This is a genomic window from Empedobacter sp. UBA1574 (genome assembly GCF_002322895.1).
GTDB lineage: Bacteria > Bacteroidota > Bacteroidia > Flavobacteriales > Weeksellaceae > Empedobacter > Empedobacter falsenii_B.
Genome location: NZ_DCOI01000017.1, coordinates 1 through 56,601, shown reverse-complemented (window position 1 = coordinate 56,601; position 56,601 = coordinate 1). Strand labels below are relative to the sequence as shown.

Sequence of the window (56,601 nt, the reverse complement as noted above, 5' to 3'; positions counted from 1 at the left end):
CTTAACCGCTGAATTTATGGGGCTTGATAGTGAAAATCATTTATTTCAATCCCCAATCAACAGCAAAAACAGCTTGTAAAGCTGCAGTTTCAGTACGGAAACGTTGATATCCAAGACTAATTCCTGTGAAATTGTGATCTTCTGCAGCGAAAATTTCATCTCGCGAAAAATCACCTTCAGGACCAATCATAATTAAAATTTTCTGCGGGTTATTTTCCAAAACTGTTCTTAAAGGTGTTCGTTCAATATCCGCTTCGCAATGCGCAATACATTTCGTGAAACCTTCAAAATCCTGTTTGATAAATTCGTTGAATTTTGTCAAATCATTTACTTTTGGCAAATACGCTTTCAACGATTGTTTTGTTGCAGACTGAACAATTTTTTCAATTCGTTCAATCTTAATATTTTTTCGTTCCGAATGAAAAGTTTGCAAAAATGTAATTTCATCAATACCAATTTCGGTTGCTTTTTCCAAGAAAAATTCCAAACGTTCCATTGTTTTAGTTGGTGCAATTGCAATGTGCAAATAGTAATTTTTTTGTTCGAAATTTTCCTTTAAATCAATTACTTTTCCTTCAACTGCTTTTTTAGAAATCGACGTAATTTCAACTTGAGCCAAATTTCCTTTTCCATCCGTCACATGAACCAAATCGCCTTCATTTCCGCGCAAAACTTTCGCAAAATGATGACTTTCTTCTTCGTTCAGGATAGCTGTTTCGTGATGAATTTCTCCAAAAAATAATTTCATTAAATATGGTATTTAGCCACAGATTTCGCTGTGTTTTTTGTAAATAACTCTTGATCAAATTTTAAACTTCCAACCATTGCAATCATCGCTGCATTATCTGTTGTATAAGCAAATTTTGGAATAAAAGTTTTCCAACCAAATTCTGTTTCTCCATCTTTTAATCGTTGACGAATTTCAGAATTAGCCGAAACTCCACCTGCAATAGCAATTTGTTTAATTCCAGTTTCGTCCGATGCTTTTTTTACTTTTTCCATCAAAATATTAACGATAGAATATTGAATAGAAGCACACAAATCGTCAATATTTTCTTCGATGAAATTTGGATTTGCTTTGACCTCTTTCTGAATAAAATATAAAATTGACGTTTTGAAACCGCTAAAACTAAAGTTTAAACCTTCAATTTTTGGTTTTGCAAATTTGAATTTTGTAGGATTACCAATCTTAGATTTTTTATCGATAATTGGACCTGCAGGATAAGGTAAATTTAAAATTTTACCTGCTTTATCAAATGCTTCACCAGCCGCATCATCAATCGTTTCTCCTAAAATTTCCATCTCAAAATAATTATTGATTTTCACGATTTGAGTATGTCCTCCAGAAACCGTTAAGCATAAAAATGGAAAAGTTGGTTTTTCGTCGTTGGCATCTTCAATAAAATTTGCCAAAATATGTGCTTGCATGTGATTGACATCAATCAATGGAATATCCAATGATTGACTGAAAGATTTCGCAAAACTTCCGCCAACCAAAAGCGATCCCATCAATCCTGGACCACGCGTATACGCAATTGCTTTAAGTTCTTCTTTTTTAATATTTGCCTGTTTTAGTGCTTGATCTACGACGGGAACAATATTTTGTTGATGTGCTCTCGAAGCTAATTCTGGTACTACGCCACCATATATTTCGTGAATTTTTTGGCTTGCCACAACATTAGAAATAATTTTATTTCCGTCAATAATTGCTGCGCCTGTATCATCACAAGAAGATTCTATGGCTAAAATGTAGTTTTTATCGCTCATAATTCGTTGTAGAATAAAATTTATAACTTATTTTTACCCTGCAAATATCGTAAATTTAAACCATTGAAAATAGTCAGACGAATAGGAAGATTTTTATTGTCGTTGATTATACTCGTTTTAACCCTTGTTTTAACAGTAGCAATCGCAATACAAATCCCTGCGGTACAGACAAAAATAGCACATTTTGCCTTAGAAAAATTAAATAAATCGTTGAACACACAAATGTATGTAGATGCGGTTGATATTGATTTTTTTGGGCGTATTTATTTCTATGGTGTACACATTAAAGACGATTACAAATATGATTTTTTGAAGTCGAAGACTTTAGAAACAACAATAAATGTTTGGTCGTTAATTCCAGGAATCAAAAAAGATCATATCAATTTGAGTGAAGTGAAATTGATTGAACCTGAAATTCGTGTGATTACCTACAAAGGTGATTCGATTTCGAATTTCATCAAATTTGTGAACGGTTTTAGTTCTGATAAACCAAAAGATCCGAAAAAGATTTTCAAATTAGATGGAGATTTTATTTTACAGGACGGAAAAGTTTCAATTGTTAATCAAAATTCTGGAAATGTTTGGTTGGATTCGAAGCAGTTGAACATGACGGTAAAAAAGTTTCGATTAGTTGATTCTGATATTACGGCCGATTTAGAAAATTTCTGCTTTGTTGCAACAAAAAATAAAGAAACGTATAACGTACAAAATTTCACAGGAAAAGTTCATTATTCGAAAAAAGAAATTCGAGTTGGGAATTTAAATTTACGAACGGATACGTCTGTTTTAAACGGAAATTTATTATTGAGTTACAATCAACCTTCGGATATGTCTGATTTTAATAATAAAGTTCGTTGGGACGTTTTTTTTGATCGAGGATCTAAAATTAATTTTAAAGAAATTCGCTATTTCACTGATTTATTTGATAAAAATTCTTCGGTTGATTTATATGGAAAAGTAAATGGAACCCTGAATAATTTAACATTTACAGATTTCGAATTGAAAGGAGAAGATAATTATGTTGGTGCTTCTCGTTTACAATTGCAAGATGTGACACATGGTTCTTCGCTAAATTTTTCGACAAGAAATGTAAAAATCAATACATCCTATCAAAAAATTGTAAAGTTACTTCCAACCTTTGTTTCTAAGAAAATTCCGAATATGTTGACTCGTTTTGGAAACTTAAATTATCGTGGTGATATTTCATTAAATCCAAATGAAATTCATGCGAATGGTTACGCAGTTTCTGGACTTGGTGATGCTGATATTAAAGCTCAAATTAGGAATTACAAAGATGTAAAATCGTTAATTTATAAGGGAACTTTAGATGCGAAAAATCTTAATCTTCGTCAATTAACAAATGCAAAAGATTTGGGTTATGTAAGCGGAAAATTTAGATTTGATGGAAAAGGAACTGATCTAAAAAATATCAATTTAAATTTAGATGGAAATCTTCGTTACATCGATTTGATTGGAAAAAGATATCAAAATATTACGGTAGATGGTTTGGTCAAAAATTATCAGTTTAATGGTTTGTTTGATATCAAAGATCCTAATTTGAATGCACAATTGAACGGAAAAATTAACTTCAGTGGAAAACCATATGATTTTGATTTTACATCAAACATTCGTCAAGTTAATTTAGATTTTCTTGGAGTTACAAAAAATCTAAATGCAATAGTACGTGGCGATGTTGAAGGGAATTTTAAGCTGACAAATATTAATGATTTTAGGGGAAATATTGATGTCAAAAATCTTTATTTCCGTTCTAAAAAAGATACGTTAGAATTGTCACATGTCATGTTGAATTCTCAAATAGATGGTTCGCATAAAATCATGACATTAGATGTGCCAGATTATATGAAAGCCACTGTTGATGGTAAATTTAATATTACTGAAGTTGCAAATGTTATCAATAATTCGCTTGTAGATCTAGTGCCATCTTTCCGCCATAAAAAAGTTTCGCCAAATCAGGCTTTTTCGTTTGATGTTTATGTGCAAGAAAATTTATTACAATATATCGATCCATCGATTTCTATTGAGCCAGATACACATGTTAAAGGTTATATTGATGGTACGAAAAATCAATTGGAAGCGACATTGGATACTCCAGGTATAAAATATGCAGGAATTCAATTGTTTCAGTCGAATGTTAATCTAAATACAATTGCAGAACTACCAACACTTAATGCGAAAATTGATAGTATGAAAGTGAGTGGAGTTACGATTAATGCAATTAACGTAAATTCGATTCCGAAGAATGATACAATGATTGTCAAAACAGACTTTAATATAGGTCGTAAGAATCCAATTTTATTTAATCTAAATCTTTTTCACACAGTTCAGAATAATAATGATTTGATTTTTGGATTTTCACCTTCGACAATACAAATAGATTCGACACAATGGACAATTAATCATTTGAATGATGCAAATTCTAATCGGGTAATTTTTAATCGAATCAATAAATCATTAAAAGTTGAAGATTTGTCATTAGAATCGGAAGAACAATATTTAAAAGTAAGTGGTTTATTTAATAACAATGTAGATTACAATTTCAATGCTGATTTTAAAGATTTGCATTTAGAAAAAATCATTCCTAAAACATTATTGAATAATCTAAAAATTGTCGGTATAGCGAACGGTAAAGTAGATATTATTAGAACAAAAGAAAAGTTAGAACCAACACTTGAAGCTAAAATTGATAAGTTAGGTTTAAATGATTTTGAGCTTGGTAATTTGACTTTACAAGGAGGTTATAATGTAGCGGATAAACAATTTAATTTTGAAACAAGTTTACAGAAAGAGCAAATTCAATCGTTGGTTGCTTATGGTAATATTATTAATAAACCAACAGGTCCTGAAGTCGATGTAGATGCCAATTTTGATGAGTTTCATATCGATTTCTTAGAAGGATTCTTAAAATCTGTTTTCTCTAATATGCGTGGAACGTTATCTGGTGATTTAAAAATTACTGGACCAATTGATTTACCAAATCTTAGCGGAAATATGATTGCAAAAGATCTTGGATTAAAAGTTAATTTCTTAGGAACTGATTATTTATTTGAAGGAGAAAACGACCTATTTGTTTTTAAAGAAGGAGCAGGACAAGGGGTTATTAGATTGAATGATATTGCATTTAAAGATACTGCGTACAATACAAAAGGAAAAGTTGATGGTTTAATTCTTTTTCGTAATTTATCTAAATGGGGTCTCAACTTAGATTTTGATACCGATAATTTATTGGTGATGAACACGTCTATTAAAGACAATGAATTGTTTTATGGAAAAGTATTTGCGAAAGGAAATGTATCTATGTTTGGTGCGGTAGAGGAATTGGAGATTGCTGGAGATGCGACAGTGGTTGGAAATTCTGAGTTAACGATAAATACAGGAAGTACAACAATTGAGTCAGAAAATAATTTGGTACGTTTTGTTCCTAACCAACATCTAGATGAAAAATCGAAAAATAACGAGCCTCACGCACCAAAAGGAATGTCGATAGATGTCAACATCAATGCGTATCCAAATGCGATGGTGAATTTGATTTTTGATGCAGCTACAAATGATAAAGCAACAGCGCGAGGAACTGCAGAAAATCTTAGATTCTTAATGAATAAAGCAGGATTGAGTATTACAGGGGTATATAATATAGAAAGTGGAACATATGAGTTTAGACAATTTCCGCTGATTCCAAAAGATTTTAAAATCAAAAAAGGATCTTCGGTACAATTTGCAGGAAATCCACTTGATGCAACGCTTAATATTACAGCTGAATATCAACGTTCGGTGTCAAATGTTGGAGACTATTTAGGTGTAGGATATTCGCAAATTTATGATGCTCTCTTATCAATTAATATTTCTGAAACGTTGAAAAAACCTATTATCGATTTTGGATTAACAATTCCTAATGCAGGTTCGGATATCAATTCGCAGTTACAATCAAAATTCCGTTCAAATACAGAAGAACAGATGCTTCAGTTTAGTTATATCTTATTGACAGGTAAATTTGGTGATGCTTCGGCTGTTCAATCTGGTGTAACAAGTACAGCTGCTGATATTGGTTTATCGACAATTGCGGGTATGTTGTCTTCTATTGCGAACAATGTAGATATACAAATGGAGTATGTCGGTGGTAGTGCGCAATCGGAGACAAATGATAAAATTAGAACTTCTGTTTCTTATCGGGTTAATAATCGTTTAAGTTTACGTGGTTCGTATGGAATTGCGGTTACAAATAATAGAAATGTACAAGAGAACTTCGATGGGAATTTTGATGTTTCTTATGATATCTCGAAATTAAACAATGGATCTTTGGTCTTAAAAGCATTTACAAAACCTACAACTTTCGGTTTATTGCCAGGAATGGAAAATAACTTAAATCAAAGTTTCGGAGTAGGAATTCAGTACAACAAAAGCTTCGATACGTTTAGAGGATTTTTAGGTTTAGATGAAAATAAACGAAAAGCAAAAGCTAAAAAAGAAGAGCAACAGCAAGAAAGATTTGATTCGATTGTACTTCCGAAACAGTTTAAAAGTGAGGAAAGAAGAATAGATTCTACTCGTCAAACTACAAAAGATACGGTCAAAGTTACGTATCAAAAAAGTACTCAACCTAAAGTGGAACAAAAACGTCGTGGTTTAGTCAAAATTAAATAAAAAAAAAATGAGTTTATTGTGGTTAGACAATAAACTCGCGCAAACAAACAAAAGTGATTAGTTCTTTCTTTTTTGAACTATTATTATAACAAAAGTAAAATATTAAATAAATCATTAAAAAATATTTTGAAGTTTGTTTGTTTTATTTATAATTTTGCTAAAAATTAATTCGATTTTTTATTAAAATAATAATAATAATCAAAAATTAGGAAAATGAATTACATAATTGATGATGTTGATAAGAAAATTTTGATGTATTTGATTGACAATACAAGAATGCCATTTACAGAAATTGCAAAGAAAATGAATGTTTCTGCTGGTACTATTCACGTACGTGTCAAGAAATTAGAGGAGGCTGGAATCATCAAAGGAACTACACTAATTACAGATTATGATAAAATGGGTTATCAGTTTGTTGCGTATGTAGGATTGTTACTTACAAAAACAAACAAAACTCAGAAAGTGATAGATGAATTATATAAAATTCCTAACGTAACAGTGGTTCACGTTGTGTCTGGAAAATATAATATTTTCTGTAAAATTCGTGCAAGAGATACTTCTGATGCGAAAGATGTTATCTACAAAATTGATCAAATTGATGATGTATTGAGAACAGAATCTATGATTTCGTTAGAAGAATCTTTTAACGATAAAAATAGATTGATGCATTCAATTTTTCATTAAAAATAAATTTCAATTTATTAATCATCCCACAAAATGACAGACGAAGAAAAAGAAAAATATTTTCAGGTCGCTCTATGTTCAAGTCTCGTACTTTTCGGGTTTGATGGAGAAGATCTCAAAATATTGGTGTATAAAAAACTAAACGATCCTTTCAAAGGAGCATTGGTTTTGCCAGGAAAATATATTGCGCCAACGGTAAGTAACGATCAAGCAATTCACGAATTGTTGATTGAGAAAATTGCTTACGATGAGCATCAAACATATATTGAACAATTGAAAGCTTTTACAAAAGTTTTTCGTAATCCATTAGGACGTGTTGTAAATGTTGCTTATTACGCTTTGGTTAAATTGACACCTCAAATAGAGGAAAAAGTGAAAACACAAGGTGGAGAATGGTATGCTTACGACCGTGTTCCGGATTTGGCTTTTGATCACAATGAGATTGTAAAATATGCAAAAGAGCGTGTGAAACGTCGTGTAAAACGTCGTCCAGTAGGATTTAACTTACTTGGAGATGAGTTTACAATTGCGCAATTGCAAAGTTTGTATGAAAAAGCCTTGAATCGTGAGTTGGATAAACGTAACTTTAGAAAGAAAATCTTTAACTCAAATTTAATTATCGAAACAGGTAATACAACAGATCCTAAACAACATCGTAAAGTATCTAAATTGTATCGTTTTGATGAAGAAAAATACGAAAAATTGAGTTTGAAAGGATATGATTTCTTATTTTAAAATAAAGCTATGACAGATCAAAAAGTAGAACAAAATCAAGAACGTGACGATATTTTTGACACAAAAGTTTTAATGTCGGATAATACCAAAACAAAAGATTTGAAACACGAAGGAAACAAAACATCATTCCTTTTCAAGTCAATGATCTTTATAATGGTTTTCTTGATTTTGAGTATTCTTTATCGTGGTTATCAATTATTGGTGACAAATGATTATTTGTTCCGCCAAATGATGAACGAAGATGCGCCAGAAATGCCAAAATGGTATCCAATTTCGACTCTTGTTTTAGGAGTTATTGCATTGATAGGTATCTTTTTAGTGAAATCTTATAAAAGAATTGGTGTATATATGGTTGTGACATCATTATTTGTGTCAGCAGCAATGCAGCCCGAATTTATGGCAGATGGAACACTTTTTACCATGTTTACATTATTTGTGTTTATAGGTTATGGTTTAGCGATTATCTATCCATATTGGCACAAGTTTAAATAAAAACTTAATAAAGTCTAGAAAAGAGGTTACAATTAGTTGTGACCTCTTTTTTTGATGCTGAATTATTTGTATTAATATCATTCAATATGAATATTTTAAGCATGTTAATTGTTTAAGTTGATAAAAAAACTGCTTAAATAAAGTGAATATGAGAATTTAACGGCTATATTTGTCTTGTGTGGAAAAAATATAAATTAAAAGTACAAAATGGATTGTATTTCAGTATTTGATATGCTCAAAATTGGCGTTGGTCCTTCAAGTTCGCATACTTTAGGTCCTTGGCGCGCTGCAGAAGCTTTTCTGAAAGAATTGGATGCTGCATCTATCTTTAATAAAATTACAAAAGTTCGTGTAGATTTGTACGGCTCTTTATCGCTTACGGGTAAAGGACATGCAACTGATTATGCAGTAATGTTAGGGTTAAGCGGTGCTGATCCTGAATATATTCCTGTTGATGATATTTCGAATATTATTAATACAATCAATACAAATAAACAATTAAATTTTGGAAATAAATTTTTAATTGATTTTAATCCCGAAACTGATATCGTTTTCAATCGTGAGTTTTTATCTTTTCACGCTAATGGAATGATGTTTACAGCTTTCTATGAGAACGAAGAATTATCTTCTACGTTTTATTCGATAGGGGGAGGATTTATTACAAAAGAGGATGATAGTGCTACCAATACAGATGTCACTTGTGCTTTTCCATATTTATTTAATACATCAACAGAATTATTAGAATTTTGTTCGAAAGAAAATAAATCGATTTCTGAAATTATGTTCGAGAATGAAAAAACAATTCGAACTGAAGATGAAATTCACCACGAATTAATGCGTGTTTGGAATACTATGTTAGAGTGTATGTACATTGGTTGTCATACAGAAGGTATTTTACCAGGCGGATTGAACGTGAAACGTCGTGCTTACGATATGCACAAAAATTTGGTTGGAGCAACACCTTATTCTAATTCACAAGAATGGATTGCATCAATCCGAAAAACCAAAGTATATTTTCGTCAAATCTTGAAATGGGTGAGTTGTTTTGCTCTTGCTGTTAATGAAGTAAATGCTTCGTTAGGTAGAGTTGTAACAGCGCCAACAAATGGAAGTGCAGGAGTTATTCCAGCAGTTTTGATGTATTATTTGGTGATCGAAAATCATAAAGCTGGTCAAAAAGAGATTGAACAATTCTTAACAACAGCAGGAGTTATTGGTTCTATTTTTAAGAAAGGAGCAACTATTTCTGCGGCAATGGGAGGTTGTCAAGCTGAGATCGGCGTATCTTCAGCTATGGCTGCAGCTGCATTATGCGAATTAATGGGAGGAACTCCTGCGCAAGTAACAATGGCTGCCGAAATTGCAATGGAACATCATTTAGGTTTAACATGCGACCCGATTGGTGGTTTGGTACAAATTCCTTGTATCGAGCGTAACACAATGGGAGCGATTAAAGCGATAAATGCAGCAGAATTAGCACTGGATACAGATCCGTTGACTGCGAAAGTTCCGTTAGATAAAGTTGTGAATACGATGTGGGAAACTGCAAAAGATATGAATAATAAATACAAAGAAACTTCTGAAGGAGGTTTGGCAGTTGCTGTAAATATTGCAGATTGTTAGTAACTTATTTATTATCAGTAAAATAATATTATGTGTATTAATTGTAAGGATTATGAATGTGTGTTGTGTATTTCAAAAATAATCCTTACATTTGCACAGCCTTTTAGAGTTAAGGTACGGATGTTAAAGAATATTCATTTAGGGATTTTTTAGGCTGCTCAGCCATTTAATTTTATTCTTTCATATCTGTTGGTTAAATAATTTAAAATAAAACCGTGATATGAAATATAAATGAATTTCATTATCTCGGTATCGTATCTAACATGATTACATTCAAAGAATTAGGACTTCAAGAAGAAATCCTAACTGCAATTGAGAAAATGGGCTTCGTTAACCCATCTCCAATCCAAGAAAAAGCTATTCCTCAAATCCTTTCATCAGATCAAGATGTTATTGCATTGGCGCAAACAGGTACAGGAAAAACTGCAGCATTCGGGCTTCCGGTTTTAAATCAATTAGACAGCAATTCAAAATCAGTACAAGCAATTATTTTGTGTCCTACTCGTGAATTATGTTTACAAATTGCAAAAGAATTAGAATCTTTTTCTGCAGATATGCGTGGAGTACGTGTACAGGCAGTTTACGGTGGTGCTGACATCGTTAAACAAATTAGAGGATTAAAAGATAATCCGCAAATCGTTGTAGGAACGCCAGGTCGTACAATGGACTTAATCAAACGTGGCGCATTAAAAATTAATGACATCACTTGGACAGTTTTAGATGAGGCTGATGAGATGTTGAACATGGGATTCCGTGACGAAATTGATTCTATCTTAGAAACAACTCCAGAAGAAAAACAAACTTTATTATTCTCAGCTACAATGCCTTCAGAGGTTCGTCGTATCGCTTCAGAATATATGCACAATCCAGTTGAGATTGCTGTAAGTAAAGTAAATACTGCATCAAAAAATATCGAGCATCACGTTTACTTAGTACGTTCTTCTGATCGTTACTTAGCTTTAAAACGTTTGGCCGATTATTACCCAAATATTTATGGTATCGTTTTCTGTAGAACTCGTCGCGAAGCGAAAGACGTAGCAGATAAATTGATGCAAGATGGTTACAATGCAGACGCATTACATGGAGATTTATCACAATCACAACGTGATCACGTGATGGAGAAATTCCGTAACCAAAATATTCAAATCCTTGTTGCAACAGACGTTGCTGCTCGTGGTATTGACGTAAATGAGTTGACTCACGTAATCAACTTCAATTTACCAGATGATCCAGAAGTTTATGTACACCGTTCAGGACGTACAGGACGTGCGGGTAACAAAGGAATTTCTATCATTATTTCAGGAGGACGTGAAGCGCGTAAAATTAGAGATTTAGAAAAATTAATTGCTTCTAAAATCGAGCCTAAAAATGTACCAACTGGAGCCGAAATCTGTGAAAAACGTTTAATTTCTTTAATCGATAAAATCGAAAATATCGAAGTTGATGAAGAATTAATCGAGCCTTACATGGAAACTGTAAATGAAAAATTGGCGAACTTAGATCGTGACGATTTATTAAAACGTTTCATGACAGTTGAGTTCAATTCTTTCTTAGAATATTACAAAAACACGAAAGATATTTCTTCTGAAGGAGATCGTGGTGATAGAGGAGATCGTTCTTCTAACCGTCGTGGTGGACGTGATTTCTCTCGTTTCTTTATTAATATTGGTCAAAAACACAATTTACGTGTTCCAAACTTAATTGGTTTAATTAACGAGCAAACTCGTAATCGTAACATCGAAATCGGAAAAATTGAAATTTTACGTAATTTCTCTTTCTTCGAAGTTGATACACAATTCGAATCATTAGTGTTAGAATCTTTCAAAGATGCACAACGTGATGGAGTAGACTTAGATGTTCAAATCTCTAAACCAGAACCTAGACGTGGTGATGGTGAGCGTCGTGGTGGAGATCGTCGTCGTAATGACAGAGGAGATTCTCGCGGACGTGGTTTCAATAGCCGTCGTGATAATGACCGTGAAAGAAGTGGAGGTTATCGTGGTGGAGATCGTGATCGCGGAGGAGACAGAGGTGGATTCCGTGGAGGTGATCGTGACCGTGATTCTAGAGGTGGAGATCGTGGTGGTTACCGTGGAGGAGACCGTAATAGAACAGGAAACTCAAGAAGAGGTAGAGATTAATATATTCTCAATAAAAAATAACAAAAAGGATGATTTTATAAAATCATCCTTTTTTATTCATAAAACTTCTGTTTGAATAAATAATTTTTCTATATTTATTCAAAACCACAAATAAATGACAGTACAAGAATTGTTTAGCTCTATTCGATTATCCATCGAAGAAGAGAATTATACGCAATTAAAACAGATTAAAATTTTCAAACCAGAGAAATTCAATTGGGTGAAGGATATTTTTGAGCCTTATAATGTTGCTCAATTAGGAACTCAAAAAGGTTTAATTTGGAAGTATAATGAAGAACGAGAAGATTATACTTTTCAGAATTTAGCTGATAAATACAATCAATTTTTAAACTATTTAAGAAACAAAGGAATTGTACAAGGAGACAAAATGTTTTCTCAAGTTCCATTATTACCGATTACTTGGATTGGTTATTTGGCTTCTATCAAAGGTGGATTAATTATTATTCCAGCCGCAACAACTTTAGAAGCAAGGGATTTAACGTTTAGATTCGAGTCTTCTTTTCCAGAAGTTGCTTTAGCAGATCAAGCAAATGCATCGAAAATAGATGAAGCAGAAGCAAAATTTGATAAAAAGATTAAGGTAAAATTAATCACAGAAGGCGAGCGAGAAGGTTGGATAAATATCAATGAGTTATGGAAAGAATCTATTCAAGCTGAGGCTGCAGATACAAAACCAGACGATGATTTATTCTACTTTTTTACTTCAGGAACGACAGGAATGCCGAAAGTTGTGGTGCATACGCATTACACTTATCCGCTTGGAGGTTTCACGACTTCTTCTTGGGTTGGAATGAAAAAAGGTGATTTACATTATAATATTTCTCAACCAGGTTGGGCGAAATTCTTTTGGAGTAGTTTTTTTGCTCCATGGAATATGGGTGCGACAATTTTGGGTTATCATTCAGATAAATTTGTTCCGAAAGAACAATTACAAACCATTCAAGATTTGGGTGTAACAACTTTTTGCGCACCACCAACAGCTCTGCGTGTATTGATTTTAGAAGATTTGAAAAGTTATGATTTCAAACTTCGTCAATGTGTTGCAGCTGGTGAACCGCTTAATCCAGAAATTATAGATGTCTGGAAAGAAGGTACAGGAATTACGATTCGTGATGGTTATGGACAATCAGAATCAACTGCGATGATTGCGAATTTGCCAAATGAGAAGATTAAATATGGATCGATGGGAAAACCTGCGTTTTTATACGATATTGTGATTGCTGATGATGATGGAAATATTGTACAAGATTGCGAAGAAGGAAATATTTGTGTTGTGCATAATGAAGAAACCATCAATGGAATTTTCAAAACTTATTTGATTCAGAAAGATAAAATGGCGAAAGTTTTCAAGCATGGATTATATTATACAGGAGACAAAGCTTATAAAGACGAAGATGGTTATGTTTGGTTTGTTGGGCGTGATGATGATGTGATAAAAGCGTCTGATTTCCGTGTAGGACCATTTGAAGTAGAAAGTGCTTTGTTAGAGCATGATGCCATTATGGAAGCTGCTGTTGTGGCAAGTCCGCATGATTTGAGAAGTAATGCTGTAAAAGCTTTTGTTATTTTAGCACCTGGAAATGAAGCTTCGGAAGAATTAGCAAAAGATATTTTTAGATATACAGAAGAGCATTTAGCACGTTACAAAATTCCACGTATTGTGCAGTTTGTGGAGAGTTTACCAAAAACAATTTCAGGAAAAATACGTCGAGTGGAATTGCGTAATCAAGAAGCTGTTGATAAAAAGAATAAAACGATTATACCAAACGAATATTTTCACGAAAAATATTAGTCGAGCTTAAAATTAACACACAAAAAAACCACTTCAAACGAAGTGGTTTTTTAATATCAAATAATTTTATAATTTTTCTTCTATATATTCCTGAATTTTATTCGTAATAATTGGAACCGCTATCATAATCAATCCAGAAATTAAAATTTTTGTAATTCCCTTCATTGGATATTTTTTTGAAGCTTTATCTCCAGCCCAATTTAATGCACTTTCAACTTTAGAAGAAGTAAAACTTGTATCGGATTTTAAGTTTGTTACAAGATTAACTGCTTTATTTACAAATGAATTTTCATGTTTATTTTCAGCAACTTTCATTTGTAATTTTAGTTTACGTTTTGCCATTCGCAAATCGTCTAAATTTTTTATCGCAGACATTTGTTCTTTATTCTTCATCGTCGTCTTCGTCATCTTCCTGGTTAGACATAGCTTCCATCGCGTTTTCTACGGCAATATTTGTCAAGAAAAGTTTTAATTTCTTTCTAAATAGAATAGAAAAAACCATCATTAAGAAATAAATTCCAGTTACAGCAAGAAAACCTAATCCTGTATCATTAAAATAACCTCCCAAAATAAATCCTAATGCTAAACTTCCTAATAATAATAGAAACAAAGAAAATACGGCAATAATTAATACATAAATACCGCTCGCCAACATATTACTCAGCGAATCTACGAGATCGTATTTAGCTAAAGTTATTCTATTATTAATATAAACTTTTAGTTCATTAAACATAAAATTGATTTATTTCAGACAAAGTTAATTATAAATTTTAAGGAATGTTGTATTTCGAAGAAATTAAACTCCTACGTTTTCTTGAAATTCGTCTTTTAAATCTTCTTTTGTTTGGTTTGCTTTAGATTTTAAATCTTTTCCAGCTTCTTTCGCTTTTGCTACAAACTCGTCTTTTTGTTCTGCTAATTTTGATTTTACTTCGTCTAATTTAGCTTCTAATTCTTTTTTTGTTTTTTTCGCTTTATCAGAAAAATCATTCGCGTATTTGTCTAACTCTTTTTTGTATTTGTCAGCTTCTTTTTTTAATTTTTTGCGAGTGTCTTTCCCTGATTCTGGCGCATATAATAAACCTACTACTGCTCCGATTGCTGTTCCAATTGCTAAACCTGCTAATAATTTAGTTGCATTATTTAATTTACTCATAATAAAGTTTTTTTTGAGATTAAACGTTTTTTATATTTACACTTTAAAATTACAAAAACAATACCAAAGAATTCAAATCAAATTTTAAAAATTACAATAAATGTTAATATTATCTGAAAAATCACAAAATATGCCAGCTTCTCCAATCAGAAAGTTGGTGCCATACGCAGATGCAGCGAAAAAAAGAGGAACGAAAGTTTATCACTTAAATATTGGACAGCCCGATATTGAGTCGCCAAAAGCTGTTTTAGAAGGATTGAAAAATTTTCCTTCAAACATTATTTCTTATACGCACTCAGAAGGAACGTTGGAATATCGTCAGGCTTTGGCAGATTATTTTACAAATCGCGGAATTGAATTAACGCCAGAAAATTTTATTGCAACATTAGGAGGTTCGGAAGCTTTATTATTTATTTTCGGAATTATTGCAAATCCAGGAGATGAAATTATTATTCCAGAACCTTTTTATGCAAATTATAATGGATTTACATGTGAAAACGATGTAAATATTGTTCCAGTTCCATCTACAATTGAAAATAATTTTGCATTACCTGCAGTAGAAGAGTTTGCAAAAAAAATTACAGATAAAACACGTGCTATATTAATTTGTAATCCAGGGAATCCAACAGGTTATGTATATTCGAAAGAAGAATTAAATCAATTGAAAGATTTGGTTTTAGAGCATGATATATATTTAATTGCGGACGAAGTTTATGCAGAATATTTATATACAGAAGAAGAATTTACATCTGTTTTAAGTTTCCCAGAATTGAAAGATAATGCAATTGTAATTGATTCTGAATCGAAACGTTTTTCTTTATGTGGAGCTCGTTCTGGAGCTTTAATTACACGTAACGAGAAATTCTTAAAAGCAGCAATGTTATATGCTCAAGCGCGTTTAAGTCCAGTTGAAATTTCTCAGTACATTGCAACATTAGCACACAGAAACGTAGGAACTTATTTTGAAGATTGTCGTACAGAATATTTAAAACGTCGCAACACTTTGGTAGAAGGTTTACAACAAATTCCAGGTGTTGTTTGTCCAAATCCAAAAGGAGCATTTTATTGTATGATTCAATTACCTGTAGATAGTGCAGAAAAATTTGCAATCTGGTTATTAGAATCTTTCTCATCAAATGGAGAAACAGTAATGTTGGCACCAGGAGCAGGATTTTATTCAACTCCAAATTCAGGAATTCAAGAAGTTCGTTTGGCTTATGTTTTGAAAGAAGAAGATTTGGTTCGTTCTGTCGAAATCTTGAAAGAAGCTTTAGAACAATATCCAGGAACAATTAGATCATAAGAAAAATACGAAGATGGAAATCATCGAAAATTATTCATTAAAATTATATAACACATTTGGAATAGAAGCGAAAGCAAAATATTTTGCTGATGTTGCAACTATTCAAGATTTGCGAAAAGTTTTGGTTTTTCGTCGTCAAAAAGATTTACCTATTTTATTTATAGGAGGAGGAAGTAATATGCTTTTTGTAGACGATTTCCCTGGAATTGTGTTAAAACTGAATTTGAAAGGAATCGAAATTATCAATGAAGATGATGATTTTGTGTATGTAAAAGCGCAAGGAAGCGAGAATTGGCATAATTTTGTTGAATGGACGTTGCAAAATGATTTCGGAGGATTAGAAAATCTTTCGTTGATTCCTGGAAATGTTGGTACTGCACCGATGCAAAATATTGGTGCGTATGGCGTAGAGGTAAAAGATTATATCGAAGAAGTTCAGACATTAGTTCTGGAAACGGGTGATGAACGTACTTTTACAAATGAAGAATGTCAGTTTGGTTATCGCGAATCTGTTTTTAAAAATGAATTGAGAGGTCAATATGTCTTGGTGGCAGTTACGTTTAAACTGACAAAGAAAAATCATAAACTTCATGTTGATTATGGTGCAATAAAATCTGAATTGGAAAAGGAGCAAATTTTTGATCCAACGATTCAAGAAATTAGTGCAGCTGTGATCAAAATTCGTCAAAGTAAATTACCAGATCCTTCGCAAATAGGGAATTCGGGAAGTTTCTTTAAAAACCCTGTGATTTCGAATGAAGAATTTGCTGAGATTGAAAAACTTCATCCAGAAATTTCTCATTTCAAAACTGATTTAGGTGTAAAATTAGCTGCTGGTTGGTTAATAGAACACGCAGGTTGGAAAGGAAAACGTTTTGGAGATGCGGGAGTTCACGACAAACAAGCTTTGGTCTTGGTGAATTATGGAAATGCAACAGGACGCGAAATATATGATTTGTCTGAACGAATTATAGAAGATGTGAAAGCCAAATATGGCGTAACATTGGTTAGAGAAGTCAATATTATACAATAAATTAAATCCCGCTTTCAGCGGGATTTTTATTCTTCTTCTTTATTGATTTTTAATTTAGAAATTCCAATTATTAATATAATTCCGAATGCTATGTATAAAAGTTTTTCGAGAATATTTGTTACTATATTTAGTTCATAAATTGAAACACCAAGATATTCTTTTATAGATAATCTTATTATTGATAATAGTAATATAGAAATTGTTATGAAAATTAGATAATTACTAAAACTTATTTTTTTTCCGTGAGCAACAATAGAAATAATTAATAATAAAATATCGAATACGAAGTGAAGGACTAAAATTACTTTAGTATACAAAATTAAAAAATCCGGATCCATATATTTATTTATAATTTGTAATAATCTCCACAATTTTATCCAAACCATCGGTTAAAGCAGCAGGACCAGGTTGTAAAATCAATTCAGATTTTATTTCGTATAAATGATTTTGTTGAATAGCTTTTACGTTTTCGAAACCAATTCGTTGTTTTACTTTTTCGGGTTTGAACATTTTACCACACCACGAACCGATAATAATATCAGGATTTCGTTCAATCACTTGTTCATCCAACAAAATACGATCTTTAGCTAAAGCTTTATTTTTGAGTTCTGGAAAAGCTAATTTTCCACCAGCAATTTCTATCAAATCATTAACCCAAGCGCTTCCCGAAATAATTGGTTCGTCCCATTCTTCAAAAAATACTGTTGGGCGATAGGGAAGAAGAGTTGCTTGTTGTTTTACTTCTTCGAGTTTCTTTTCGTAAAATTCGACTAATTTTAATCCTTTATCTTGACAACCAATCAATGAAGTAAATTGCACAATCATATTTAAAATTTCATCAACTGTTCGGTGATTAAAAATAAAAACATTAATTCCTCTTCTAATTAATTCTGCTGCAATATCAGCTTGTAAATCAGAATATCCTACAACAAAATCTGGCTTCAAATTGATGATATCTTCAAATTTAGCATCTAAAAAAGTTGAAACTTTAGGTTTTTCTTTTCTTGCTTGTGGCGGACGATAGGTAAAACCACTAATTCCTACTAAACGATGTTGTTCGTTAATGTTATACATAATTTCAGTTCCTTCTTCGGTTAAGCAAACAATGCGTTGAGGATATCGATTTGATGACATTTTGGTTTGATGTTAAATTGATGTGAGGTATAAAAATAAGAAATTCATACCATTTTGTATGATATGAATTCCTTTTGAAAAAACTATGAGTAAAAATGTTAGTTAACTAAAACTCCAAATTCGGATCCAGCAGCGTAATCTTGTCCATTCTGAGAACTTAAAGCTGTGAAACGGATATATCTTCCGCGAATTGGTTTGTCGAACAAAATTGTTTGCAGTTTAGTGTTTTTCTCGAAAGAACCTTCTTTGATAGGGTTACTCCAATTTTTTCCGTCTAAACTAATCTGAATTCTATAATCTTTTATATTTCCATTAGCTCCATCTTGACGAGGTAAATATGTAAATCCTTTAATCATCTTGAATTCTCCTGCATCAAAATCAACCCAATGAGGATATTGCGCAACAGTGACAGAATACATCGTATGCCAAATAGAGCTTGGATTACGATCTACAAGATTTGCAGCATCTCCTTCTCCAGTTTCTTGACTTGAAGCAAAAACAACTTGTAACGGAATCGTTTCTATTTTAGTAAATTTTGAAGAAACTTTAATGTTCGGATTATTTTTATCCCAAGTAACAATTGTATTCGCATCTCTCAATTTGAAAGGTTCTGTATACTTCGTTTCTTTTCCATTCCCGATTTTGTAATACAAATCTGCATGTTGATTTTGGCTCAAAATTGTAACTTCCCCAATTTTGTTTCGTGTAATAAGAAGTGGAGAATCTCCTGCTCCTTTTACTTTTGCTTGCGTTGAATAATTATTGCTTTGAACAGGACGAATAATAAATCCAAAAGTTGTTGCGTTTGGTTTTACACGATCTTGTTCTAATGGTGGTCCTTGCCCACAACTATTTCCTCCAAGCCCTGTAACACCAGCATCTAAATGCATATACGTTCCATTACTTTTTGGTAATTGATAGAAATGAGGCGTTTGCGTTAATTCTAATTCGCTCCAAGGCAAAACAGAAGTTGACATCAAATCTTTGCTTACAAAAACAACCCCATTTCCAGAAGTATCAGTTAAAGAACTCCATCTAACTTCCTCATTATTACTCATACTTTGCGGATTTGGCCACGGTACAAACTGATCTTTCACTGTACTTTTATGAAATTCAATATTCTGAGCGGTTTTACGATCTGCATAATTATTAATCGGACCGCGTCCGTAATAGTTGTAATTGCTCAAATTTTCTGGTAATTTCAATTCATAACCTAAACGCGCTAAAGCAAGCGATTCGTCATTTGAAGTAATACTTGACGATAATTCGATTGAACCATCTGGATAAATCGTCCAAACTTGATTTGAAGTAAATTTGAAATCATTTTCCCCAAATACTTGGTCTTTGTGTTCTTCGATCTTATATGTTCCAGAAGTACCTCCTAAAAGTGATGCGCTATTTGGCGCTTGTGATTCTACAACATACGATAATACAATTGCGCCATCTTTTCTTGTGTAAGAAGTTGATGATAAAACTTTGTGTTTTAAATTATGTAAACCTTTTTGAAACCATTGCTGATACGCCCAGTTGTCATTATCCATTGGTGCACGATAAGCATCTAATTTTGGACCGTCACCATCTTTAATAATCGTTTGGTTATTATAATTTAAACTATAAATAGTTCCAGTTTGATTATCAAATTTTACAGCGAAACCATTTCCACTAATTGTTTTTAGTTTTTCTGAATCTGTTATGGTAATTTGATTTGTTTTTTGAACTTCTTGAATTGTCGGAATTTGTTCTGCAGCTTTCACAAAAATTTGTTCTTCCATTTGAACATAATCTTTCTTCGCCCACAATTGATCATGATTTTGCTTGAATTGAATTTTTACAAAATACTCTGATGTAGGTTTTAATTTTGATTGATTAATTGGTAAACGAACGATTTGTTTTTCGCGAGGACTAATGATTTTTTTAGGCTCAATAAAAGCTGTACTTCTTTCAATTTCGATTCCATCTTCGTATAAAGCCCATTCTGGCGTGTAATCTTCTAACGAAATGAAATAATTTTTATTAAAAATTTCGATTTCACCATTCAAGATATTTGCAGGTTTTATACCAACATTTTGATAGACTTTTTTAACTTCCCAGTAAGAAGGTTTTTCCTTTAAATCAGCGAAAACTAATCCATTGTTTACAAACGTTCCGTCATTTGGTTTATCCCCGAAATTACCTCCGTAAGCGAAGAATTTTTCGCCTGTCTTTTTATCATAATAATACATTGCTTGGTCAACCCAATCCCAAATAGCACCTCCCATAAAGAAGTTGGTAGATTCCATTGCTTCCCAATAATCTATCAGATTTCCAGCTGCATTTCCCATTCCATGCGCATATTCAGAAATATGGAAAGGATATTTTAACTTATAATTTCCTTGTACAGCACCACGAACCCAATTGATAGAAGGGTATTGATTAGATCCCATATCAACAATTGCATTATTTCGCTCGTATTGAACAGGACGAGAAGTATCAATTTTTTTGATTGCATTGTAGGCTTCAACAAAATTATTTCCAGGACCAGCCTCATTTCCTAAAGACCAAATAACGATAGAAGGATGATTGATTGTTGCATGAACCATCTCTACATTACGTGCCACGTGCGCATCTCTCCACTCTTTTGGATGAGAGATTGAAGCTTCACCGTAGTAATATTGGTGACTTTCTACATTGGCCTCGTCCTCTAAATAAATCCCATATTTGTCGCATAAATAATACCAATAAGGATCATCTGGATAATGTGAGTTACGAACATGGTTAATATTTGCACGTTTCATCAACTTAATTTCTTCTTCCATCTGTTGACGTGTCACAACTTTTCCTTTTTCAGGATTTGTTTCGTGGCGGTTAACACCTTTCAGTTTTACTGTTTTTCCATTTACATAGAAATAACGTCCAGCCAAACCAAACTCATCATCTTCAGCTTTTGTATCTTTAATTTCAACCTTTCTAAATCCTACATTCGTCGAAACTGTTTCGATTGTTTTGTTCTTTACATCTTTTAATTCTCCAACTAACGTATAACGATAAGGACGCTCTGCTGACCAAAGATTTGCATTCTTTAGTTTTAGTTTTAGTTTGTAAATAGATGAAGAATTAGGATTGATTGTAACTGCATCAGAATTGATAATATATTCAGTTGTTGCAATTTTTTCAGTTTCGTCGCTGTATAATTTATTTTGATAAAGTGTATAAGCAATTTTATAACCTTTTGCGACTTTATTTGATAAATTTCTAATATCAGCCGAAATATTTAGTTCATCATCTTTATAGTTATTCGTTACATCAGGAATTACAACCAAATCTCTAACTTGGATTTTCGGTTTTGATGTTAATGAAACTGTACGAAAAATTCCTGGCAATCTAAACATATCTTGTGCTTCTAAGAATGAAGCGTCAGAATTCCTATAGACTTCAACTGCTACAGAATTTTCACCTTTTTTATTTAGATAAGGTGTAATGTTAAATGAAGCTAAATTTCTAGAATTTTTAGAAAAACCAACATATTTTCCATTAATCCATAAGTAGAAAAATGAATCTACTCCATCAAAATTCATGTAAATATCACGTCCATCCCAATTTTTAGGAACATCGAATGTACGTTTATACGAACCAACTTCATTTCTATAAATATATGTTGTCCAATCTTTGTTAGGCTCTCTCATTACACCGCCTTTCCAATCATCAACTTTTACAGCATGCTGAAAAATAACTTTTTGATTGACATAAATTGGAACACCATATTTTAAATCTCCATTTTTCTGAATTCCAAAAATATTCCAACTCATCGGGACAGGAACATCAGCCCAAGAAGAGGTATCAAAATTGTTTTCGTAAAAATTTTTCGGTCTTTCGTTTGGGTTTTTTACCCAATTAAATTTCCAAGTACCATTCAAATTCATCCAATATGGACTATTTTCTGGTAAAAGTTTTACAGCTTGATTTTGATTCTCAAAAGAGAAAAAATAGCTTTTAGGTAATTCTTTGTTGAAGGATAAATTCATTGGCGATTCCCATTCGTTACCGTCTGGAGAATCTTTCGTTCCGTAATTGAAGCCCCCTAAATTATGAGTAAAAGGATTTTCAATTGGCGGATTTATTTGTGCAAAAGTTGTCTGAACAACAAGTGTAGAAACAATAACTTTACTGTATTTTGTTATAAGATTCATTTTTCAATAAGCATTTTTAATCACGTGTTAAACAAATATAGTCTAGATTATTAAATGATTATGCTTATTTGAAGAAGTAAAAATAAGGTGATAAAATTGTAAATAATTGTTTTTTAATCTTATGAATGATTAATGATTTTTTTTCTGAAATAAATAGAATTATAGAAAAATTTTAATTTGATTAAAAGAATTGTTTAAAAAGTATTATTGTAAAAAAAGACCACTTGCAAAAGTGGTCTTTAGATTAAGTTTTCAGCTTAAATTATATATTTTTTGAATTTGCACAGCTGTAATTAACTGGACCATCGTTTGGAATATCTTTTAAAATATCTAATAAATAATCCCAGAATTTTTGTACAGAAGCAATTTCTACTTTTTCGTCAGGAGAGTGAGCACCAGAGATGTTTGGACCAAAAGAAATCATATCCAAACCTGGATAATTTGTTCCAATAATTCCGCATTCTAAACCTGCGTGGCAAGCCACAACTTTTGGTTCTTCTCCAAATTTTGAAACATAAATTCCTTTCATCAATTCTAAAATTTCAGAATGAGTATTTGCTTTCCAACCTGGGTAAGAACCAGAGAATTTAACCTCAAAACCACCTAATTCGAAACCAGCTTTTAATGTTTGTGCTAATGCTTCTTTACCTGATTCTATAGAAGAACGCGTTAAACATAAAACACGAGCGTTTCCGTCAATAACTTCTACGCGAGCCACATTGTTAGATGTTTCTACTAAACCTTCAACATCTGGACTCATTCTGTAAACACCATTGAAAGCTGCCATAATTGTTTGAACAAAAACTTTAGAATCTTGTGCTGACATTGCATCAGTTGCATCAGTTGGTTCTAGTGTAATCACCATTTTAGGTTCTTTCGTTTCATATTCTTCAATAATTTCAGCGCGTAAAGTTTCGTAAGAAGCTTTGAAAGCGTCAACTTTATCTGTAGGAATCACAATTTTAGCCCAAGACTCGCGAGGAATAGCGTTACGTAAACTTCCACCTTCCATATGAGCGATTTGTAAACCAAATTCAGTTGCAGCATTTAATAAACGAGCAATTAATTTGTTCGAATTTCCTAAACCTTCGTGAATTTGCATTCCAGAGTGTCCACCGTTCAAACCTTTTAATGTTAAGGTAAAAGCAGTTCCGTTAGTAGCTTCTGTAGTGTAAGCTTTTGTCGCCGTTACATCAACACCACCAGCGCAACCAATGTCTAATTCATCATCTTCTTCGGTATCTAAGTTCAACAAGATTTTCCCAGATAAGAATCCAGCTTTCAAACCTAAAGCACCAGTCATTCCAGTTTCTTCGTCAATTGTAAAAAATGCTTCAATAGCTGGATGAGGAATATCTTTCGATTCTAAAATAGACATAATTGTCGCAACTCCAATTCCGTTATCTGCACCTAAAGTTGTTCCATTTGCTGTAACAAATTTATCATCTTCAATGTACATTTCAATTCCTTGTGTTTCAAAATCGAATGTTACATCGTTATTTTTTTGACAAACCATATCCAAGTGCGATTGCATGATCACTTTTTTACGGTCTTCCATTCCTGGATAAGCAGCTTTTTTGATTAAAACATTTCCTACTTCGTCCGTTTCGACAGGTAAACCTAAATCTTCACCAAATTTGATGATGAACTGACGTACTTTTTCTTCTTTCTTAGAAGGTCTTGGAACTGAATTCAATGCTGAGAAGTTTTTCCAGATTGCTTTTGGTTCCAAATTAAGAATATCGTTATTCATTGTTTGTTTTTTATTGTTCCTCAAAGTTACGGAATTGCGACAATATAGTTTTATTAAAGAAGTTTTAAATTTTTTTGATTCTCAACCAACCTTTTTATTTTTTTATGAATCATATTATTATAAATGAAAAAATAAAAACGTGATGTAATACGAAAAATACTATTTTTAAATAACACTAATGATTCATGAAGAAATTAACACTATTTACAATTTTGACTTTACTCAGTGCAGTATTGTTGAATGTTTTTGTTTTCAAGAAAACTTTCAATGATGACTCAGAGAAGATAATCGCTGAAACAAATCAATATAAACATCCAATAAATTCGATTGAAATGACTGAACAAAATAATCAGGATTTAGAATTTTTGAAAATGATGTTAAAAGATAATCGTATTGTTTTTTTGGGTGAAGGTATACATCAAGATGGACAAACTTTTAAAGCCAAATCACGCTTGATAAAGTATTTGCACGAAAATTTGGATTACAATGTTGTCTTGTACGAAGCTGGACAATATGATATGTGGATAACCAACCAAGAAATGGAAAAAGGAACTTTAGGTGTTGGAAAAGATTCGATTGCGGGACTTGGTATGTTTAATTTTTGGTGGGATAATAAAGAAACTCAACCTCTAAATAACTATTATTTACAAACTAAGAAAACAAATAATCCAATCACATTAGGTGGTTTTGATATGCAATATTCTGGTGATTTACTGACAGAAATTTTAAATAATGGGTATTTAAGACGTATAAAATTATTAAGAGAGTTTTTAGCGAATCAAAATATATCTTTATATGATTACCCTTTTTTAAATCAAAATATTGATAATCTTACAATTTTTAGATATAAAAAATTTACTGAAGCTACATATAAAAAAAATGAAATTACTCAACTCCTTAAAGAGTTACAATCGATTTCATTACGAATATCAAGGCTTCCAAAAACTGAAGAAACTAAAATCTATTCACGTTATCTGAAAGATATTAAAAACCATATTCAGAAAAATTTGATGTATAAATCTGGAACTAAGGAAAGTATGAATTTTAGAGATTCTTTGATGGTAGAGAATTTAATTTATCAATTGGATTCTCTTTATCCAAATCAGAAAGTAATTATTTGGTCGGCGAATGTACATGCTTACAAAAAATATTATCCGAATAATTTTAAACCATTGGGACAATATATCAAAGAAAAATACAAGAACCAATCGTATGCAATTGGTTTTACTTCGTATGGCGTTTATAATCCTCTGAAACAAATAATTAATACACCTAATAAATATGCGGTAGAGAATGCATTTCATCAACTTAATCAGCCTTATTTCTTTTTAGATTTTAGTCAAATTCCGAATCAATCTGCACTAAAATCTGAGTATTATTCAGTTATAGATCAAGGAATGAATGTAAAAGCAAAATGGAGTGACTTTGTAGATGGAATTTTTTACATCGATGTTAATCAAGAACCAACACCACTAAAAGAAGAGAAATAATGAAAAGTATAGAAATAAAAGATTTGAATTTTAGTTTCGGGTCAAAACAAATATTAAATCAAGTTAATCTTAATGTTCCGAAAGGAAGTATTTATGGCTATTTGGGGCGAAATGGAGCAGGAAAATCGACAACAATAAAATTGCTTTTAGGATTATTGAATTCGAATGAAGATACTATTTTCTTGAATGAGTTGAGTATCAAAAAACATCCTATTAAGATTCATGCTTTAACAGGTAATTTGATTGAAGCGCCTTGTTTTTACACAAAATTGACTGTTTATGAAAATTTAAAATACTTAGATGTAATTTATCAAAAAGGTGAGGAGCGAATTAGTGAAGTGTTAGATTTGGTTGGTTTGTTGTACGCGGAACATTATAAAACATCTGATTTATCGATGGGAATGAAACAACGTTTGGGAATTGCAATAGCGATTTTTCATGATCCAGAAATTTTGATTTTAGATGAACCTCTTAATGGATTGGATGCACAAGGAATTTATGAAATGCGCGAATTGTTTTTGAGGTTGAATGCATCAGGTAAAACGATTTTTTTGTCAAGTCATATTTTAAGTGAATTAGAACGAGTTGCTACGCATATTGGAATTATAGAAGGAGGAAAGATGATTTTTGAAGGCAAAAAAGAAGAATTACTTGGGAATGTTGTTCGTAAAGTTGCTATAAAAATAAATGATGCAGAGAAAGCAAAACAACTTTTTGAAAATGTAATAATTGAAGATAACGTCATGCATTTTGAAATTGAAAACGATGATGATTTTCATCAAAAAATACAACAATTAATTCAGCATAACATTAAAATTTATGATGTTCAGTCTGAAACAGCTAATCTTGAACAAATTTTTATTAACCTAATTCAACACTAAAATGACAAATACATTTTATAAAGCATTTGCTTCCGAACTATATAAATTATCAAAAAACAAAGAAATTTTTGGTGTATTATTTTTACCAACTTTAGTCGTTTTAGGTGTTTTTTTCTATTTAATTTATAAAGTACCAATGGAACCTATTGCTTTGAATCCGTGGTACGGTTTTTTAGGACGATATGTTTTTATGTTTTTCTATATGCTATTTCCAGTTTTAATTGCTGTGTTTGTGCATTCATGTTGCGATGTAGAATATAAGAACAACAATTATAAATTGTTATTTACACTGCCCATTTCACATGCTAAAATTTATTTAGCCAAAGCTTTATTTATTTTAATTATAGTCAGTTTTTCTGTTGTTGGGGCTTATGTGTTTTTTCTATTAAGTGGATATTTATTACAATTTATTTCACCAAATTATGGTTTTCAGAATTTTGATTTTAGAGAAATTGCTTTTTACACTTTTTTCAAATTATGGATTGGATGTTTAGCTGTATCTATGATACAATTTGCTTTGAGTTTATTCTTCAGAAGTTTTATTTATCCAGTAGGTTTTTCTCTATTTGTAACTGTTTTTTGTTCTGTGATTAGTAGTAAAAAGTTTGCAGATTTCATTCCTTATTCAAGTTCTCCAAAATCATTTGATAACTTAATGAATCAAATAGCATCTTTAGAAAGATTAGATTATATCAACCTTATATACAATATTTTCTTTTTAGGGTTGAGTTACTTTATCTTTATAAGAAAGAAAAATCTATAAAGCAAAAAATCCCTTGAATTCAAGGGATTTTTTAATGTATACTTTTTATATTTATCTTGTAGAAGGCATAGGAGATTCTTTGTCTACAACTGGTCTATTTTCGACGTTTGCTAAAATCCAAATTGTATTGAAAGCTAATTTTGTACGACGCGTCAATAAATCATATTCAATTTTGTCTGGTGTATCGCCTGGTTTGTGGTAATCATCGTGCACACCATTAAAGAAGAAAACAGACGGAATGTTATGTTTCGCAAAATTATAGTGGTCAGAACGGTAATAAAAACGATTTGGATCATCTGGCGTATTGTAACGCATATCTAAATTAATTCCTAATCCATCATTTGCTGCTAAAACAGCTTTGTGTAAATCAGAAGACAACATTTCAGAACCAATTACATAAACAAAGTCTCTTGTTTGTTCATTATGTTCGTAGTCTACTCGACCAATCATATCAATGTTAACATTTGCAACTGTGTTTGCAAGAGGAAAAATTGGATGTTCTGAATAATATTTAGAACCTAATAATCCTTTTTCTTCACCAGAAACATGTAGCAATAAAACCGAACGTTTTGGACGAATTCCTTTCTTCTCAGCTTCGCGGAAAATACGACCAATTTCCATTACAGCAACAGTTCCAGAACCATCATCATCAGCACCAGCATATAATTTTCCATCTTTTATTCCTTCGTGATCATAATGTGCCGAAATCACCACAATTTCTTCTGGTTTTTCTGATCCTTTGATGAATCCCATCACATTTCTCATTTGACCTTTTACTCGGTTAAAAGTTCCAGCAGGAATAATTTGGAAATAATTATTATTTGGTCCATTAATTCCTAATTCTTTGTAATAATTAGAGATATAGTTTCCCGCTTTTATTTCGCCTTCAGTTCCAGCATTTCTACCTTCCATATCAGGCGCAGCAATGATGTAAAGCTGTTTTTTTAATTCAGCTTCAGAAATTTTGTCTGTATATTTTACAAGACTCTTTTGATATTTCTCCTGAGAAATTGGTTTTGTAGAATCACAACTTACTAAAGTAGCAGTTAAAGCAATTGCAAATAAAAATTGTTTCATGTTAATTTTTTGAATTAAATTTAAAATTAATCTAACCAAGCAGAATAAAAAAGAAAATTTGAATAAAAAACCAATATTTATACGGATTCTATCCGAATTTGGGATTGTCTTTTTTATATTTGCCCGTTTTTAAATAAATTATGTCACAATTATTCAGAAAAAAATCTGTCGAATCCATTTTAGCAGAATCTGCAAAGAACACGACTACAATGAAAAGAACTTTAGGTGTTCGAGATTTAACAGGTTTTGGTATCGCCGCAATTGTTGGAGCTGGTATTTTTAGTACTATTGGTCGAGCAAGTTTTGAAGGTGGACCAGCAGTTATCTTCCTTTTTATTTTTACGGCAATTGCCTGTGGTTTTACAGCTTTTGCTTATGCAGAATTTGCTTCGTTAGTGCCTGTTTCGGGTAGTGCGTATACCTATAGCTATGTTGCATTTGGAGAATTATTTGCTTGGGTAATTGGTTGGGCATTGATTATGGAATATGCGATTGGGAATATTGTGCTCGCGATTTCGTGGAGTGATTATTTTACCACCTTGCTCTCCGGGATGGGATTACATCTGCCAGAATGGATGACAATGGATTATTTTACGGCGAGAGAAGGTTTTGAATTTGTTTCGAATGAGTTAGCGAAAGGTAAAACATTAGAAGGAATTGCGAATTCGCCTTATGCGCAAGAGATTCCAAAATATTTAGCCTTTAAAGATGCTCCATATTTAGGATTTAATTTAGTGGTGGATATTCCTGCATTAATCATTACTTTTTTGATTACAGCTTTGGTTTATCGTGGAATTAATGAATCGAGAAAAGCAAGTAATGCAATGGTTGTGTTAAAATTAGCTGTGGTATTTTTGGTAATTGTGGTTGGTGCTTTTTATGTGAATCCAGATAATTGGAATCCTTTTGCACCGAATGGAGTAGGAGGTGTTTTGGCTGGAGTTTCGTCTGTTTTTTACGCTTATATTGGGTTTGATGCGATTAGCACAACTGCGGAAGAATGTAAAGATCCGAAGCGAGATTTGCCTCGTGGAATTTTTGCGTCTATCATTATTTGTACTGTTTTATATGTGCTGATTGCTTTAGTAATTACGGGAATGGTTCATTATTCTGAATTGAATGTTGGAGATCCTTTGGCGTATGTTTTTGATAAAATTCAAGATTTAAAGTGGTTGGCAGGAATTATTGCTTTTTCGGCTGTAGTAGCGATGGCGAGTGTATTTATTGTTTTTCAAATTGGGCAACCTCGTATTTGGATGACAATGTCTCGTGATGGTTTATTACCAAAGAAATTTTCTACTATTCACCCGAAATTTAAAACACCTTCTTTTGCAACTATTTTTACTGGATTTGTAGTTGGAGTTCCTATTTTATTTACAGATTTGGAATTGGTTGTTGATGCTTGTTCTATTGGAACTTTGTTTGCTTTTGTGTTAGTTTGTGCTGCTGTACTTCGTATGGATGCCGATCCAAATGCGAAAAGAGGAAATTTTAAAACGCCTTTTATCAATGCAAAATACATTATGCCAATTGTAACTGCCGTGATTGTATTTTTATGCGCAACAACATTTAAAGATGATTCGATTGATTTCTTTACGAATAAACCGCAACCTATGCCAATTGAACATTTTGTAAATTCGTTATCGCCAAAAGAATTAAAAGATTCTTATGCAACAATTAATGAATTAACAGGATCTGAAATTGAATTTTTGGATGATTATTTGGCACAATTATCTCCAGAACAATATAAATCTACTTTGAGCAAATTACCAGTTTACGAAGATAAGAAGATGGAAAAAGGATGGGATGTTTTCAAACACAAAATTCCAATGATTCTATTCTTAATGATTTATGTTTTTATGGTAGTTAGAACATTTTTCAAAAGAACTTCTATTATTCCGTTAGCTGGTATGTTGTGTTGTTTTTATATGATGGCGCAATTAGGATTGAAAAACTGGATGATTTTCTTGATTTGGATTGCAATTGGTTTAACAATTTATTTCACTTACGGTTATAAACATAGTAAGTTGAGAAATGTTTAAACTTACAATAAACAATAAAAGATCCGATTATAATCATTTATAACCGGATCTTTTTGTTTCTATCAGTTATATTTGCAGAAATTTAACCCTATGAAAAAAATTCTATTGAGCCTGTTTGTTTTAGGTTCTTTTTATGTTTCTGCGCAAGATATTGATATAAAAAAAGGAAAAGTTCTATTTGATAAAAAAGAAGTTGCATTAGTTGAAGGAAAAAAACGTGTTTATACGTTGTCAGATATACAAAATAAACCAATTTTATCTATTGAATATAAAGCTGAACCATATCCATATGGTGGTAATAAAATTTGGTTTAGATTGATTGATTTAACATCAAATCAGTCTAATGATTTTGAAACAGATATGAAAGGTTTCTCTTTATTTAATTTAGAAAAAGATATTGTGAAAACCTTTTCAAATGGACAATATAAGATTATTACTTCAAATGGAATAGATCAATCTATTGTACAACAAATTTTGCAACTTGATAAAAGAGATATACAAGAGGAATATAATAATGAAATTTTAGATTATAATAAATTATTAGATGAATTAACAGAATTAGTGAAATCTAATGGGATTTATTTTGACAATAAAGGAATTATATATCAAAATAACATTAAAATTGGACAAATATTGTATTCTCCTTCTGGATTTTCTGTAGATAATTATACTTTAGTTGAAAATAATAATTATAAAGTAGGTGAATTTGGAGGAAATTCTTTAGAAATTAGTGACTTAAATAAAGTTTATTCATTAAAATTAAAAGAATTAGAAAACCCATTAAAAGATAAAAGTTCAAGAGATATAAAGAATAATAAATTTTTTACCCAAATTGTAGGATTTGCTTTAAAAAATGGTTTTGCTTTAAATACTCAACTTCAAATAAAAAATTCAACAGAGGAAAGGGTTGATTATCAGAATAAAATTGCAGAAGCTAAAGCAAATTCTTCCAATTTATATGATGTCCCAGGTTTTCTTATTGACGAAAAAGGAAATAAGGTTTCTGGTAAACTTTCGATTAATTTTGAAAATGCAACAAGTAAAGTTGAAAAAAGCAATATAGAATCTTTACCTGAAAATTACGGTAAATCAGTTTATGTAAAAGCTGTAAATGAGAAAGGGAAAGAAAAATCTACACGATATAAATCAAACACAGGAGCAAAATTCTGTACAGATTCAGGAGATTGTTATATAGGTTTGAAAACGATTGGTAATGTTTTTAATTCAATTGGAAATGTAATGAGTTTAAGCACTGATTTTTCATATTTCTATAAAATTTTAAATGAAGATAACGGATTTCTTATTTTAGAAGAACCGTCTAATAATAAACTTTATATAAAAATACCTAATCAAGAAAAAGCGCTTTATTTAGGAAATAATAATGATGATAAATTGGAAAAAAATTTCAACGAATACATAAAATGTAGTTTAAATGTGACGGATTTTGACTTAAAATCTGTAGATGGAATCAAAACCTTTTTTGAAAAATATAAAACGACTTGTAAATAGTATGAAAAGCGATTCAATTTTGAATCGCTTTTTTTATTAAATTTATTTTCTCAAATAAGTTAGATAACTTCTTTATTTCGACGCAAAACTTTACCTTTGTCCTATAAATTTGACGACAAATGTTTAGAACTCATACTTGTGGTGAATTAACACAAGCCAACATTAATGAAAAAGTCACGTTAAGCGGTTGGGTATCAACGTTACGTGACAAAGGTTTTATGATGTGGATCGATTTACGTGATCGCTATGGAATCACACAAATCATCTTAGATGAAGAACGTTCTTCGAAAGAATTATTTGAAACTGCTCGTCATTTAGGACGCGAGTTCGTAATTCAAGTTACAGGAACTGTAATCGAAAGAGCTTCAAAAAATCCAAACATTCCAACAGGGGATATTGAAATCTTAGCAGAAAACATTACAATTTTGAATGAATCTGCATTGCCTCCATTTACAATCGAAGATAATACAGATGGTGGAGAAGATATCCGTATGAAATATCGTTATTTAGATATTCGTCGTAATCCAGTAAAAGAAAAATTAATCTTCCGTTCTAAAGTTGCGCAGGAAGTTCGTAAATATTTAGATGCACAAGAATTTGTAGAGGTTGAAACTCCAGTTTTAATTAAATCTACGCCAGAAGGTGCGCGTGATTTCGTGGTTCCATCTCGTATGAATCCAGGTGAATTTTATGCGTTACCACAATCGCCACAAACATTCAAACAATTATTAATGGTAGGAGGTTTAGACCGCTATTTCCAAATTGTAAAATGTTTCCGTGACGAAGATTTACGTGCAGACCGTCAACCAGAGTTTACACAAATTGACTGTGAAATGTCGTTTGTTGAACAAGAAGATATCATGAATGTTTTCGAAGGTTTAGCAAAACATTTATTACATACTTTCAAAGGATTAGAATTTGAACAATTCCCACGTATGACATTTGCAGAAGCAATGCGTCGTTATGGAAATGATAAACCAGATATTCGTTTTGGAATGGAATTCGGTGAAATCACAGACTTAGCTAAAGGAAAAGATTTCAAAATCTTTGATGAACAAGAATTAATTGTTGGTATTGCTGCGGAAGGTTGTAATGCTTACACACGTAAAGATATTGATAAATTAATCGAATGGGTTCAACGTCCACAAATTGGGGCAACTGGTCTTGTTTGGGCGCGTTATAATGAAGATGGAACATTTAAATCTTCTGTAGATAAATTTTATTCGCAAGAAGATTTAGCAGCTTGGGCAGAGCGTATGAACGCAAAACCAGGAGATTTAATGTTGGTGATGTCTGGTAATACAAACAAAGTTCGTGCGCAATTATCGGCTTTACGTATGGAAATCGCAGAGCGTTTAGGATTACGTAATCCAGAAGTTTTTGCTCCATTATGGGTTGTAGATTTTCCTTTATTAGAATGGGACGAAGAATCTGAAAGATATCACGCGATGCACCATCCATTTACTTCTCCAAAACCAGAGGATATGGAATTAATTGCGACTAATCCAGGTGAAGTTCGTGCAAATGCATATGATTTAGTTTTAAATGGGAATGAAATCGGTGGAGGTTCTATTCGTATTTTCGATAAAGAAGTTCAAGCAAGAATGTTCGAATTATTAGGATTTACGCCAGATCAAGCAGAAGCGCAATTTGGTTTCTTAATGAACGCTTTCAAATATGGTGCGCCACCTCATGGAGGTTTAGCATTCGGTTTTGATCGTTTTGTATCGATTTTAGATGGTTCAGAAACAATTCGTGATTACATCGCATTCCCTAAAAATAATTCGGGTCGCGATGTCATGATTGATGCACCTTCTCCAATTGATCAAACACAAATGGATGAACTGAATATTGCGTCAACATTTGTTGCAAAATAAAAAGAAAAATTTTCTATAAATATTAAAGACTACTTATTTAAGTAGTCTTTTTTTATTGATTAATTTTAAATTACATGACAATTTTTAAATGTAGAAGCAAAACCTTTGCTGTATCTTTGCAATTGTAAATAGAGAATAAATTGGAATTAAAAGAGCATTTAAGGCGTAATATCAAATTAGCATTTCCTGTAATGATTACTCAAATGGGGCAAATTTCTGTCAACATTATTGATAACATTATGGTTGGTGGTTTAGGTGGAAAATATGATAATATAGAAGATGAGGTTTTGGGGAAAACAGCTTTAGCAGCAGCTTCTTTAGGAAATTCATTATTTTTTGCGGTTTTAGTATTTGCTTTCGGATTTAGTTTTGCGTTGTCACCATTGATTGCGGCAGAAGATTCGAAAGGCGATAAAAAAATGGCTGCAAATTATTTTTCGCATAGTTTGGTCTTGAATATTACTCTATCAATCGGTTTATTCTTATTGATTACATTTCTGAAACCGCTAATGTTCTACATGGGACAACCCGCTGATGTAGTGGAAAAATGTATTCCATATCTAACGATTATGACATTTTCGATGATTCCATTGATGATTTTCCAAACTTTTCGTCAATTATCGGAAGGTTTATCATTAACGATTCCTGTTACAATTGCAACTGTTTTGAGTAACGTGATTAATATTACGTTAAACTATGGTTGGATTTACGGGAATTGGGGATTCCCACGTTTAGAAGTCGCTGGTGCAGCCTGGGGAACATTCGTTGCGCGTTTGGTGATGATGATTTTCTTAATTATTGTATTGTTTAATTTTAAGAAAACGAAATCAGTTTTGCAAGAAGTTCAATTTAAGGCAAGTAATTTTCAGAAAACTATTTTCAGAAAAATTGCTGGAATTGGAATTCCAACCGCCTTAACTTCTTTCTTTGAAATGAGTGCGTTCTCTCTGGCAGCCTTTGTTTGCGGTTATACATTTACAAACTCTATTGCAGATCAAGAATTAGCAAAAGTAAATTTAGCAGCTCATCAAATTGCGATAAATTTAGCTTCCACAACTTTTATGATGTGTACAGGAATTGGGGTTGCAGCAACGGTTCGTATTGGAAATCAATTAGGTTTAAAAGATTATAAAACCTTAAGAGAGGCAGGTTGGTCTTGTATTTTAATGGTTTTATCATTTATGATTTTGTGTGGAATTTTGTTTATTATTTTCCGTTATCAGTTACCAACAATTTATTTAGACAATCCAGATGTTATCAATTTAGCTGCATCCTTATTAATCATTGCTTCGCTTTTCCAAATGTCAGATGGCGTACAATTGGTATTACTAGGTGCTTTGAGAGGAATGACTGATGTTAAAATCCCTTCTATTCTAACGTTTATTTCATATTGGTTAATCGCAATTCCGATTGGTGTAGTCTTAGCTATTGTATTTGAAATGCGAGCATTTGGGATGTGGATTGGTTTAGGAACTGGATTAACAGCTTCGGCAGTGTTTTTGATGATTCGTTACAATCGTCAAACGAAGAAAATGATTAGGGAAAATCCTAATGCAGAAATAATTTTAGAAGATAAATTAAAAAACATATAAAATGGAATTACCAAAATTTTTATTGGCTGATAACTCTACAATGCCAGACAAAATCTTTATTTTACATACAGATTATCCTCGATTTTTATTAGATGTAGAAACTGACGATATTGAATGGTTTGAAGATATTTCTGAAGAAGAAGATAACGAAGAATTTAATACTGAAATTGCTAATTTAATTGAAGACGCTTTAGATTTTTATGATCAAGAAATGTCTTTGTTAGATGATGAAGAATAAGTCTTAAATAAATAAAATTTCTGTGTTTTTATTGGTGTAAGATTTACACTAAAATAATTTTATATGCTTGCATTATAATTTTTTTATTAGTATTTTGCAACTAAGAAAATTATTCAAAACCATGGAAATAAAAAGATTATTTGATTTTCCGCAAAATCAATTAGAAAATAATCCTCGAGAAGATGCATTGGTGTCTAAAGTGAACGGAACTTGGGTGAAAACATCTACGCAAGAATACGTTGGCAAAGCAAATGCATTTAGTCGAGGATTATTACAATTAGGAATCAAGCCACAAGATAAAATTGCAATAGTCACTTCAACTAATCGTACCGAATGGAACATCTGTGATATCGGTATTCAGCAAGTTGGCGCGATTTCCGTTCCATTATATCCAACACTTTCGGAAGATGATTTTGATTATATCTTAAATAATGCTGAATGTAAATTTATCATTGTTTCTGATAAAGGTTTATACGATACGGTTGCGGCTGTAAAAGATAAAGTGTCAACATTGGTTGGGATTTATAGTTTTGATGAAATTGCTGGAGTTCCTAATTATAAAGAAATTTTAGATTTGGGTGAAGATAATTCAACACAACATGAAGTAGATAGTATCAAAGAGATGATAAAACCTTCTGATATGGCAACTTTGATTTATACTTCTGGAACAACAGGTCGTCCGAAAGGTGTTGTATTAACGCACGAAAATATCGTTTCTGATGTTTTAATGTCTGTTGATCGTATTCCAGATTTTCCAAATCATGCGATTGCGTTAAGTTTTCTTCCGATTAATCATGTTTTCGAACGTATGTTGATTTATTTGTATCAACATTTGAGTATTGGAATTTGGTATGCAGAAAGCATCGATAAATTAGGAGATAATATGAAAGAGGTCAAACCACATGTAATGACGGTTGTGCCTCGATTAGTTGAAAAGGTTTACGATAAAATTTACAATACAGGTGCTTCTGCAGGAGGTCTTAAAACGAAAATTTTTATGTGGGCTTTAAGCCTTGTTGAAGATTACGATCCTTATAATCCAAAAGGTGGATTATTTGGGTTGAAACATTCTATCGCGAAAAGTTTGGTTTTCAGTAAATGGAAAGAAGGAGTTGGAGGAAATTTAGTATGTATGGTGTCGGGATCTGCACCTTTAGCAGCACGTTTGAATCATATTTTCTGGGGTGCTGGAATTCCAATTTTAGAAGGTTATGGTTTGACAGAAACTTCTCCTGTAATTTCGGTGAATTGTATGAAGAAAGATGGTTTCGGAATCGGAACTGTTGGTGCTCCATTAAAAGGAATCGAGGTTAAAATTGCAGAAGATGGAGAGATTTTAGTCAAAGGTCCTAACGTTACACAAGGTTATTATAAAGATCCTGAAAAAACTGCTGAAGCATTCACACCAGATGGTTATTTCAAAACGGGTGATATTGGAGTTCTTGAAAGAGGTTTACTTAAAATTACTGATCGTAAAAAAGAGATGTTCAAAACTTCTGGAGGAAAATATATTGCACCTCAAATTATTGAAAATAAGTTTAAACAATCTCGTTTTATCGAGCAAGTAATGGTTGTTGGAGAAGGAGAGAAGATGCCTTGTGCGATTATTCAACCTAATTTTCAAGTGTTGAAAGATTATTTACGTATCAAAGGAATTGCTGAACCTGCAACGAAGGCAGATTTAATTAAAGAGCCTGCAATTTTAGATATTATAGGTCGTGAAATTGAAAAAATGAATAAAGGTTTAGGACATTGGGAACAAATCAAAAAGTTTGAATTAACTCCTGATGAATGGACAATTGATGATGGATTATTAACGCCAACATTAAAATTGAAACGTAAAAATGTCTTGGCTAAATATCAAGATTTATACAATAAATTATACGATAAGAAATAATAAAAAATCCCTTCAAAAATTTTTGAAGGGATTTTTTTAATTTTATAATAATTAAGTTTTAATCTCGTCGTCCGCCCATTGCCATCATTACAAAATAAAGTAATTGCGCTAATGAACCAATCGCCGCTACTACATAAGTTCTTGCAGCCCATTTTAATGAATCTTTTGCGCCTTCATATTCGTTTGGCATTACCATATTGTTTCCTTTTAACCAAGCTAACGCACGGTTGGAAGCGTCGTATTCTACAGGTAAAGTAACAAATGCGAAAACTGTTGTTACCGCAAATAGGAAAATACCAATCCACAATAAAGTTGCATTTTTAGATGAAGCCATCACGATTAATCCTAACATCAAAATCCATTGATTTAAGCGAGATGCAACGTTTACCATTGGAACCATTTTCGAGCGTAAATGCAACATATTATAACCAACCGCATGTTGTACTGCGTGACCACACTCGTGCGCTGCAACTGCTGCTGCCGCTGCATTTCGTTCGTGGTAAACAACTTCCGATAAGTTTACCGTTTTATCAGCAGGATTGTAATGGTCCGTCAATTGTCCAGGAGTAGAGATAACACGAACATCGCGAATATTATTATCAGAAAGCATTTTTTCTGCAATCTCTTTTCCTGACATTCCGTTTGCTAAATGTACCTTCGAATAATACTTAAATTTACTTTGCAGTCGGTTACTAACAAACCAACTAATCAGCATAAATAACCCAATAATAATGTAATAACCTGTCATCTATTTTCTATTTTATTTTTTAATCAATTTTAATATTTATTCAAAATTCAAAAAGTATTCCAATAAGTGAATAGAGACAAAAATAGCAGAAAAGTTAGTTTTTTTGGCAGAGTTCTGTATTAAATCATATAAAAATGAACAAAAACTGACATTTTGCTCAAAAATTTTTGAATTGAAATTACAAAACTCATTACCTTTGTAAGCTATGAGTATTCGCATAATAGAAGTACAATCAAAACACGATTTGGAAGCATTTATTAAGTTTCCGATGAATTTGTATAAGGATAATCAATATTACGTTCCACCCTTTATTAATGAGGAGAAGGAAACATTAGATGTTTCTAAAAATCCCGTTTTTAAAGATGCTGAAGCGCGTTATTTTCTTGCTGAAAAAGAAGGTAAGATTGTGGGACGTGTTGCGGCAATTATCAATTGGCAAGAAGTCAATAATCAACAAAAACGTAAAATGCGTTTCGGCTGGTTTGATATGATTGATGATATCGAAGTCACGAAAGTACTTTTGGCAAAAGTCACGGAAATAGGTAAAGAAAATCAATTAGAATATATAGAGGGACCAGTTGGTTTTTCGAATTTGGAAAAGGCAGGTTTGCTAACTTTCGGATATGATAAATTGGCTACAATGGTTGGTTTATATAATTTTCCGTACTATGCGCAACACTTAGAATCATTAGGTTTTGAAACGGCTAATGAGTGGGTGGAATATGAATTGGCTGCACCAACAGAATTGCCAGAAAAGGTTATCAAATTTAATAAAATTATTCGAGAACGTTACAAATTACGAGAATTGAAGTTTACAAAAACTTCTGAAATTATTCCGTATGTCGACGAAATGTTCGATTTGTTAGATAAAACTTACAGCGAATTGGATACTTATGTGCCAATTGCGGATTACCAAATAGAATATTACAAAAAGAAATATATTCCGTTTATCAATCCAGATTTTGTGAACTGTATTGTTGATGAAGACGGAAAAATGGTTTCGTTTGCAATTACGATGCCTTCTTACTCGAAAGCGATGCAAAAAGCGAAAGGTAAAATTTTTCCTTTTGGTTGGTGGCATTTAATGAAAGCAAGTAAAAATAATGATTCTGCTCAATTTTATTTGATTGGAATTGATCCGAAATTTCAAGGAAAGGGAGTTACAGCATTGATTTTTAATGCAATGTTTGATACGTTTAGAAACAACGGGATCAAATTTTTGGAAACAAACCCTGAATTAGCGGACAACGAAAGTATTCAAGTTTTATGGAAAGCATATAATCCTGTAAATCACAAACGTCGCAAAACTTTCAAGAAATCAATTTAATATAAATAATAATGTTGTATATTTTGGATTAAAATTCGTCAATTCGAGTGATTTTTAGAAAGATTATTTTTAAAAATTGTATCGAGAATTAAGATATATTTTATCTTCAAAAACCTTATTCTCGATACAAAATTCTAAACGAATTTCACTCGAATTGATGGTTTTATTTATTTTGATAATCAAAATTTATAACATAGAAATTATAAATGTATAACATAATAAATATGTTTGATATTCATCAATTAGAGAAAGAATATTCAACTTTCAGACAAGAAGGTTTTGATTCGAAATGGTTAAATTTTGAAGCTTTAAATCACTATTTTTCATTAAAATCAAGTCAAAAAGAGCAAATTGGAACATCTTTTTTAGGAAATGAGATTTATAAATTAAGTTTCGGGAATGGAGAAAAACGTTTATTGATTTGGTCTCAAATGCACGGAAACGAATCTTCTGGAACGCGTGCAATGTTTGATGTGATTAATTTTTTTGAACAAAAATCTGAATTAGCTCAAACCATTTTATCTCAATTGACAATTGATTTTATTCCGATGTTAAATCCTGATGGTGCAAATGTCAATACACGTAGAAATGCGGTTGGAATTGATATTAATCGTGACTTTTTAGCAAAAGAATCAACAGAAATTCATGTTTTGTTGAATCAAGTGGAGAAAGGAAATTATCAAACGTTATTCAATTTGCATGATCAGCGTACGATTTTCAATGTTGGACAAACAGCAAAACCTGCAACGCTTTCTTTTTTGGCGCCTTCTTACAATGTTGAAGAAGATGTAAACGAAGTTCGCGAAAAAACGATGGGAATTATTCAGGCAATGAATATTGAATTGCAAAAAGTAATTCCTGGTCATGTAGGTCGTTATACATCAGAGTTCTATCCGATGTCTACTGGGGATAATTTTACAAAAATGGATTATCCGTGCGTATTATTTGAAGCGGGACATTTTCCGAATGATTATCAACGTAATACAACAAGAAAATACAATGCATTGGCTATTTTAGCAGGATTGAATGCTTTAGCTAAGCAAGATAACTTTCCGTTTGATGAATATTTAGCGATTCCTCAAAATGGACAAAAATATTTGGATGTTGTGATTCATAATGTTCAAATTCTGAATGGTGAAAAATCTTCTGTTGTTGATTTGGGAATTTATTTTGAAGATGAATACAACGAAGAAAATAATTCGGTAGAGCAAATCGCAAAAATTATTGAAATTGGTGATTTGCGAAAATTTATTGGTCATCTCGAAATTGATGCTGAAAAACAAGTTTATAAAGGAGCATCCAAAAATTATCCTTTATTGAATCAATTGGCGACTTTCGAAATTGGCTCAATTAAAGTTGAAAATGGGCAAATCATTTCATAATTATTTATACATTTAACCTATAAACTAAAAATACAATGAAAAAAATATTAGCAATTGCACTTGTTGCAATGTTGGGATTTTCTACGCAATCGTTTGCTCAAAATAAAGTGTTGAATCGTACGATTACAGCTGAAAATGGGAAGAAAATGTTGACGGGAGAATTCAATAGAAAAGCTTTGGAAGAAGAAGATTTTAAAGAATGGTATCACCACGAATATGACACTTACGAAGTTGAGAAAAGTAAATTGAAAGGTTTAAAAGATTTACGTAACTACCGTTTGGAAGTTTTTGTAGGAACTTGGTGTCCAGATTCTCGTCGTGAATTACCACGTTTGTACAAAATTTTAGATGATATTAAATTTCCTCAAAATCGTTTGAAAGTGATTGGTGTAAATCGTCAAAAGAAAAGTTTCAACGGAGAAGAAATCAATAAAAATGTGACTCACGTTCCGACAATTATCGTATATAATAATAAAAAAGAAGAAGTTGGTAGAATTGTAGAATCTCCAGTTTCGGGCTATCTAGAAGAAGATTTGGCACAGATTGTGAATGGTACGCCATTGACTCCAAATTATGCAAATGAATAATTTAAAGAAAATAATTCTTGTTGTTGTAGCCTTTATTTTTGGTGTGATGATAACGTATTTCATCATGGATAAATTCAAATCTGAAAGCTATACCGAACAATCTCATGTGATTGCGTATCAAATCGAACGAATGAATAAAATGATTGTTGCAGAACAAACCTATTCAGATTTATACAATCACACGTCAAAAAAATCGTTGCCAGGTTTAACTGATATTTTTTCTGCGGATAAAAAGGTGACACTTTTGGTGAAAGCCAAAGCACAAGCAACGTATGATTTAAAAAAAATGGATATTGAATTGGATTCGGTGAATAAAAAAATCATCATCAAATCTATTCCTCCAGTTGAAATCCAAGTATATCCAGATGTTAGTTTTTATGACATGGATCAAAGTGTTTTCAATAAATTTAGTAAAGATGATTTGAACGGAATTAAAAAACGTGCCGTGGAGCATGTGGAAAAAACTGTGGATCAAACCAAACTAAAACAAGAAGCACATCAACAATTAATTCAAAATCTTGGCGATTTGTATTTCCTTGCAAAAACCTATGGTTGGAAGATAGAAGATAAAACGAGTTATGCCAACGAATTGAATAAATTATACGATTAATAAATAATTAAAAACCTGTTCCGATAGAATAGGTTTTTTTTCGCTGAATAAAGAAATGAAGTGTTTCTTTCTTTAGAATTAAAATTGAAAATAGTATTTTCGCTTAATATTAAAAATAAAAATGAATTGGCGTAGATTTTTACTTCCATTTTCTGGTTTATATTGGATAGGAACTTCGGTTCGAAATCTGTTTTACAATATAGGAATGATGCGTTCCTCATCATTCAATATTCCAATTATTAATGTTGGAAACCTTTCTGTTGGCGGAACGGGAAAGTCACCTCATATCATGTATTTAATTGATTTGTTGAAAGACGAAAAATTAATTGCAACATTGAGTAGAGGATATGGACGAAAAACAAAGGGTTTTTTGATTGCAAATTATTCTTCAAAAGTGTATGATATAGGAGACGAACCAATGCAGTTTTTTCAACGTTTCAAGAATAGAATATTGATTGCTGTTTGCGAAGACAGAGCTTTTGGTGCACAAAAATTAATTGACCATTATAATGCAGAAGCAATTTTGTTGGATGATGCATATCAACATCGAGGAATAAAAGCTGGTTTCAATATTTTGTTGACCGATTACAATAATCCATATTACAAAGATTTTTTATTGCCAGCAGGTGATTTGAGAGAGAGTAGAAGTGGAGTTCGTCGTGCAGATATTATTATTGTAACGAAATGTCCAGACAGAATTTCGGAAGAAAAACACAAAGAAATTTCGAAAAAGATTAACTTAAAATCTCATCAGCAATTATTTTTTTCGAAAATTGTTTATGATAACAAATTGATTGGGAAATTGGATAATGTTGAGAAATCGACTTGGAAAAATCTGAATGTTATTTTAGTTACAGGAATTGCTAAAACAGATGGTTTGGTAAAATTTGCGGAAGAAAACTTTGCAAATGTCTTGCATTTAGAATATCCAGATCATCATAATTTTAGTCAATCAGAAATTGAGTATATTTACAAACGATACGAAGATACGGAAGGTAGAAAGCGTTTTGATAAAATTATCATGACAACAGAGAAAGATTATATGCGTTTGATGGAAGAATCCATGATAAAGGACGATTTATACTACATTCCGATTAGTATCGATATTAACGATAAAGAAAAATTTAATCAAACTATTTTAGAGTATGTTGGACAGAATTAATGAGGCTGTAAAGTACATCAATAATTTATTGCCAGATCAACCAGAATTTGTAATTGTGTTAGGGTCTGGATTAGGAAAATTAGAAGATGAAGTAGAAAATAAAGTTGTTATTAGCTACAAAGATATACCAAACTTTCCTCAAGTAACAGTAGAAGGGCACAAAGGTCATTTAGTATACGGAACTATTTTAGGTAAAAAAGTTTTGATGATGGCTGGTCGTTTCCATTATTATGAAGGATATTCGATGGAAGAAGTAACGTTCCCAATGCGTGTATTTAACGGATTAGGAATTAAGAAAGTTGTTTTATCGAATGCTTCTGGAGGTGTTAATCCAAATTTCCAAGTTGGAGATATTTTATTGGTAAAAGATCATATTAATATGATGCCAGAACATCCTTTACGCGGAAAAAATATTGACGAATTAGGACCTCGTTTTGTGGATATGTCTAAAGCATATGACAGAGAAATGTTGAATGAAGCTGCAGAATTTGCAAAAGCAAATGATATCCTGGTTCATCAAGGAGTTTATGTAGGATTACAAGGACCAACTTTCGAAACGCCATCTGAATACGGATTGGTTCGTTTTATTGGAGGAGATTGTGTTGGTATGAGTACAGTTCCTGAAGTTATTGTTGCTCGTCACATGGATATGCGCGTTTTTTGTTTATCTATTATTACAGATTTAGGTGGACCAGAAATTTCATTCGATGTTTCGCACGAAGATGTATTAAATGCAGCGAATACAGCAATGCCAAATGTAATTCGCGTGGTAAAAAGCGTAATCGAGAATTGTTAATTTTTGATATTACTTAGATAAATTAATAAGCCAACTGAAAAGTTGGTTTTTTTTTTATTTTAAAGTATTTATAAAAGCTACTATTTATTGAAAATCAAAATTTTATAAATATTGTTGAAAAAGAGTAGTAATTATTTTGTAACGGTTCTTATTGCTTAGTATTTCAATCTATTTCCGATAACTCTAATGCTAATATACAAAAATTAGGATATGATTTAAGTTATAATAATGTTTTTAAAAATCTAAAATATTAGTTTTTTTTACTTAAAAAATATTACAATTTATAATTAGCTCGTTTATAACGTTGTTTGCCGTTCCTCGTTTTACCATATTTTATTAATTTATTAGAACATACTTTTGTTTGATAAACAATGGTAAAAGTTGATTTTGTCATATCTTATTAAAGATAAATTATATTGAAGATTTTATATAGTTTCTCTAAATGGAATTTCTAGTTGAGTTCCGAATTTTTTTTGATTATTGGATAAATTAGAGATAGCAACACCTAATAGTCGAACTGGTTTTTCTAAGGAGTAACCTTCACTTAATAAATCATAACAAATAAGATCAAAAAGTTCTCTATTTTTAACTGGAAATGATGCTGATTTACTTTTTGTAGTAACCGAAAAATCATTGTGTTTTATTTTTACAGTAATTGTTCTTCCATAAATTGATGTTTTTAAAGAAAAGTTCCAAACATCTTCTATTAGTGGAAATAAAGCAATTTGCATTTCTTCTAATGTTTCTAAATCTTTGCTAAAAGTTGTTTCTGAACCAGATGATTTTCGCAATCGAGTAGGGTTGACCTCTCTAAAATCTAATCCTCTAACAATATTGTAATAGTATTTACCTGATTTCCCGAATTCCCGTAACAGTTTTTCTAATTCTAGGTTTTTCAAGTCCAAACCTGTATGAATGCCCATCATTTGCATACGTTCGGCAGTTACTTTTCCAATTCCATGAAATTTTTTGATTGGTAATTGATCAATAAAATTTTCAGACATTTTAGGCGTAATCACATAAAGTCCATCAGGTTTGTTATAATCCGAAGCAATTTTAGCTAAAAATTTATTGAAAGAAACACCTGCAGAAGCAGTCAAATCTGTTCGTTCCTTTATTTTTTGTTTGATTTCGTTTGCAATATCTGTGGCGATTTCGATGTCTTTATGGTTAATTGTTACATCCAAAAAAGCTTCATCCAAAGATAAAGGTTCAACCAAATCAGTATATTCAAGAAATATTTCACGAATTTGATTCGAAACTTCTTTATAAACTTGAAATCGAGGTTTTACAAATATCAAATGTGGACATTTGCGTTTTGCAACAACAGAAGACATTGCAGAGCCGACGCCATATTTTCTAGCTTCGTAACTAGCGGTAGCAATCACACCACGTTCTTCATTTCCGCCAACAGCAATGCATTTCCCTCTTAATTCGGGGAAATCTCGTTGTTCAACAGAAGCATAAAAAGCGTCCATATCGATGTGAATAATCTTACGCTGCATCTTGCAAAATTACTCGCTTTATTTTAAATGATACTCTTGAATAAAGTTTTTTAAGTTTTTCTTATCGGCAACAATTGTCAAATAATCGCCCAATTCAATTGGTACATTTCGATCAGGATTGTGAATCATTTTTCCATCGCGCTCTATCGAAACCACAATTCCTTTTGCCGTATCTTTTACCCAGCCAATCGATTTATGCTCCAAAACACAAAAATCATTCGGAATAACTACTTTATCCAACGTAAAATTATCTGTATTTTTAAGATCATTATTTTCTGGAGGAGTTTCACCAATAATTTGCAAATACTTCTCAAATCGTTGAATATGTTCATCCGTTCCAATAATTCCAATTTTATCGAAAGGATATAAAACTGATTCAGAATTTGGAGTCTGAATAATTCGATCGCCACGTTTGATATAGGCAATATTGATCTGAAATTTTGTTCGCCAATCCAATTCACCCAAAAAAACACCAATAAAATTGGCATTTTGCGGAACAATCATATCCGAAATATGCGTGTTATCCCAAGTATATTGAAATTTATCTTGTTTCTTTTTCTCTTCAATTTTTTTAGTCAAAATTTCACGTTCATTTAAGTTATAAATGAATTTTGTTTGAATATAATTGTAAAATTGATTGAAATATTTTGAAAGAAAATACATTGTAATCAATAATCCAATAACTAATACAATTGAGGCAATTGTGCTTGAAAAAAATTGATTATAAATAAAAATTACAGCAACTACAACTAAAGTTAAACGGATAGAAATAATCGCGATAATTGGTGCACGATTATAATTAGATTCATCCCAAAACTCTCCAATAATTTCTCTTTTTGGTCGATTTCCAATAATTGCCCAAATAAATGGAATACACAATACAAATGTCAATGTAAGGCTAACCAAACTTGCGCCAAAATAGGTAAACCAATCGGTTAATAAGAATAAAACGTAGCTTTTGATAATCAATGTGATTGCGATAATGATTATTCCATTGATAAAAATTGTAGAAACTGTTTGTTTGATGATTTTATTCCATTTATTTTCGTTTTGAATGTGTTGTGTATCAGATGAATAATTTTCAACACCTTGAATAAATTTTTGTGGAAGAACTTTTTCCAATAAAGTATAAACTTTGTCAGATGATTTTATTAAATAAGGTGTAGTAAATGTTGTAATTGCCGAAACACCGACTGCAACAGGAAATAAGAAGTCGCTTGTTACGCCAAGAGAAAGTCCCAAACCAGCAACGATGAAAGCAAATTCACCAATTTGTGCCATACTCATTCCTACTTGTACGGACTGTTTTAGCGGTTGTCCTGAAATTATAGCACCTAAAGTGGTAAAAATTAACTTTCCAAAAATCGTCAGCAATGTTACAATTAAAATTGCCCATTTGTGTTCGTACATTGAAACAGGATCAATCATCATTCCAATAGAAATAAAGAAGATTGTAGCAAATAAATTTTTTACAGATTGAAAATTATGTTCGATTTTTTCTGCATAAACAGTTTCAGCTAGAATAGACCCCATTACAAATGCACCTAATTCTATAGAAAACCCAGCACTATCCGCGATATAAACCATTCCAAGACATAACCCAATTGAGATAATTAGTAAAGTTTCATCATCTAAATAGTTCTTAATTGAACGTAAAAAAGTTGGAATAATAAAAATTCCTCCAATAAACCAAACCGCTAAAAAGAAACCTAATTTAACGAAAGAATTAATCATTTCTGCTCCGTTAAAATGCTGGCTAACCGCCATAGTAGAAAGCATAACCATTAATAAAATGACCACAATATCTTCTACAATTAAAATTCCGAAAACGACATTCGCGAATTTCTTTCGTTTCAATCCTAATTCATCAAATGCTCTAATAATAATGGTTGTAGAGGAACTTGCTAATAAACCGCCGAGGAAAATACTATCCATTGTCGACCAATTCATAAATCGACCAACAAAATAACCAACGGTTACAATACAAATGATTTCGACAATCGCAGTGATGGAGGCAGAACCACCAACATTGAGTAATTTTTTGAAACTAAATTCGAGACCAAGACTAAAAAGCAAAAATATAACACCAATCTTCGCCCAAATCTCCACATTATGTTCTTCTGCAACGGACGGAATATATTCGAAATGCGGTCCAACCAAAAAACCAGCAATAATATAACCTAAAACAAGAGGTTGGTTGATGCGTTTGAAAATAAGCGTCGTCACAGCGCCTACACATAGAATTAATCCAAGATCGGTAATGAGTTTTGGCAAGTGTTCTTCCATAAATTGCGTTTAATCTCCACTAATTTAAGAATTTTTTAAAAGATAATTAATTGTTCAACTATTGATTAACTTTATATCATTATCAATTTTGTTTGAGAATAAAAAAAAACTCACTAATTCTAATGAACTAATGAGTTTGTATTTTATTATCGAAACGATATTTTACAAAGTAATTTTTGCTAAATAAGAATCTCCTTCGGTTTTTATTTTTGTACATTTTAGTTTATGATATTCGCACGCATTTTTTAACGTGTCAAAATCCAAATACAACCATTGAATAGGTTCTTCTTGCTCGCCTTTATAATGAACCGTAAAATCTAATTCACCATAGTAATTTCCATTACTCGGAATCCATTTTCCACCATCTTCGTCTTCATCAAACATATAAATAATGTCGGTTCCATCAATCAAAACTTGACCATTCTCGGTTAATAAATTTTTGATTTTATCCAAGAAAACATTAATTAAAACTAAATTCTGAAAAATTCCAGTTCCGTTCATCAAAAATAGAATCGTATCAAATTTCTCAGCTTCATTGATTTCAAGGAAATTCTGAACTTTTGCATTTTTAATTCCTCTCAACAAACAAGCTTCAATCGCTTTTGGAGAAATATCAATCGCTAAAACATCTGAACTTTTTTCTTGCAAATAAAGTGAATGAGAACCTGCTCCACAACCAACATCCAATATTTTTCCTTTTGACAAATCAAGTGCTTTTTGCTCTAGAGGAGGCATGTCATCATACTCTCGAAAAAGATAATCAATTGGCATCACATCTAACTCTGAAATTGATGTTTCGGTATAGAGATCTTCGGGCGAATGATTGGTTTGATAATCTAAAATTGCCTGTCCGAAAAGGTCTTTCATGTTATTTTTATTTTTATTTTTATTTTCTGATTAATACAGAAACTTTTATTTATTATTTTTTGCTAAAATTGCCTCAACAATTTGCTGTGCATGTACGCGCGAATTTTCAATAAACCAAATATTTGTCAACATACCACCACAAACAACGCCTGCCAAATATAAACCATCCACATTTGTTTCCATTGTTTCGGGATTGTAAGTTGGTGTTTTCAATTCATCATCACTGAAAGTTATTCCACAGTTCTCCAAAAAATTGAAATTTGGATGATAACCAGTTAAAGCTAAAACGGTATCATTTTCAATTGAAATATCACCTTCTGGTGTTTTGATATGAACTTGATTTTCGTCAATAGAAGTAATATTCGAGTTGAAATAAGCTTTGATACTTCCTTCTGCAATTCGATTTTCGATATCTGGACGAACCCAATATTTTAGTCGATGCGTAAAACCTTCTCCGCGAATCACCATTGTTACATTTGCACCTTTTCGATAACATTCTAAAGCTGCATCAACAGAAGAATTATTCGCTCCAACAACCACTACGTTCTGAAAAGAATAAGGGTGAGCTTCCTTGTAATAATGATGAACTTTTGGCAAATTTTCACCTTCAATATTCATTAAGTTTGGAATGTCATAAAAACCAGTTGCAAGGACTATATTGTTAGTTGAATAGTTATTTTTTGATGTTTTAACTTCGAAATGATTTGTTTCAACTTTATTAATCGTTTCAACTTCTTCGTATAGATTTAGATTGAATTTGAAATATTTATGAATGTTTCGATAATATTCTAACGCCTCTTGTCGACCAGGTTTTGGCGCAATACAATTGAACGGAATTTCTCCAATTTCTAATCGTTCGGCAGTCGAAAAAAATGTCATATACAAAGGATAGTTGTACAAACTATTTGTCAAAGCACCTTTTTCAATAATTAAATAAGAAAGATTGTTTCTTTTCGCTTCTATTGCACAAGCCAAACCAATTGGCCCAGCACCTACAATTATCAAATCATATTGTTCTTTCATTAAACAAATTTACGGATAATCAGTTCGGTAATCTTTATGATTTTTACCAATTTTTATAAAAATAATGTTTAACTATTTGGATTAACGAAATATATTAATAATTTTGTTTGACAATTTTGTCAAAATAAAAAAGCCGCACAGATATGAAAGACGATACAGAAGAATTAATCAAAGAAACAGCGAAAAGAATGTTTTTTGCGGAAGGTAGATTTCATGCAACTACGCAAGAAATAGCTGATGAAGCGAAAGTGAATAGAACGTTGATTAATTATTATTTCAGATCGCGAAACAATTTAATTAGTATTATTTACGAAGAAGCTACGCGTGTAAGTAATGAAAAATCGCGTGCTATTTTTGATAGAAATCGTGATATCAAAGAAATGATTGGCGAATTTATAGAGGATTCTATTGCTACGTCAATCAAATATCCATATTTGGAAACCTACATCGTTACCGAAATGAATAAAAATAATACAATGTGTTCTAAATTAATGAAAGATGATTTGGATGTCGTTGTAAATGTTTTTTACGAAAGATTAGAGGAAGAAATGGAAAAAGGAACGATAAAAAAGATGGAGCCACTTCAGTTTTTGTTAAACATGATTTCGTTGGTCAATTATCCGTTTACAATTCGTCCACTTCTTCAATTGGATTTGAAATTGAGCGACGAAGATTTCAAACGTATTCTTTCTGATCGAAAAGAAATTATTCTCAATACACTTTTTAATAATTAATATATAAATGAAAAGGTTAAAACAATTACTTTCTATAGCGATTGTAGCGTTGATGAGTTCTGCAAATGCGCAAGAAATTATAGCACTTAAAGATGCGGTAAATTTTGCGTTAGAAAACAAAGCAGATGCAAAACGCGCAGATTTGGCAATCAAAAAAGCCGAATACAAAATTGATGAAGCCAAAGCAGGAGCTTTGCCTCAAGTAAATGCCAACGCAGGTTTGCAATATAATCCAATTGTACAAGAAATGGCGCTGACAATGGGAGGACAAACAACTGTGATTAAAATGGGACAACCATGGAATTCGAGTTTAGGTGTTACGGTAAATCAAACATTGTTCGATCAACGTGTTTTTACAGGTTTGAAAGCGGCGAAAACAACACGCGAATTCTATCAGGTGAATGCAGATTTAACAGACGAACAAATTATTGAGCGTGTAGCAAATGCGTATTATCAAGTTTTTATTCAAGAAGAAAAATTAAAAACGATTGAAAAAAGTTACGAAAACACAAATAAAGTTCAAAATGTAATCAAAAGTTTAGTGGATAATGGTTTGGCAAAGCCAATTGATTTGGACCGAATTATTGTGCAATTAAATAATATTTCTTCTTCGCGTCAACAGTTGGTAAATGCAGTTGAAATCAACAAAAATGCGTTGAAATTCTATATGGGTTATCCAATTGAGCAACCAATTAGCTTAACAGAAGAAACAATTACGCCAAATTTAGTTTTGTTGGAAGATCAAATAGATGTTGAAAATAGAACTGAATTTAAAGTTTTATCGAAACAAAAAGAATTGTTAGGTTTTGCGAAAGAAGCGGAGCGTGCGAATTTATATCCAACTGTTGGTTTAGCTGGAAATTATGGATTGCAAGGTTTTGGCGAAAAATTTATTACGTCGAAAAGTTACATTTGGTCAGATTTGGCTTCGATTGGTTTGAGTGTTAAAGTTCCGATTTTTTCTGGTGGAGCTACAAAAGCAAAAATTAATCAAGCAGAAATTGATTTGTTGGATATTGAAGAACAAATGAATGACACAAAACTTAGTTTGAGTTTAGAATATCAAAATGCAAAAGCACAAATCGAAAATGCATTGAAAAGTGTCGATATTCAAGAAGAAAACGTGAGTTTGGCAGAGAAAGTTTTAGCAAATACTCAAAATAATTACCAACAAGGCTTAGCAAATTTGACAGAAATTTTAGATGCTGAAAATGCGTTGACAGATGCTCGAAATAATTACTCAAATGCTTTATTAGAATATAAAATTGCCGAAATCGCATTAATCAAAGCAAAAGGAGACTTAAAAACATTAATTCAATAATAGAACCGATTTTATGAAATCAGTAAAAACTTTACTTTATATATTAATTGCAGCCGGTTTGATTGGTGGTGCAATTTACATTATCAAAAATAATAAAGCGAAACAAGAAGAAGAGGTAGCAATCGTAAATGCGGCTAACGATGAGGTTGTGGTAAAAACGATTAAAGCTAATTTTCAAAGTTTAAATACAGATTATACGTCAAATGGAACATTTGCGCCATTTCAGGAAATGAGTTTTCCTTCGGAAATTTCTGGTCGAATTGTACGTGTTTTGGTTGATGAAGGGAGTTATGTTTCTGTAGGTCAAACATTGGCGACAATCAAAAAAGATGCAATTGAGGTTGATGTTACGCAAGCGCAAAATAATCTTCAAAATGCAATTATAGATAATCAACGTTACGAAAATGCTTATAAAACGGGAGGTGTAACAAAGCAACAATTGGATAATTCGCGTTTGCAATTAAAAAATGCAAGAGCAGCGGTTTCTGCACAAAATTTACGTGTTCGTGATACCAATGTAAAAGCAACTATTTCTGGTGTGATTAACAAGCGTTACATAGAGCCAGGATCTGTAGTAGCACCGGGTTCGCAAATGTTTGATATTGTTAATGTGTCAAAACTAAAATTACAAGTTACAGTAACAGAAGCTGAAGTTGTGAATTTGAAAGTGGGACAAACAATCAAAGTATTGGCGAGTGTTTTTCCTGATCAAGAATTTGCAGGAAAAATTTCTTTTATTGCGCCTAAAGCAGATGCTTCATTAAACTTTCCAGTAGAAATTCAAGTTTCGAATAATTCTGGTTTAAAAGCTGGTATGTACGGAACGGCAGTTTTCTCGACAAAAGATGATGTAAATGCAGGGAAAAATGTATTGGTTGTTCCAGCGAATGCTTTTGTTAACGGAATTAGTTCTGGACAAGTTTTCGTGGTTGAAAATAATACAGCGAAATTAACGAAAGTTGTGATTGGGAAAACGGTTGGAACTGAAGTTGAAATTATTAGTGGAATTAAAGATGGAGCTGAAATCGTGACAAGTGGTCAGATTAATCTGAAAGATGGAACGAAAGTGAAAGTTGTAAAATAAGAGTAGTTTTTCCATGAAAATAGCAGAAATATCAATTAAACGTCCCACAATGATTATCGTGTTATTCACGATTTTAACATTAGGAGGATTGTTTAGTTATACGCAAATGGGATACGAATTAATCCCAAAATTTGAAACGAATGTTGTTACGATTTCAACGGTTTATCCTGGAGCTTCTCCAAACGAAGTTGAAAATTCTGTAACCAAAAAGATAGAGGATGCGGTTGCAGCCTTAGAAAATGTAAAGAAAGTAGAATCGAAATCTTATGAAAGTTTATCAGTTGTAATGGTGACGTTGAATTCTGATGCAAATGCAGATTTAGCGTTGAATGATGCGCAACGTAAGATTAATGCCATTGAGAAAGATTTACCTGATGATGTAGATCCGCCTTCTTTGACGAAATTCTCGTTAAGTGATTTACCAATTATTACAGCTGGTGTAACGTCTGATAAGTTGACAGAAAAAGATTTGTATGATTTGTTAGATAAAAAAATAGAACCAGTTTTATCGCGTGTGACAGGTGTTGCGCAAGTAAATTTGATTGGAGGACAAGAACGTGAAATTCAGGTAAGTTTAGATCCTGTGAAATTGAAAGGTTATGGATTATCTGTGCCTCAAGTTCAGCAAGCAATCTTAACTTCGAATTTAGATTTCCCAACAGGAAGTGTAAAAACACGTGAAAACTCTACAATTATTCGTCTTTCTGGAAAATATAAATCAGTTGATGAATTAAATAATTTGGTAATTTCTTCGAATAATGGAATTCAAGTTCGTTTATCGGAAGTTGCTTTTGTGCAAGATTCTCAAAAAGAAGTAGAAAAAATTGCACGTGTTAATCAGAGTTCAGCGATTATTGTTCAGGTTGTAAAACAATCAGATGCAAATGCGGTTGCAGTTTCTGAATTGATGAAAGAAACCATCAAAAAAGTTGAAACAGATTATAAGAAAGAAGGACTTAAAATTCAGATTGTAAATGATACGTCTGATTTTACATTGGCTGCGGCAGATCACGTTATTTTCGATTTAGTTTTAGCAGTTGTTTTAGTTGCAATTGTAATGCTTTTATTTTTACATAGTATTCGTAATGCTTTTATTGTAATGGTTTCTATTCCAGCATCGTTAATTGCGACTTTTATCGGAATGTACTTAATGGGGTATACCTTAAACTTGATGTCGTTACTTGGTTTATCGCTTGTTGTAGGGATTTTAGTGGATGATGCTATCGTTGTTTTAGAGAATATTTACCGTCACATGGAGATGGGAAAATCGAAAATTAGAGCATCATACGATGGGGCAAAAGAAATTGGATTTACAGTAACAGCTATTACGTTGGTAATTGTCGTGGTATTCTTACCAATTGCAATGAGTACAGGTTTGGTGGCGAATATTATTGCACAGTTTTGTGTGACAGTCGTTATCGCAACCTTACTATCCTTATTGTCGTCATTTACAATTGTTCCTTGGTTGTCTTCTCGTTTCGGGAAATTAGAACATATCACAGGGAAAAATATTTTTGAGAAATTTATTCTTTGGTTCGAAAAACAATTAATGAAATTTACCCACTTCATTTCTGATATGTTAGAATGGTGTTTAAAATCTACCGTTCGTAGAATTGGAGTTTTTATTGGGGTATTTATCGTTTTATTTGCAGTTATTGGAGTTTTAATGGGAGGAAAATATATTGGTGGTGAATTCTTCCCTAAAACAGATAAAGGTGAATTCTTAGTTCAAATAGAGTTACCAAAAGATGCAACAATAGAGGAATCAAATTTTATGACGCAAAAAGCAGAAAAATTTTTACGTGGTAAAAAAGAAGTTGTTGATATGATTACAACTGTTGGTCAAAGTTCTGAAGGATTTGGAGCAGCACAAGCAACAGCTTATAAAGCAGAAATAGACGTTATTTTAAATGATAAATCAGAGCGTGAAGACAATTCATTTATTTATGCGGCAAAAGTAAAACGCGATTTAGAAAAAGAATTAGTTGGTGCTAAGGTTAAAACTGTTCCAGTTGGTTTAATTGGAGCGGAACAAGCGCCAATAGCGTTGGTTGTGACAGGTCCAAATTTAGAAAGCGCCATGAAATTTGCTGAATTAGCAAAACACGAATTAGAGCAAATTAAGGGTTCTTCGGAAGTGAAATTAACGACAGAAGCCGGAAATCCTGAAATTAATGTGCAAGTTGACCGTGATAAAATGGCTGCTTTAGGATTGAATTTACAAACAGTTGGTTTGACGATGCAAACTGCTTTCTCTGGAAATACAGATGGTAAATTTAGAGCGGGTGAATACGAATATGATATTAATATTCAGTACAATGATTTTAATCGTTCGAATATCGATGATGTTCGTAGTTTGATATTTATGAATGATAAAGGACAACAAATTCGTTTGGATCAATTTGCAACGGTTACACAAAGTTCTGGACCAAGTTTCTTAGAGCGTCGTGATAAAACACCTTCTGTAACTGTGCAAGCGCAATCTGTTGGTCGTACAACGGGTGATATTGTGACTGATTTCAAAAATAGTTTACAAAAAATTGATAGTAAAAAACCAACCGGTGTATCGTATGTTTGGGGTGGAGATGAAGAAAATCAATCCGAAGGTTTTGGTACATTAGGTTACGCATTATTAGCAGCAATTATTTTAGTTTATTTGGTGATGGTTGCTTTGTATGATTCGTTTATTTATCCTTTCGTGGTTTTGTTTTCTATTCCATTATCATTAATTGGAGTCTTTGTGGTTTTAGCTTTAACTAATAATTCGTTGAATATCTTCACGATTCTCGGAATGATTATGTTGATTGGTTTGGTGTGCAAAAATGCCATTTTATTAGTCGATTTTACAAACCATAGAAAAGAAGCAGGAGAAACAACACACAATGCTTTGGTACAAGCCAATCATGCACGTCTTCGTCCAATTTTGATGACAACTATCGCCATGGTTTTTGGTATGATTCCGATTGCTTTGGCAGAAGGAGCAGGAGCAGAGATGAACAACGGTTTGGCATGGGTTATTATCGGTGGATTAGTTTCCTCATTATTCCTAACCTTAATTATTGTTCCTGTGGTTTATTCATTATTCGATAGTGCAATTCGTCGATTCTCAAAAGGAGAAAAAGTAGATTATGAAGCAGAAATGGTTGCAGATTATGAAGCGCGACAAATAAAAGAAGAATGGGAAGAGTAATCTTTCGTTTTTAGATATTTAATCAAACCCGTTCAGTTTTTATTATTTTAATTGATACATAAAAAAATCCTTGTCAAAGTTCTAAACCTTGACAAGGATTTTTATTTAGTTGAAACTCGTTATTTTGTTAATGCGATGTGCTTGTTGCACAACA

43 protein-coding genes are annotated in these 56,601 nt (G+C 32.0%); 28 read left to right on the top strand and 15 right to left on the bottom strand.

Annotated elements, in window-relative coordinates; all coding sequences use genetic code 11:
• Positions 1–40 precede the first annotated feature (40 nt).
• Positions 41–748, bottom strand: a complete 708-nt coding sequence (locus tag B3578_RS03665) for an RsmE family RNA methyltransferase (RefSeq protein WP_291047079.1) — start codon at positions 746–748, stop codon at positions 41–43.
• Positions 748–1,767 carry a tRNA (adenosine(37)-N6)-threonylcarbamoyltransferase complex transferase subunit TsaD gene (tsaD, locus tag B3578_RS03660; RefSeq protein WP_291047078.1) on the bottom strand — a complete coding sequence of 340 codons (1,020 nt, stop codon included), beginning with the start codon at positions 1,765–1,767 and terminating at the stop codon, positions 748–750. Before tsaD ends, B3578_RS03665 begins: the two co-directional genes overlap by 1 nt.
• Positions 1,768–1,830: 63 nt before the next feature.
• On the opposite strand from tsaD, the gene B3578_RS03655 reads away from it, so the two are divergent.
• The 7 genes from B3578_RS03655 to B3578_RS03625 all read left to right on the top strand — a co-directional run bounded on the left by B3578_RS03655 (position 1,831) and on the right by B3578_RS03625 (position 13,914).
• A complete protein-coding gene (locus tag B3578_RS03655) occupies positions 1,831–6,426 on the top strand; it encodes a translocation/assembly module TamB domain-containing protein (protein WP_291047077.1) in 4,596 nt (1,531 codons plus the stop codon).
• Positions 6,427–6,639: 213 nt separating this feature from the next.
• Positions 6,640–7,110, top strand: coding sequence for an Lrp/AsnC family transcriptional regulator (locus B3578_RS03650; protein WP_038336320.1), 471 nt, complete (start codon positions 6,640–6,642; stop codon positions 7,108–7,110).
• A gap of 33 nt (positions 7,111–7,143) precedes the next feature.
• Entirely contained in the window at positions 7,144–7,845 is a 702-nt protein-coding gene (locus B3578_RS03645) for an NUDIX hydrolase (protein WP_038336322.1), read from the top strand.
• 9 nt (positions 7,846–7,854) lie between these two features.
• Positions 7,855–8,337, top strand: coding sequence for a hypothetical protein (locus B3578_RS03640; RefSeq protein WP_219034200.1), 483 nt, complete (start codon positions 7,855–7,857; stop codon positions 8,335–8,337).
• Positions 8,338–8,544: 207 nt separating this feature from the next.
• Positions 8,545–9,960: an L-serine ammonia-lyase gene (locus B3578_RS03635; RefSeq protein WP_125350222.1), complete on the top strand. Its 1,416-nt coding sequence runs from the start codon at positions 8,545–8,547 to the stop codon at positions 9,958–9,960.
• Between the two features lie 263 nt (positions 9,961–10,223).
• Positions 10,224–12,101 (top strand): DEAD/DEAH box helicase, encoded by a 1,878-nt coding sequence (locus tag B3578_RS03630; RefSeq protein WP_125350223.1) that lies wholly within the window; start codon positions 10,224–10,226, stop codon positions 12,099–12,101.
• Positions 12,102–12,216: 115 nt separating this feature from the next.
• The gene (locus B3578_RS03625; protein ID WP_219034202.1) at positions 12,217–13,914 is read left to right on the top strand and encodes an AMP-binding protein; all 1,698 of its coding nucleotides are present in this window, start codon (positions 12,217–12,219) and stop codon (positions 13,912–13,914) included.
• A 66-nt stretch (positions 13,915–13,980) separates the two neighbouring features.
• Here B3578_RS03625 and B3578_RS03620 read toward each other — a convergent pair whose 3' ends face one another.
• The 3 genes from B3578_RS03620 to B3578_RS03610 form a co-directional block, all read right to left on the bottom strand.
• The gene (locus B3578_RS03620; protein ID WP_115000004.1) at positions 13,981–14,307 is read right to left on the bottom strand and encodes a hypothetical protein; all 327 of its coding nucleotides are present in this window, start codon (positions 14,305–14,307) and stop codon (positions 13,981–13,983) included.
• Positions 14,297–14,647: a phage holin family protein gene (locus tag B3578_RS03615; protein ID WP_219034203.1), complete on the bottom strand. Its 351-nt coding sequence runs from the start codon at positions 14,645–14,647 to the stop codon at positions 14,297–14,299. The genes B3578_RS03620 and B3578_RS03615 overlap by 11 nt, the downstream gene beginning before the upstream one ends.
• 63 nt (positions 14,648–14,710) lie before the next feature.
• Positions 14,711–15,070 (bottom strand): YtxH domain-containing protein, encoded by a 360-nt coding sequence (locus B3578_RS03610; RefSeq protein WP_125350224.1) that lies wholly within the window; start codon positions 15,068–15,070, stop codon positions 14,711–14,713.
• A 100-nt stretch (positions 15,071–15,170) separates the two neighbouring features.
• On the opposite strand from B3578_RS03610, the gene B3578_RS03605 reads away from it, so the two are divergent.
• Positions 15,171–16,373, top strand: coding sequence for a pyridoxal phosphate-dependent aminotransferase (locus tag B3578_RS03605; RefSeq protein ID WP_221854791.1), 1,203 nt, complete (start codon positions 15,171–15,173; stop codon positions 16,371–16,373).
• 13 nt (positions 16,374–16,386) lie between these two features.
• Entirely contained in the window at positions 16,387–17,406 is a 1,020-nt protein-coding gene (murB, locus tag B3578_RS03600; protein WP_219034205.1) for a UDP-N-acetylmuramate dehydrogenase, read from the top strand.
• Between the two features lie 26 nt (positions 17,407–17,432).
• On the opposite strand, the gene B3578_RS03595 is transcribed toward murB, so the two are convergent.
• The 4 genes from B3578_RS03595 to B3578_RS03580 all read right to left on the bottom strand — a co-directional run bounded on the left by B3578_RS03595 (position 17,433) and on the right by B3578_RS03580 (position 24,459).
• Complete coding sequence (locus B3578_RS03595; RefSeq protein ID WP_219034206.1) at positions 17,433–17,744, bottom strand: hypothetical protein; 312 nt, start codon at positions 17,742–17,744, stop codon at positions 17,433–17,435.
• A gap of 4 nt (positions 17,745–17,748) precedes the next feature.
• Positions 17,749–18,540, bottom strand: coding sequence for a cobalamin-binding protein (locus B3578_RS03590; protein WP_286495573.1), 792 nt, complete (start codon positions 18,538–18,540; stop codon positions 17,749–17,751).
• 98 nt (positions 18,541–18,638) lie between these two features.
• Complete coding sequence (locus B3578_RS03585) at positions 18,639–22,706, bottom strand: glycoside hydrolase family 2 TIM barrel-domain containing protein (RefSeq protein ID WP_291047076.1); 4,068 nt, start codon at positions 22,704–22,706, stop codon at positions 18,639–18,641.
• A gap of 262 nt (positions 22,707–22,968) precedes the next feature.
• Positions 22,969–24,459: an aminoacyl-histidine dipeptidase gene (locus B3578_RS03580; RefSeq protein WP_219034212.1), complete on the bottom strand. Its 1,491-nt coding sequence runs from the start codon at positions 24,457–24,459 to the stop codon at positions 22,969–22,971.
• Positions 24,460–24,644: 185 nt separating this feature from the next.
• On the opposite strand from B3578_RS03580, the gene B3578_RS03575 reads away from it, so the two are divergent.
• Genes B3578_RS03575 through B3578_RS03565 form a run of 3 tightly spaced genes read left to right on the top strand, consistent with a single transcriptional unit; the run spans position 24,645 to position 27,593 of the window.
• Entirely contained in the window at positions 24,645–25,949 is a 1,305-nt protein-coding gene (locus tag B3578_RS03575; RefSeq protein WP_291047075.1) for an erythromycin esterase family protein, read from the top strand.
• Entirely contained in the window at positions 25,949–26,830 is an 882-nt protein-coding gene (locus tag B3578_RS03570; protein ID WP_286495568.1) for an ABC transporter ATP-binding protein, read from the top strand. The genes B3578_RS03575 and B3578_RS03570 overlap by 1 nt, the downstream gene beginning before the upstream one ends.
• Position 26,831: 1 nt before the next feature.
• Complete coding sequence (locus B3578_RS03565; protein ID WP_286495567.1) at positions 26,832–27,593, top strand: ABC transporter permease; 762 nt, start codon at positions 26,832–26,834, stop codon at positions 27,591–27,593.
• A gap of 51 nt (positions 27,594–27,644) precedes the next feature.
• On the opposite strand, the gene B3578_RS03560 is transcribed toward B3578_RS03565, so the two are convergent.
• Positions 27,645–28,670: a M28 family peptidase gene (locus B3578_RS03560; RefSeq protein ID WP_280049540.1), complete on the bottom strand. Its 1,026-nt coding sequence runs from the start codon at positions 28,668–28,670 to the stop codon at positions 27,645–27,647.
• 140 nt (positions 28,671–28,810) lie between these two features.
• On the opposite strand from B3578_RS03560, the gene B3578_RS03555 reads away from it, so the two are divergent.
• The 6 genes from B3578_RS03555 (at position 28,811) to B3578_RS03530 (ending at position 37,825) form a co-directional block, all read left to right on the top strand.
• Entirely contained in the window at positions 28,811–30,712 is a 1,902-nt protein-coding gene (locus tag B3578_RS03555) for an amino acid permease (RefSeq protein ID WP_291047074.1), read from the top strand.
• A 90-nt stretch (positions 30,713–30,802) separates the two neighbouring features.
• Positions 30,803–32,221 (top strand): hypothetical protein, encoded by a 1,419-nt coding sequence (locus B3578_RS03550; RefSeq protein WP_291047073.1) that lies wholly within the window; start codon positions 30,803–30,805, stop codon positions 32,219–32,221.
• Positions 32,222–32,340: 119 nt separating this feature from the next.
• Positions 32,341–34,098: an aspartate--tRNA ligase gene (gene aspS, locus B3578_RS03545; protein WP_286495565.1), complete on the top strand. Its 1,758-nt coding sequence runs from the start codon at positions 32,341–32,343 to the stop codon at positions 34,096–34,098.
• A gap of 140 nt (positions 34,099–34,238) precedes the next feature.
• Positions 34,239–35,690, top strand: a complete 1,452-nt coding sequence (locus tag B3578_RS03540) for an MATE family efflux transporter (RefSeq protein WP_286495564.1) — start codon at positions 34,239–34,241, stop codon at positions 35,688–35,690.
• Between the two features lies 1 nt (position 35,691).
• Positions 35,692–35,928, top strand: a complete 237-nt coding sequence (locus B3578_RS03535; protein WP_038336082.1) for a hypothetical protein — start codon at positions 35,692–35,694, stop codon at positions 35,926–35,928.
• 121 nt (positions 35,929–36,049) lie between these two features.
• Positions 36,050–37,825, top strand: coding sequence for an AMP-dependent synthetase/ligase (locus B3578_RS03530; RefSeq protein ID WP_115001063.1), 1,776 nt, complete (start codon positions 36,050–36,052; stop codon positions 37,823–37,825).
• Between the two features lie 58 nt (positions 37,826–37,883).
• On the opposite strand, the gene B3578_RS03525 is transcribed toward B3578_RS03530, so the two are convergent.
• Complete coding sequence (locus tag B3578_RS03525; protein WP_286495562.1) at positions 37,884–38,573, bottom strand: zinc metallopeptidase; 690 nt, start codon at positions 38,571–38,573, stop codon at positions 37,884–37,886.
• A gap of 205 nt (positions 38,574–38,778) precedes the next feature.
• Between B3578_RS03525 and B3578_RS03520 the strand changes: the two genes are divergently transcribed.
• The 6 genes from B3578_RS03520 to B3578_RS03495 all read left to right on the top strand — a co-directional run bounded on the left by B3578_RS03520 (position 38,779) and on the right by B3578_RS03495 (position 44,437).
• On the top strand, positions 38,779–39,900 hold the full coding sequence (locus tag B3578_RS03520) for a GNAT family N-acetyltransferase (RefSeq protein WP_286495561.1): 1,122 nt from the start codon (positions 38,779–38,781) through the stop codon (positions 39,898–39,900).
• A gap of 206 nt (positions 39,901–40,106) precedes the next feature.
• Entirely contained in the window at positions 40,107–41,282 is a 1,176-nt protein-coding gene (locus tag B3578_RS03515) for a M14 family zinc carboxypeptidase (RefSeq protein ID WP_291047072.1), read from the top strand.
• A 35-nt stretch (positions 41,283–41,317) separates the two neighbouring features.
• Positions 41,318–41,869: a TlpA family protein disulfide reductase gene (locus tag B3578_RS03510; RefSeq protein WP_219034218.1), complete on the top strand. Its 552-nt coding sequence runs from the start codon at positions 41,318–41,320 to the stop codon at positions 41,867–41,869.
• A complete protein-coding gene (locus B3578_RS03505; protein WP_052217853.1) occupies positions 41,862–42,479 on the top strand; it encodes a DUF4230 domain-containing protein in 618 nt (205 codons plus the stop codon). The genes B3578_RS03510 and B3578_RS03505 overlap by 8 nt, the downstream gene beginning before the upstream one ends.
• Before the next feature lie 121 nt (positions 42,480–42,600).
• Positions 42,601–43,641 (top strand): tetraacyldisaccharide 4'-kinase, encoded by a 1,041-nt coding sequence (gene lpxK / locus B3578_RS03500; protein ID WP_221856528.1) that lies wholly within the window; start codon positions 42,601–42,603, stop codon positions 43,639–43,641.
• Complete coding sequence (locus B3578_RS03495) at positions 43,625–44,437, top strand: purine-nucleoside phosphorylase (protein ID WP_115001055.1); 813 nt, start codon at positions 43,625–43,627, stop codon at positions 44,435–44,437. The genes lpxK and B3578_RS03495 overlap by 17 nt, the downstream gene beginning before the upstream one ends.
• 425 nt (positions 44,438–44,862) lie before the next feature.
• Here the strand turns inward: B3578_RS03495 and dinB are convergent, their stop codons facing one another.
• From dinB to B3578_RS03475, 4 genes are all read right to left on the bottom strand, one after another.
• Positions 44,863–45,942, bottom strand: coding sequence for a DNA polymerase IV (gene dinB, locus B3578_RS03490; protein ID WP_286496366.1), 1,080 nt, complete (start codon positions 45,940–45,942; stop codon positions 44,863–44,865).
• 18 nt (positions 45,943–45,960) lie between these two features.
• Positions 45,961–48,228: a cation:proton antiporter gene (locus B3578_RS03485; protein ID WP_291047071.1), complete on the bottom strand. Its 2,268-nt coding sequence runs from the start codon at positions 48,226–48,228 to the stop codon at positions 45,961–45,963.
• A 162-nt stretch (positions 48,229–48,390) separates the two neighbouring features.
• A complete protein-coding gene (locus B3578_RS03480) occupies positions 48,391–49,095 on the bottom strand; it encodes a class I SAM-dependent methyltransferase (protein ID WP_291047070.1) in 705 nt (234 codons plus the stop codon).
• 45 nt (positions 49,096–49,140) lie between these two features.
• The gene (locus B3578_RS03475; protein ID WP_280037076.1) at positions 49,141–50,118 is read right to left on the bottom strand and encodes a YpdA family putative bacillithiol disulfide reductase; all 978 of its coding nucleotides are present in this window, start codon (positions 50,116–50,118) and stop codon (positions 49,141–49,143) included.
• Positions 50,119–50,261: 143 nt separating this feature from the next.
• Here B3578_RS03475 and B3578_RS03470 point away from each other — a divergent pair, with 143 nt between their 5' ends.
• The 4 genes from B3578_RS03470 to B3578_RS03455 are packed head-to-tail and all read left to right on the top strand — an operon-like array spanning position 50,262 to position 56,447.
• Positions 50,262–50,852 (top strand): TetR/AcrR family transcriptional regulator, encoded by a 591-nt coding sequence (locus B3578_RS03470; protein ID WP_286486332.1) that lies wholly within the window; start codon positions 50,262–50,264, stop codon positions 50,850–50,852.
• Positions 50,853–50,859: 7 nt separating this feature from the next.
• Positions 50,860–52,173 carry a TolC family protein gene (locus tag B3578_RS03465; protein ID WP_291047066.1) on the top strand — a complete coding sequence of 438 codons (1,314 nt, stop codon included), beginning with the start codon at positions 50,860–50,862 and terminating at the stop codon, positions 52,171–52,173.
• Positions 52,174–52,186: 13 nt separating this feature from the next.
• Positions 52,187–53,257, top strand: a complete 1,071-nt coding sequence (locus tag B3578_RS03460; protein ID WP_291047064.1) for an efflux RND transporter periplasmic adaptor subunit — start codon at positions 52,187–52,189, stop codon at positions 53,255–53,257.
• Positions 53,258–53,270: 13 nt separating this feature from the next.
• The gene (locus B3578_RS03455; protein ID WP_219034226.1) at positions 53,271–56,447 is read left to right on the top strand and encodes an efflux RND transporter permease subunit; all 3,177 of its coding nucleotides are present in this window, start codon (positions 53,271–53,273) and stop codon (positions 56,445–56,447) included.
• The last annotated feature ends 154 nt before the right edge of the window (positions 56,448–56,601 follow it).

What these genes read in the sequence shown, in the direction of transcription:
- B3578_RS03665 (WP_291047079.1), bottom strand. Translation starts at nt 748, where the DNA reads ATGAAATTATTTTTTGGAGAAATTCATCACGAAACAGCTATCCTGAAC.
- tsaD (WP_291047078.1), bottom strand. Translation starts at nt 1,767, where the DNA reads ATGAGCGATAAAAACTACATTTTAGCCATAGAATCTTCTTGTGATGAT.
- B3578_RS03650 (WP_038336320.1), top strand. Translation starts at nt 6,640, where the DNA reads ATGAATTACATAATTGATGATGTTGATAAGAAAATTTTGATGTATTTG.
- B3578_RS03645 (WP_038336322.1), top strand. Translation starts at nt 7,144, where the DNA reads ATGACAGACGAAGAAAAAGAAAAATATTTTCAGGTCGCTCTATGTTCA.
- B3578_RS03640 (WP_219034200.1), top strand. Translation starts at nt 7,855, where the DNA reads ATGACAGATCAAAAAGTAGAACAAAATCAAGAACGTGACGATATTTTT.
- B3578_RS03635 (WP_125350222.1), top strand. Translation starts at nt 8,545, where the DNA reads ATGGATTGTATTTCAGTATTTGATATGCTCAAAATTGGCGTTGGTCCT.
- B3578_RS03630 (WP_125350223.1), top strand. Translation starts at nt 10,224, where the DNA reads ATGATTACATTCAAAGAATTAGGACTTCAAGAAGAAATCCTAACTGCA.
- B3578_RS03625 (WP_219034202.1), top strand. Translation starts at nt 12,217, where the DNA reads ATGACAGTACAAGAATTGTTTAGCTCTATTCGATTATCCATCGAAGAA.
- B3578_RS03620 (WP_115000004.1), bottom strand. Translation starts at nt 14,307, where the DNA reads ATGAAGAATAAAGAACAAATGTCTGCGATAAAAAATTTAGACGATTTG.
- B3578_RS03615 (WP_219034203.1), bottom strand. Translation starts at nt 14,647, where the DNA reads ATGTTTAATGAACTAAAAGTTTATATTAATAATAGAATAACTTTAGCT.
- B3578_RS03610 (WP_125350224.1), bottom strand. Translation starts at nt 15,070, where the DNA reads ATGAGTAAATTAAATAATGCAACTAAATTATTAGCAGGTTTAGCAATT.
- B3578_RS03605 (WP_221854791.1), top strand. Translation starts at nt 15,171, where the DNA reads ATGTTAATATTATCTGAAAAATCACAAAATATGCCAGCTTCTCCAATC.
- murB (WP_219034205.1), top strand. Translation starts at nt 16,387, where the DNA reads ATGGAAATCATCGAAAATTATTCATTAAAATTATATAACACATTTGGA.
- B3578_RS03595 (WP_219034206.1), bottom strand. Translation starts at nt 17,744, where the DNA reads ATGGATCCGGATTTTTTAATTTTGTATACTAAAGTAATTTTAGTCCTT.
- B3578_RS03590 (WP_286495573.1), bottom strand. Translation starts at nt 18,540, where the DNA reads ATGTCATCAAATCGATATCCTCAACGCATTGTTTGCTTAACCGAAGAA.
- B3578_RS03585 (WP_291047076.1), bottom strand. Translation starts at nt 22,706, where the DNA reads ATGAATCTTATAACAAAATACAGTAAAGTTATTGTTTCTACACTTGTT.
- B3578_RS03580 (WP_219034212.1), bottom strand. Translation starts at nt 24,459, where the DNA reads ATGAATAACGATATTCTTAATTTGGAACCAAAAGCAATCTGGAAAAAC.
- B3578_RS03575 (WP_291047075.1), top strand. Translation starts at nt 24,645, where the DNA reads ATGAAGAAATTAACACTATTTACAATTTTGACTTTACTCAGTGCAGTA.
- B3578_RS03570 (WP_286495568.1), top strand. Translation starts at nt 25,949, where the DNA reads ATGAAAAGTATAGAAATAAAAGATTTGAATTTTAGTTTCGGGTCAAAA.
- B3578_RS03565 (WP_286495567.1), top strand. Translation starts at nt 26,832, where the DNA reads ATGACAAATACATTTTATAAAGCATTTGCTTCCGAACTATATAAATTA.
- B3578_RS03560 (WP_280049540.1), bottom strand. Translation starts at nt 28,670, where the DNA reads ATGAAACAATTTTTATTTGCAATTGCTTTAACTGCTACTTTAGTAAGT.
- B3578_RS03555 (WP_291047074.1), top strand. Translation starts at nt 28,811, where the DNA reads ATGTCACAATTATTCAGAAAAAAATCTGTCGAATCCATTTTAGCAGAA.
- B3578_RS03550 (WP_291047073.1), top strand. Translation starts at nt 30,803, where the DNA reads ATGAAAAAAATTCTATTGAGCCTGTTTGTTTTAGGTTCTTTTTATGTT.
- aspS (WP_286495565.1), top strand. Translation starts at nt 32,341, where the DNA reads ATGTTTAGAACTCATACTTGTGGTGAATTAACACAAGCCAACATTAAT.
- B3578_RS03535 (WP_038336082.1), top strand. Translation starts at nt 35,692, where the DNA reads ATGGAATTACCAAAATTTTTATTGGCTGATAACTCTACAATGCCAGAC.
- B3578_RS03530 (WP_115001063.1), top strand. Translation starts at nt 36,050, where the DNA reads ATGGAAATAAAAAGATTATTTGATTTTCCGCAAAATCAATTAGAAAAT.
- B3578_RS03525 (WP_286495562.1), bottom strand. Translation starts at nt 38,573, where the DNA reads ATGACAGGTTATTACATTATTATTGGGTTATTTATGCTGATTAGTTGG.
- B3578_RS03520 (WP_286495561.1), top strand. Translation starts at nt 38,779, where the DNA reads ATGAGTATTCGCATAATAGAAGTACAATCAAAACACGATTTGGAAGCA.
- B3578_RS03515 (WP_291047072.1), top strand. Translation starts at nt 40,107, where the DNA reads ATGTATAACATAATAAATATGTTTGATATTCATCAATTAGAGAAAGAA.
- B3578_RS03510 (WP_219034218.1), top strand. Translation starts at nt 41,318, where the DNA reads ATGAAAAAAATATTAGCAATTGCACTTGTTGCAATGTTGGGATTTTCT.
- B3578_RS03505 (WP_052217853.1), top strand. Translation starts at nt 41,862, where the DNA reads ATGAATAATTTAAAGAAAATAATTCTTGTTGTTGTAGCCTTTATTTTT.
- lpxK (WP_221856528.1), top strand. Translation starts at nt 42,601, where the DNA reads ATGAATTGGCGTAGATTTTTACTTCCATTTTCTGGTTTATATTGGATA.
- B3578_RS03495 (WP_115001055.1), top strand. Translation starts at nt 43,625, where the DNA reads ATGTTGGACAGAATTAATGAGGCTGTAAAGTACATCAATAATTTATTG.
- dinB (WP_286496366.1), bottom strand. Translation starts at nt 45,942, where the DNA reads ATGCAGCGTAAGATTATTCACATCGATATGGACGCTTTTTATGCTTCT.
- B3578_RS03485 (WP_291047071.1), bottom strand. Translation starts at nt 48,228, where the DNA reads ATGGAAGAACACTTGCCAAAACTCATTACCGATCTTGGATTAATTCTA.
- B3578_RS03480 (WP_291047070.1), bottom strand. Translation starts at nt 49,095, where the DNA reads ATGAAAGACCTTTTCGGACAGGCAATTTTAGATTATCAAACCAATCAT.
- B3578_RS03475 (WP_280037076.1), bottom strand. Translation starts at nt 50,118, where the DNA reads ATGAAAGAACAATATGATTTGATAATTGTAGGTGCTGGGCCAATTGGT.
- B3578_RS03470 (WP_286486332.1), top strand. Translation starts at nt 50,262, where the DNA reads ATGAAAGACGATACAGAAGAATTAATCAAAGAAACAGCGAAAAGAATG.
- B3578_RS03465 (WP_291047066.1), top strand. Translation starts at nt 50,860, where the DNA reads ATGAAAAGGTTAAAACAATTACTTTCTATAGCGATTGTAGCGTTGATG.
- B3578_RS03460 (WP_291047064.1), top strand. Translation starts at nt 52,187, where the DNA reads ATGAAATCAGTAAAAACTTTACTTTATATATTAATTGCAGCCGGTTTG.
- B3578_RS03455 (WP_219034226.1), top strand. Translation starts at nt 53,271, where the DNA reads ATGAAAATAGCAGAAATATCAATTAAACGTCCCACAATGATTATCGTG.